This window comes from Prosthecobacter sp. (genome assembly GCF_044226605.1).
GTDB lineage: Bacteria > Verrucomicrobiota > Verrucomicrobiia > Verrucomicrobiales > Verrucomicrobiaceae > Prosthecobacter.
Genome location: NZ_JBGAGS010000004.1, coordinates 344,516 through 402,186, shown reverse-complemented (window position 1 = coordinate 402,186; position 57,671 = coordinate 344,516). Strand labels below are relative to the sequence as shown.

Genomic DNA, 57,671 nt, shown 5'->3' with positions numbered 1-57,671 from the left:
CCTGATGCTGTCAGTTCTCGCGATGGCCGGACCCTTCCTGCGTGGGCAGGATGCTGCGAAGACGGAGTTCCCTGATTTCTGGAAGACAACGGGCGAAGCCGTGGAGCAGGCGCATGCGACTCTCTGGAGCACGCTGGTGGACCGCCATGGTGTCATCCTCGACTACGTGGGCGAGCTGCCGACACCGGAGGACTGCAAGCTGGGGCGGCCCAATGCGATCGGTTGGTGGAGCCCGATTGAAAACGGGCCGATGTTCTCCGGGCTCTACATGCCCGCCGCCTGTGAGCGGGCGCGGCGCAGTGGCAGCGAGGCGGACAAGACCAGCGCGCGCCGCCTGGCCGAGGGGCTGATGAAGTGCGCCTCCGTCTCGGAGGTGCCGGGCATGATCGTGCGCGGCCTGGGCACCGATGGCCTGTGCCACTACCCGCTCGGCTCGGACGATCAGACCCACCCCTGGTTTTATGGTTTGCACGCCTATCTCATGAGCGGCCTACCCACGCAGGCAGAGCGGCAGCAGATCGTGGCCAAAATGAAGGAAGTGGCGGACGTGCTGCAGGGCACCGGCTGGCGCGGCCCCTGTGACGGCGATTTCAAAGGGCAGTTCCGCGGCGGATTTCAAGGCCACCTCTTCCGCGATGCGGTGCGCTACCTCTTCATGCTGCGCGCCATGCATGAGGTCACGCAGGACAAAATCTGGTTGGAACGCTATCAGATGTCGGCCGCCGAGCATCCCAAAGGCAGTGAGAACACACGCGCGGAGATTTGTGCCGCCGGCTTCGGCCCCGACCGCGAGCTGATCAAAAGCCTGGAAGATCACGCCCTGTGGATTTACGTCGGCTCCCAGGGATCACTGCAGCAACTCATCGCCATGGAGAAGGATGACGCTCTCCTGCAGCACTACCGCGCCGGTCTAGCCCTCAATGCGCGCACCGCGCTCGGTGCCATCGGCAGGCATCAGGAGTTTGACAACGCAGACACCAAGCTCTTTGGCGATACCCACTGGCGCGAGGTCTATGTGCCCTGGCAGCCGCAGAAGACGCAGGCCGAAGCGGAGACGCAGGCCCAGGTCGCGGACAAGACCAAGCGCGGCCCGCGCAAATACTACGAGACGCGGTTCATGCGCAATCCCCTGGCCGCTGCCGCCATCGCCGCGATGACGGGCGACGGAACCGGCCGCGACGCCATCGAGCGCGCGATCCGCCACTACGACTACTCCAAGATCTACCGCGCCGAGTTCTTCTTCGCCGAATGCGCGTTTTACGCGCTGCCAAAAGAGTAGCCCGATGAATCAGCACGGATGCGGCACCCGATAGAATGGCCCTGGCGGAGCGGTAGTGCTCTCACATTCGCCTTCGCACCCACCATGCCTGCACATCCCGCACCGCGCCGCCTTGCCGCCCTTCTTGTCTTTTGCATCAGCGCCGCGGTGTGTGCGGAGGATGCGCTGCCAGAGACGCTCATGACGACGCGCGGCAGGCTGCTCGTCAGCGAGGACTTCGGCGGGTCGCTCGCTCCCTACACGGGCAAGCCGGTGGGTTTCGCCAGTGGGTTCAGCGGCTGGAAGTACAACAGCGGCCCCGGAGTGGTGAAGTCCGGGCGCTGGGAGCTGGCAGACGGGGCCTTCAGGGGGATGGAGCACCCCGAGGCGCACCACCCGGCCACGGCATCTTATGGCATTCAATACCAGGACGCTATCATTCAGTGCGAGGTGCGCCTGAACGACGTGCCCGACGAGGGGCGCAAGTACCGCTACCTCCAGATCAAGGCCACCGATGCGAAGGACTACGTGTGCGTGCTGACCGTGGGCGGCGGCGGCCTTTCTGGCAGTCCGTATGACGACTCAAAGATCAATCCCACCACCAAGCAGCGCCTGCAAGGCCCGGCGACGAAAGCGGCCCAGACGGTGAAGCTGGGAGAGTGGCACACGCTGGTGCTGGAAATCAAAGGCGGCGAGGCGGTGGGCACGCTCGATGGCCGGAGCGTCACCCTTGAAGACCCGCTCATCGGCGTTGCCAAGCACAGCTTCATGCTCGTGGCCGGCACCGAGGCGAGCTTTCGCCACCTGCGCATGTGGGAGGCGCTGCCCAATGCGGACTGGCCCAGGCGCAAAGCGGAACTGCAGGCGAAGAGCAAGCCTGCAGCGGCGGATTCAAAAGCAGCCGCCCCCTCGACCGCTGAAACCTTCCGCGCCGAAAAGCTGGCGGAGCTGGACAGCACCATCGACCACGCCATCGGCGAAAAGCAGATCGTGGGCGCGGCGCTGTGGGTGGAGCGAAACGGCGCAAATTATCACAAGACCTACGGCAGTCGTGCGCCCGCACCCGCCACGGAGCTGATGACGGAGGACACGATCTTTGATGTCGCCTCGATCACCAAGGTGGTCGCCACAGCCACGGCGGCCATGCAGTGCATCGAGCGCGGCCTGCTGCAGCTCGACGATCCGCTCTCCAAGTACATGCCCGAATTCACCGGAGAAGGGCGCGAGAAGATCACCCTGCGCCATCTGCTGCTGCACACCTCCGGCTTGAAGACCAACCTCGATCCCAAGACGCAGCCGATCTCCAGCCGCGACGACGCCGTGGCGCATGCCTGCAAGGAAAAGCCCGTCTTTGAGCCCGGCACTGCCTACGCCTACAGCAGCGTCGGTACCCTGCTGCTGGCAGCGGCGATCGAAAAAGCCACCGGCCGTGCCTTTGATGAATACTGCACCGCCGAGATCTTCCGCCCGTTGGGAATGAAGGACACTGGCTTTCGCCCAGCGGCGGACAAGCTCCCGCGCGTGGCCCCCAGCAGCGCCCCGCAGCGCGGGCAGGTGGATGACTTCATGGCGCGCAGCATGGGCGGCGTGGCCGGGCATGCGTCTCTCTTCACCACCACGGCGGACCTCGCACGCTTTGCCCGCATGATGCTCAACTCCGGCGAACTGGACGGCGCGCGCGTGCTGCGTGCAGACACCGTGAGCCTCATGACCCGCGTGCAGAGCCCGCCTGAACTGCGCGCCCCCGGCGCGGGGAATCTCCCCGTGCGGCGCGCGCTCGGCTGGGACATCGACACCCCCTACCGCACACCGCCGCACCCCTACGGCCTGCACCGTGGCGCGCTCTTTCCCGTGGGCAGCTACGGCCATGCCGGCTGGACCGGACAGATGCTCTGGATCGATCCCTTCTCCGGCACCTTCGTCATCTTCCTCTGCAACCGCTACCAGCCCGGCGCACCGGTAATCCCCGACGCAGCCTATCACCTGCACCACCGCATCGCCACACTGGCTGCGGAATCCGTAAAGGGCTTTGATTTCCAGCACGTCCCCGGCGCGCTGCCGCGCCTGCCATGATGTGGTATTCGCCTCATTTGCGGCTCCCAGCATCCCGCTCGGTGATTTCTCGTTATGAGTGAATGAACTGCTTCAGCGGGAAGGGACTGTCCTCACCTCCGCTCCCCCTTGTGCTTCGCAAAAATCGCCAGGCACTTGTCCCGCTCCGCATGATGATCCACCATCGGCAGAGGGTATCCCCTCGCCAGGCTTTTCCCGCCCTTCGGCACTTCATGCAGATCCGCCGCAGGTACGTCCTTGAGTTCCGGCACCCACTTCTTGATGTACTCTCCCTCGGGATCAAAGCGCACGCTTTGCAGCCAGGGATTTTGAATGCGGAAATACGGCGCGGCATCTGCTCCGGTGCCGGCGCTCCACTGCCAGCCGCCGTTGTTGCTGGCGTTTTCACCATCCACCAGATGCTGCATGAAAAACGCCTCTCCCAAACGCCAGTCGCAGTGCAGGTCCTTGGTAAGAAACATGGCGGTGATCATGCGCAGGCGGTTGTGCATGACGCCGGTTTGCAAAAGCTGGCGCATGCCGGCATCCACGATGGGAAAGCCCGTGGTCCCGGTCGCCCAGCGCTCGAAATCGGCCTCCGTGCCGGGCCAGGGCAGGCCCACCCAGTCTGGGTTGAACTCCTGCTCAAACACATGCGGGTAATGCCACAGGATGGCGAGGTAGAATTCACGCCAGGCGAGTTCCTTGATGTAGGTGTCGATGGAGCTTTGGGCTGCCGCCTTGCTCACGTGCTCGGGGCGCTGGTCGACCGACTCTAGGCAGCGCTGATAGATCTCTCGAATGCTCAGCAGGCCAAAGCGCAGGTCCTGGCTGAGTTGGGAGGTGCTCTGTCCGGCGGGGATGTTCCGCTTCTGGCCGTACTCATGAAGAATACCCGAGCCGATGAAATGCTTCAGCCGCTCGCGCGCGGCGCGTTCACCCGGCGTCGGGATGTCAGCCGTGCAGGCGGGCAGCTTCCAGTGCGCCAGCGTCGGCAGGGCATGGCTCTTGATTTTCTCCGCCGCCGCCGGTCCCAGCTTGGCGGTGCGTCCCAGCGGCTCCGTCTTCGGCAGGTTCAGCCAGTTCTTGGAGTAGGGAGTGTAAACCCGGTAGGGCTGCCCGCTGCCTGTCAGCACCGCGTCAGGTTCATGCAGCACGCGATCCTGATGCGAGTGGCACTCGATGCCAAGTTTCTCACAAACCTTCTGCACCTTCGCCTCCATGGCACGGCCATAGGGATCGTAGTCGCGGTTGAAGTAGATCGCTTCCGCACCGGTTTCCCGTGCCAGCTTTCCCAGTTCCTCCTCCGCGCTGCCGCAGCGAACGATGAGGCGGCTGCCCAGGGCATCAAGGTTCTTCGCCAGCGACTCCAGATTGCCGCAGAGAAACTGCTGCCGGTTCGGCCCCGTCCATCCGTGGTGCTCCTTCCAGTCGCTCAAAATATAAACCGGGATCACCTGCTCGGCTGCCTTGGTGGCGTGGTGCAGAGCCGTGTTGTCAGTCAGTCTCAGATCGCGGCGGAACCAGTGTAAAACAGTGTGTGGCATGGGTGGGGCAGGGGAGTGGTGCACAAAATACGATCAGGATCGGACAAAAGTCGGAGTGAATGTTTGCAGTATCGACCATCAGGTTCCTGATGAATATTTCGCTGGGCTGCCGTTACTAGAAGCGCCATATCATCTCTTTCTCCCCCAACCCCGAACTCCCCCTCCATGTCTTCGCATTCGCCTGAAACCGACGAACCGAAACCCTATACCGCCGCCTGGATCACCTCGATCCTCCTGATCGCCGTGTTTGTGGTGGGCCTGCTGATTTTTCCGCCGCTCTATGAGGATCCCAAATCCGATGCCTCTAGCTTCGTGCTGTTCATCGGCCGCTTCCACCCCATCTTCTTGCATCTCCCGGTGGGCATTTTGAGCCTGCTCTGCTTTTTTGAGCTTATCTGCTCCACCCGCCGCGGGGAGGAGAAGTATGGAGATGCCTCCCTGCTCATGCTCGTGCTCGGCTCCGCCGGTGCCATCCTCGCCGTTTTTGCCGGCATCATGCTCTCGCGTGAGGGCGGTTACGTCGGGGGCAATTTCAGCCTCCACCAGACCATGGGCTTGATCGGCACTTTTGGGGTCCTTGCCGCACTCGTCATCCGCCTCACCGCCATGGGCCGTGGCAGCATGGAACTCCTCAATGCCTACCGTGCGGTCTATTTCATCAGCTTTGGCATCATGGGCCTCGGTGCCCACTTCGGTGGCAACATGAGCCATGGCAACACCTTCCTCACGAAGCATGCGCCGGAGTGGATTAAAGCACCGATGGTCGGCATGGAGAAGTGGATGCTGACCTTTGTGGAGAAACCCAAGGAGGAAAAGAAAGCCGCTCCCACGGTCGTGGTGGCACCGGAGGTTAAACCGGAGGTCAAACCCGAGATGGCCGATAAAGGTTCGCCCACACCTCCGCCCACGCCACCCACACCTCCGCCTGCTCCCGCCAGCGATGAAAAGCTGGTCTTCCAGCATGTCATCCTGCCGGTCCTCACCGCCAAGTGCAACAAGTGCCACAGCGAGGAGAAGTCGAAGGGCGACCTGCGCATGGACACCTATGAAATGGCCATGAAGGGCGGCGAGAACGGCAAAAACTTCGTCGCCGGCAATCTTGAAGAAAGCCTCAGCATCGCCCGCATCATGCTGCCTGACAGCGATGACGAGCACATGCCGCCGGATGGCAAGGAGCAGCTGACCAAGGAAGAGACAGACCTGCTCAAGTGGTGGGTCAAGGAAGGCGCCAGCGGCACGCAGACGGTCAAAGACGCCAAATTCCCCGCCGAACTTCAGGCCACGGTTGATGGAATTCTGAAAGGCTCGTCCAATTAGCCCCTTTTGTTGCCTTGTTCATTTCCTGCCGAAAAACTGTCCCCTTCATGAAACCAACCTCCCTCTTCTTTGCCCTGGCACTTGGCCTCACCGCGCATGCCGCCGATGACAAAGCCGCCGCCGACCCGGCCGTGGCCGCAGCCGTGCAGAAAGTAAACGCCACCGGCGCTTCTTTGATGCCCGTCGCAGCCGACGCCAAGACCTTCCGCTTCACCGCTCTGAATGTCGCCAAGGAATTCGGAGATGCTGGTTTGGAGCCGCTGGCTCCCATTGCCGACAAGATTGCCTCGCTCGACATCGCCCGCAGCAAGGTGACGGATGCCGGCCTCAAGGCCGTCGCAGGCATGAAGACCCTCAAGGAACTCCACCTGGAAGGCACCACCATCGGCGATGCCGGACTCGATCAGCTCAAGGGACTCACCGAGCTCGAATACATCAACCTCTACAATACCAAGGTCACCGACGCCGGTCTCGCCAAGCTCGCCGGCCTCAGCAAGCTCAAGGCTATCTATCTCTGGCAGAGCGGCGTCACCAAGGCAGGCGTGGCTGCTTTGAAAGCCAAACTGCCCAAGGCCCACATCAACACCGGCTGGACGACCGAAGATGATGCCAAGCCGACCGCCGTCGTCGCAGCCGCACCGCCCGCGCCGGCTCCAGCGAACACTCCAGCACCCGCCGCCCCCGCCAAACCAGCAGCGGCCCCTGCTCCCGCGCCCGCCCCTGCGGCGCCTGCGGCCGCTGGCAAGCTGGACCCCGCCATTGCCGCCAAGGCCGTCATTTATAAAGACGTCGTCGCCCAGATCATGAGCGCCAAGTGCACTTCCTGCCACGGCGTGGAAAAGAAGAAGGGCAAGCTCCAGCTTCACGACTACGCCTCCATGCTGAAAGGCGGCGGTGACGGTGCCACGACAGTCATTCCCAAAAACACCAAGGAAAGCCTCCTCCTCGTCCGCGCCAATCTCCCCAAGGACGACGACGATCACATGCCTCCGAGCGATGAGCCTCAGCTCACCAAGGAAGAGGTCGCCGTGCTCACCTGGTGGATCGAAAACGGTGCCTCCGAGACCGCCACCGTCGCCTCCGTCAAAGCTCCGGCCGAAGTCGAAGGCGCTCTTGCAGTGCTCCTCGCCAAAGGTCTGCCCAAAGCAGAAGTCGCTGCCAAGCCCGCCAAGCCAAAGGCCAAGCCCCTGACCGAAGCCGAGAAAAAGCAGGTCGCTGAAATCTCCGCCAAGATGCAGGCCCTCAATGCCTCTCTCATGCCCCTCGCTCAAGACACCGAGCAGCTTCGCCTCGGCGTCATCAATGCCGCAGACAAATTTGGCGACAAGGAACTCGCACTCCTCGCTCCCATCGCCGGCCAGATTCTCTGGGTCGATCTCTCTCGCAGCCAGATCACCGATGCCGCCGCTGACACCCTGGCCAAGATGGCCAACCTCGAGCGCCTCCATCTCGAAAATACCAAGATCACCGACGCCGGCCTCGCCAAGCTCGGCGCCCTCCAGAACCTCGAGTACCTCAACATCTACGGCACCAAGACCACGGACGGCGGCATCGCCAAGCTCGCTTCGGCCAAGGATTTGAAGAAACTCTTTGTCTGGGAAACCGGCGTCACGCAGGCCGGAGCCAAGGCCCTGGAAGGACAGGTCCCCGGCCTCAAAGTGAACGTCGGCCTCACCGCTGATGAAATTGCCAAGCTCACCGCTCCTCCTCCTGCGCCCCCGCCCGCACCGGCTCCAGCCAAGAAGGACGAGGCCAAGCCCGCCACCCCCGCTCCCGCCGGCAGTGACGTCATCAAAAACGTCATGAAACAGTATCACAAAGGCGATGACGCCCTCTGCAAAAAAGTCGGCACCACCGCCTCCGATGCCGACCTGGCCGCGCTGCTCAAAGGCTATCAGGACATGTGCGCCGCCACTCCGCCAAAGGGAGACAAAGCCGCCTGGGTGGCCAAGTGCCAGGCCCTCATCGGCGCGGTGAAAAAAGTGCAGGCGAAAGATCCGGCCGGTGCCGCCGCCTACAAGGCTGCCGTGAACTGCAAAGCCTGCCACACCGACCACAAGAGCTCCTAGGCTCTTCAGGTTTCGCTGCCGGCACCTATCTGCGGTGGGAGGGAGCATCTTCGTGGTATTCCGCGAGGATGCTGCTAATCATCCCGCCCTCTCACACGTTTCCCCCTCGATGAAATTCCTCCAGCCATCCTGCGCGCTCCTCGCGTGCAGTCTTCTCATCACTTCCTGCAATCGCTCGCCGCAGGAGCGTGAAGCCATCACCGAGACGCGTGAGATTTCCAGCCACGCGCCCAAGCCGCATGTGGACATCCCCAGTTCCACCCGTTTTTATGATGACGCGAAAGAAGAGGAGCAGCCCCGGCGGCCGAGTTTCCGCGAACTGCTCACCTGGACTCTTCCCGCAGGATGGACGGAATCCACCACGCCAGATCCCATGGGCATGCGCGTTCTCGACTTGAGATTTGGCCCCAATCAGGAGGGCGAATGCTACATCTCTCTCATGCCCGGCCCCGCAGGCGGCCTGGAGGCCAACGTCAACCGCTGGCGCACGCAAATGGGTCAGAAACCCTACACGGCGGAAGAGATCGCCAATCTGCCGAAAAAGCCGTTCTTTAACCGGGATGCGGCCTTTGTCGCTTTTGATGGCGACTTCAAAGGCTTCGGCGCCACCGAGGCGAAGAGCGGCTACAGCATGCTCGGCCTCATTCATTCAGCCGACCAGGCCACCATCTTCGTCAAGCTCACTGGTCCCAAGGCCCTCGTCGAACAAAACGCCGCCGCCTTTGATGCCTTCTGCCAGTCCATCAAGCCCAATCCTGCGTTGAACCAGCAGTAACTGCCGGATCCCTGTCATGCGTCCCAGCACACGAATTCTCATTGGCGGTGTTTGCATGCTGGTCGGCATGTTTTACCAGCACATTCCCGGCATGCAGGGGAATCCCGCATGGCAGGTGCCCATGGGGATCCTGTTCGTGATTGGCATCGTGGCCTTCTACCTGGGCTGCCTCCGTGCAGCCCGTCTGGCCGAAAAGGCGTATTGTTTGTCCAAAAAGAGCGACGCGCAGCCCTCCCAGCCTGCCGCTCAAGACTGAGGCTTTTCCATTTTTTATTCCGTGTCTTCTTCATCCAAATCTCTCCCCGCGAAAATCTTCGCTTTCCTCTCCAGCTTCGGCCTCGCCACCGCGGTGCTCATCATGCTGCTGCTGCTCACGCTGCTCGGCACTCTGGAGCAGGCGGAGCACGGCCTCGTCGCAAGCCAGGCCCGCTACTTTGAGTCGGCGTTCATTGACCGCATCGACATCGGCGCCTGCTGGCGTGCGCTGGCCTTGGACGGCTATTGGAACATTGGCAATGTCAGCCTTCCGCTCTTCCATCTGGTGCCCGGTGGCTACACGCTCATGGCGGTCCTTTTCGTGAACCTCCTGTTTGGCGGCATCCTCCGCATTCGCAAGGCGCCGAAGACCATTGGCGTCATCATTTCCCACTTCGCCATCCTTTTCATGATCGCCGCCGGCGCGGTCACCCATCACTTTGCCAAGGAAGGAAATCTCAACCTTCGCGAAGGTGAAACTGGGGACGAATTTCTCAGCTTCCACGACCGCGTCATCGAGATCGAAAAAGTGCAGGCTGACCCCGCCGCCAAGCGCAGCGTTCTCGTCATCGACGAATCCATGTTCCATGATCTTGCCTCAGGGCAGGGGCGTACCTTCACCCACGAGAGCCTCCCGTTTGATCTCATGATCACCGGCTGGAAAAAGAGTGCCGAGCCCCGCCGCGATGCCGGCAACAGCCGCAGCGATTCCGTGGACGGCTACTTCATTCAGGAGATGAGCATCCTCGACGAATCCGGCGCCGCCAAGCCTGATGAGCAGCTTTCCAGCGCCTGCTACGCCATCGCAAAAATCAAAGGCGGCGACGAGGTGCAGAACGGCATCCTCTGGGAGTTCGCCGCCGCTCCTTGGACGGTCACCGCCGGCAAGGAAAAGTTCCTCGTCTCCCTCGTGCACCGCACCTACAAGCTGCCCTTTGCCATTCGCCTTGACCACACCGAGGAGGAAAAGCACCCCGGCACCGAGCGCGCCCGCCGCTTCAGCAGCAACGTCACCAAAATCAGCGGTGGTAATGAGGAGAAGCGGCTCGTCACCATGAACGAGCCTGTGCGCAGTGAAGGTTACGCCGTCTTCCAGAGCACCTTCAGTTCGGGCGAAAAAGAAGGCACCGGTGTGAAGAGCTCCGGGTTCATGATCGTGGAAAATCCCGCTGATCACTGGCCCCTCATTTCCTGCATCATCGTCGCGGAAGGCCTCCTCCTGCACTTCCTCATGATGCTCGCCCGCTTCCTCAAGGTAAACCCCTGGATCTTCGCCTTCAGCCTCATCCTTGCTTTCAATGCCGCCTTCGCGCTCGCCATGTGGAAGCTGCTCTAACCTCCCTCGTGCCATCGTATCTCACTGCATGAAAACTCTCCGTCTCGTCCTTCTTGGGCTCTTCTCGCTCAGCGGCTTCGCTGCCGCTGCGGCAGTCGAACTGCCCTCGCTCGATCTCTTCCGCGACAAGGAAGTCGTCGAAACCTTCGCTTCACTCCCGGTGCAGGAATCCGGCCGCATCAAGCCGCTTGAAAATGTGGCCAGCTACCGCCTCCTCCGTTTGCGTGCACGCCGCAGCATCTGGCTCACCGACTCCGGGGAAATGGATGGCAATCCCCTGATCGATCCCGCCACGCAGAAAGCCATCACCAAGGAAGGCGGCAAGCCGGTGAAGCTCAACGCCGTCGAATGGCTGCTCATGAGCTGGTTCCGTCCCGACATCGGCCAGATCGTTCCTCTTTTCAAAGTCGACAACTCCTCCGCCATCACGGAGCTGGGTCTGAAGGCCAAGGCCAAGCGTGACCAGTACACCTTTGCCGAGATCGAGCCCGCGCGTCAGGAGTTGATGGAAAAAAGGAAGTCTTACGTTCTCATTCCAGCCAAAAAACAGACGCCCGAGCAGCGCATGATCGTGCAGCTCGCCGCCAACTTCCTCGACTACGAGATGATCACCGGTCATTTCGATTTCATTCGCTCTCCCCTGGGAGAAAAGCCGGAGAAACTGCCGGAAGGCGTGCAGATGCCCGTGCGTCTTTCCAAGAGCCTGAACCCGCTCATCGCCAATCTGCACAGCGGCGGCGCCCCGATGCAGATCCCATGGTTCAGAGACCTGTTCCGGGCCGCTCTCGGAGCCATGATGACCGGCACTCCCGAGCAGCAGCTGCGTATCTTCCCACCTGCCCCTGGGGCAAATAACGTCTGGGCTGGACCCGGTGCCATCATTTTGGACGCCATCAACACGGGCAAAGACACCTCTGCAGATAAGCTCGCCTGGCTCGCGCTCTACGAAGACGTTTACCTCTCGCTGCCAGACGCCGCCAAATTCAAAGCTGCCTCCAAGACCCTCCTTACCAAAATCCAGGACGCTGCCAAACTGCGCGGGGAAGGGCAGTATGTGACATTGGAACGCCACGCGATGCGTGCCGACTACTTTTTCTACGCCCAGTGGATTTTCCTCGCCGGCTTTGTGTTTGTGGCGCTGACCTGGGTGTCTCCTGGAACCCGCTTTGAAAAAACAGCGCGGTTTGCCGCATGGCTGCTGCTCGCGAGCGCCACGGGGCTCGCTGTGACTGGTGTCGTGATTCGCTGCATCATCATGCAGCGTCCGCCGATCACCACCCTGTATGAGACGATTCTCTTCATCGGGTCATCCTGTGCACTGCTCGGCTTGATCGCAGAGTGGATCACCAAGCGTGGACTTGGTCTGCTGGTGACAGCCATCGGAGGCACCGCATGCATGCTTCTGTCCATCCAGTTCGAAGCCTCAGAAGCAACAGACACGCTGCAGCAGCTGCAGGCCGTGCTGATCACAAACTTCTGGCTCTCGACCCATGTTCCCATGATCAATCTCGGCTACGCCGCCTGCATGGTCGCTGCTCTGATCTCAATGATCTACTTCATCCAGCGCATGTTTTGTGTGTTCAAGACGGGTTCCGAAGATGCGCGCTTGCTGTCCCGGGTGGCTTATGGGTTCATTGCAGCAGGTCTCTTCCTCGCCCTTGTGGGTACTGTGCTCGGTGGCATCTGGGCCAACTACAGCTGGGGCCGCTTCTGGGGCTGGGATCCCAAAGAAAATGGCGCGCTGATGATCGTGCTCATGTGCCTTGTGATTCTCCATGCGCGTCTCGGCGGCTACATCCGCGAGATCGGTTTGCACTGCTGCAATCTCATCCTCGGCTGCATCGTCATCTTTTCGTGGTTCGGCGTAAACCAGCTCGGTGTTGGCCTGCATGCCTATGGCTTCACTGAGGGCATCTGGCCCAAGATCTACCTCTACTGGCTCAGCCAGTTGCTGCTTCTGGGCTTCGGATTAGGGCTCGGCCTCTACGAACGTTTTACCCCCAAGGCCGCCAAGGCAACGCCCCCGCCTGTGCCTGCTACCTCGGCATCCTAATCATTCGCAAATCAAGTCATTGACTGCTGCCTGATCGTCGCGCCACCATCTTCCCGGTTCTATACCTGGGGCTGCATACCATGGCAAGATAGCTTCAAAAGGTGATACCGGGATCGATTAAACACAGGTCTGGCTTATGGTATGAGGTGCGCCCCTGGCTGCTGCGGCTTTCCTGACACAGCAAACGAGCGCCAGTGTAGGTCACGCCCTCCTTCTGCCTCACTTCGACTTCCGAAACGCCACGATGCCCTGCGCGATTCCTTCGGCGATCTTTGCACGAAATTCTCCGGTCAGCATGCGCGCACGCTCGCTCGAATTGCTCACAAAGCCGCACTCCACCAGCACTGCAGGGTTCTTCGTCGTGGCACGGATCACATGAAAGTTGGCGCTCTTGACCCCGCGGTTTGTCATGCCTGTGCGCTGCACAAGATATGCCTGAATGTAGGCCGCCAGCATGTAGCCCGAGGTAAAATGATAGTACGTCTCAGCACCGGCTCCGCTCCCGCCCCGGTTGTAATTGTAATGGATGCTGACGAAAATCGCGTCGCTTCTGCTGTTGCCCAGCGCGGAACGGTCCTGCAAGGGGATGAAAACGTCCCGGCTGCGCGACATGATGACCTTGAGTCCTTCCTTGCGCAGCAGCTGCTCCACCCGGCGTGCGGTGTCCAGTGCCAGATGCTTTTCATAGACGTATCCAATCGCCGCTCCGCGGTCGTGGGCACCATGGCCTGGGTCCAGGATCACGGTGTCAAAGGCCCGCGCAACACTCGTAAGCATCAGCGCCGCCATGACGATCCAGCAGGCGCTTGGAAACGGGCGGTTCAAAGCATGTCGGGAGGGGGCGTGGGGCGGCATGTGAAAGTCGGGAGGTAACGGCAGAGCGCTTATGGACAACCTGCATACTCATCATAAGCACAGTAAGCGGGGAAGCCAAGGAAGGATCGAGCAGTTTGCCTCAATTCCTTGGAAATTCGGGGGGTAAAAAAAACCGCCGGATGGTTCGCATCCGGCGGTGTGGATTGTCTTTCAGGCTTGGCCACGAGTCTTACAGGCCCGAAGGTGGCAGGCCACCAGGAGCACCGGCAGGCGCGCCAGGAAGGGGAGCGGGAGGAACCGCGCCGCCAGGCATTCCGGGAGGGGCACCAAGAGGAGCACCGCCAAGGCCTCCAGGAGGCTGGGCACCCATTGTTTGCCCGCCGATCTGGGTTCCGTTCGTGTAGTTGCCACCGAGAATCACTGGCAGGACGCGCTGTGGCTGGCCCTGGGATGCCTGGGTGAAGAGATTGAATCCACCAGCCATGACTTTCGGGCCGATCATGCCCTTCTTGCCAGCCAGTGCTTCGACTGCGGCACTGCCGTCATTGCGGCCAATGATGATCTTGCCACCAGGCCAGGTGCGGCCAGGGGCCACCTGACCGGCCACATCTGCATTCCACAGCGGAGGCCAGTTTGGGGAGACGGGGTTTTCAAACACCACGGGCATGTTGCCCACGGTGGCGTCCGTCTGGTTGCCCGTCATGGCCCAGTGGTTTTCACCTGGCTGCAGTGCGTTGCCAAAGGCGGGGGCCTGACCGATGTTGGCGTCCGGGTTGAAACCGGCTGGGCAGCCGAAAATGCGTTCATCACTCACGATCTGCTCCTGGATCAGGAAGCGGAAGGCATCGTTGGCGCTCTGGGCCATGCTGCCCGTCTGTGGGTTGGCCACGGAGTCAGGGTACTGGCTGTTGTAGTCTTTGGAGAACTGCTTGAGAGACATGATGATCTGCTTGCAGTTGCTGACGCCTTTCATCTGGTTTCCGTTGGTCTGCACCATGTTGAATGCAGGCACGGCCAGGCTCGCGAGAATCGCGATGATCGTGATCACCACCAACAGCTCAATAAGAGTGAAGGCTTGGTTTCGTTTCGTTAGTTTCATTGGCTGAGTATTTTTTATGGGTTGGTTATGATGTTATGCGGACGCCCGATTTTATTCAGGTGTCCAATGATTAGACCCAAATGCGGTCAAAAATGCGAGAAAAAAATGACAGTGCCCGGCTCAGGACGGCAAAGTCATCCAAAATGCTCACGTTGAACTGGTTGCCCGCCTATGAATCCAATCACAAAAATGCCACCGGACGGAGCACATCCGGTGGCATCGCTAGATCATCGGCTCAGAGCCGAGGAGGCGCTCATTTTGAGTAAAGCACGGGCAGGATGCGTTCCGGCAGGCCCTTGGAGGACTCGGTGAAGATGTCATTGCCATTGATGACGATTCTCGGACCAACCTTGCCTTTGTCTCCGGCCAGATTTTCGACCGAGACGCTGCCGTCATTACGCCCGATGATGATCTGTCCACCGGGCCAGGTGCGGCCGGGCTGGATCTGGCCTGCCACGTCGGCATTCCACTTCGGCGGCCAGTCTGTGGTGGAGGGGTTTTCAAAAACGAGAGGCATGCTGCCCACCGAGGTGTCCGTCTGGCCGCCAGTCAGAGCCCAATGGTTTTCACCGGGTGTCAGGGCATTAGTGTAGCCAGGAGCCTGCCCGATGTTGTTGTCCGGACTGAAACCGGCTGGGCAGCCAAAGATGCGCTCATCGGTCACGATCTGTTCCTGGATCAGAAACCGGAAGGCATCATTGGCGTTCGTTGCTATGGCCACGCCTGTCACCGGGTTTTGCACTGTGTCGGGATACTGGCTGCCGTAGTCTTTGGAGAAAATCTTGAGCGCGATGATGATCTGCTTGCAGTTGCCAACCCCTTTCATCTGAAATTGCTGAGTCTCGCTCATGCTGGTGTAGGCGGGCACCGCCACCGCCGCGAGAATCGCGATGACCGTGATGGCGATCAATAGCTCGACGAGAGTGAAGGCTCGGGTAAGTGTCGTTTTCATGAAGGGGATCTGTATATTTTTTAAATAGGCCAGTGTCTGATCTTATGCATTGCCTGATTTGCGCTTAATTCAATTTAAATGGCCGCTGAAAGCGAGAAAAAACGCTGTCCCCCATTAAGAAGTGGGCGCAAAGACTCCAAACACAAAAAAGCCGCCGGACGCAATGCATCCGGCGGCGTGGAGGAGTCTTCAGGCTGGAGGATTACTGGCCCAAAGTCGAAGGTGGCAGGCTGCCGTCGGCCGAAGGCACAGCGGGAACCGGAGGAGCCACGGGTGCACCATTCAAGGCGAGAGGTGGAGCATCAATGATGTCGCGCGGAGAAGGTCTCTCGTTGGCGTAAACCACAGGCAGAACGCGCTGAGGGACACCTTGGGAGGCCTGCGTGTACAGGTCAAGACCACCGGCCATGGCTTTGGGGCTGACCATCCGACCGGAGCCCTTCAGAACTTCGACAGCGACGCTGCCATCATTCCGACCAATGATGATCTTGCCACCCGGCCAGGTGCGGCCGGGAGCGATCTGACCCGCAACCTCCGCATTCCACAGCGGCGGCCAGCTAGGGGTGGCAGGATTTTCGAACACCAGGGGCATGTTGCCCGGCGCTGCGTCCGTCTGTCCGCCCGTCATGGCCCAGTGGTTCTCACCGGGCATCAGGGCGCTGCCATAGTCAGGACCCTGACCGATGTTCAAGTCCGGATTGAGTCCGGCGGGGCAGCCAAAGATCCGCTCATCCTGCACGATCTTCTCCTGGAACATGAGGCGGAAAGCCTCATTGGCATTTCGGGCCACAGCCCCGGTCTGTGGATTGGCCACAGTGTCGGGATACTGGCTGCTATGCTCCTTCGCGAACAGTTTCATCGCCATGATGATCTGTCTGGCGTTGTTGGCGCCTTTGGTCTGATTGCCCGTCGTCTGAACGATGTTGTAGATGGGTACCGCCAATCCCGCGAGAACCGCGATGATGGTGATAACCACCAACAACTCGATCAGAGTGAAGGCGTGGTTTCGTTTCGTTTTCATTGTATGCGTATGTTTACCTGTCGTTTGTTTTATTATGTTATGTGAATGGCGGAATATCCCGCCACCCGCCCCGATTAAACCCAAACGGGAACCGAAATACGATACAAAAATTTCGCCATCCCGGGTGGGGGGACGGACGTAAGGAAGCGCACCCGCGGCAGTTCCGACCCTCCTGGCAGGCTTGCAGCAGAGCACAAAAAAGCCGCCGAATGAGGAGCATTCGGCGGCTTGGAAGTTGGGAGGCTGAATGCCAGTTTTACCTGCCATTATAAACCACAGGCAGGACGCGTTCCGGAAGGCCCTTCGAGGCTTGAACGAACATGTTCGTGCCGCCGGGCAAGATTTTAGGGCCGACTTTGCCGGTCGTGCCAGCCAGCGTTTCGACAGCCACGCTGCCGTCATTACGTCCGATGATGATCTTACCGCCCGGCCAGGTGCGACCGGGCTGGATCTGGCCTGCGACATCGGCATTCCACTGCGGAGGCCACCCAACGGTGGCGGGGTTTTCAAACACGAGCGGCATGCTGCCCTCCGAGGTGTCTTTCTGGCCGGCGGTCATGGACCAGTGGTTTTCACCAGGCATCAGGGCATTGGCGTAGCTGGGTGCCTGACCGATGTTGTTGTCAGGATTGTATCCGGCAGGACAGCCGAAGATGCGCTCATCATTCACGATCTGCTCTTGGATCAGCATGCGGAAGGCGTCATTGGCGTTCTGGGCCATGCCCCCGGTAATCGGATTCTGCACGGAGTCAGGATACTGGCTGTCGTGGTCTTTGGAGAACTGCTTCATGGAGAGGATGATCTGCCTGCAGTTGTTCACCCCTTTCATCTGCCGTTCCTGGGTCTCGGCCATTTTGCTGCAAGCAGGCAGGACGAGGATGCTGAGAATCCCGATGACCGCGAGCGTGACCAAAAGCTCGGTCGAAGTGAAGGCTTGGTTGCGTTCTGTGTTCATTTTAGGCATTGGAGTAAGGTGAGAAAGTGTTGGTAGTCAGCAGTGCCCCGCCATTAGAGCCGAAAGGCGCAATAATGCCATAAAGAAATTTCGCCCTCCTTCGCCCGAACTCATCCGTAGGAATATCACTCCAACGCGACGATCGTCACTTTGGCCTCCTGGCACAGCCGAAAGACCTCGTCTTTTCCCAGGAGCAACGTCATGCCAGCCTCGACGGCAATCAAATCCACCCCAGCTCCGGACGCCGTGCGGATGGTTTCCGGTCCCACCACCGGCACGTCAAAGCGCATGTCCTGGTTCGGCTTGGACACCTTCACCATGGTCGCCCCTCCACGCCCGAGGGCACCACCCCGCTTTACCGCTTCATTCGTCCCTTCAAAGGCCTCCACCGCCAGCACCGTCCCATTCTTCACCACCACCGTCTGCCCGATGTCCAGCCGGCTGCTCTCCTTGGCAATCTTGAAGCCAAATTCCGCGTCTTCCTGCCGCCGCTTTTTGATCTGCGGCCCCACCACGTGTCCGGCCTTGGGCATGAGGTCGTCTAAAAAAGTCGTCGCTGGCAGGAGCGTGATGCCATCCTTCGCCAGTTCATTCGCGATGCCGCCAAACAGCGTCTCAGCGTTCCGCTGCTTCAGCTTCGCCATCATGATCAGCGTGCGAAAATCCGGCCGCAGGTCGAAAAGATTCTTCGGCGCGATCTGCCCCACCATCACCGTCTGGGTCACACCCTGTTTTTTGAAAAAGGAGATCATCTTCCCCAGCTGCCCTACTCGGAACCACTCGATGGCATCCACCATCCCTGCCAGCTCCGGCTTCGTCTCATTTGTAAACGCCGCCGCCACCAGCTTCTTCACCCCAGCCTTGCGCGCCGCCGCCACAAAGGTTTCCGGGTAAATGCCGTTTCCGGCGATCAGGGCGATGGTGTCGAGGCTGGGGGAGGTCATTACAGCTTAAACTTCTCACACTGCCCCATGAACGCACGCGGATTGTCCCACGCCACGCGCTGAATCATTTCCGCGCTCCAGCCACGCTGCCGCATGGCCTGCATGGTCTTTGGCACGGCGAGGGGGTCGCTCACGCCCCAGTCGCAGGCGCTGTTCATCCAGATGCGTTCCGCATGGCGCTGCTCCAGCATGTCGATGGCCCGGTTCGGCGTGCATTTGCTTTCAGGGTAGAGCGTGATGCCCGCCCAGAAGCCGTGGTCCAGTACGTGGTCGATGGTGTGCTCCTCCACGTGGTCGATGATCACGCGCTCCGGCTTGATTTTTGGGAAGTTTTTCAGCGCATCCACGATCAGCCGCGTCCCCTTCAGCTTGTCCTCAAGGTGCGGAGTGTGGATCAGAACCAGCGCATCATAATCCTGCGCCACCTGCACATGCTGCTCGAAGATTTTCAGCTCGTTGCGGCTGTTCTTGTTCAGGCCGATCTCGCCGATGCCCAGCACGCCTGGCTTGTCGATAAACTGTGGGATCAGCGCAATCACGTCGTCAGCCAATGCCAGGTCCTCCGCTTCCTTCGGATTGATGCACAGCCAGCAGTAATGTTGAATGCCAAACTTCGCCGACCGCTTCGGCTCATATTCCGTGATCTGCCGGAAGTAGTCATAAAAACCGTCCGCGCTTGCCCGGTCAAATCCCGCCCAAAACGCCGGCTCACAGATTGCCCGGCAGCCGGCGATGGCCATGCGCTCGTAGTCATCCGTCGTGCGGCTGACCATGTGGCCATGGGGTTCGATGTAGTTCATTGGGGGAGTTTGCGATTCAGTTCTTATACGCTCCGATCGCCCCTTGCATTGCCGCCTTTGCCACGGGTTCGGTGCTCGGGTCGCTGAAACTCAGCAGCACATCACGCGCGCGCTGGGGTTGCTTCTGGGAAAGCAGGGAAAGGGCGTTTTTCAGGGCCTGCACACGGAAGTCGCCATCCTGACCGGCACGCTGCACACGGTCCAGAAAGGCGGCGAGGTCGATCAGCTTCGAACGCGAGTCCATGAAACCGAGATCGACCAGATTGACTTGGGTTGGGGGAGTCCAATCAGGCATGGAGAGAATGTAAGCACGCCATGCCTCGCCGCAACCGCTGGATCATTGCGCCCGCGTTTCTCCATGCCATGTTAGGCCCCTCATGCCCGACCTCAACCCCGCCGAACTTTCCCGCTACGCGCGGCACCTTGCCATCCCCGAATTCGGGATCGAAGGCCAGCGCAAGCTGAAGGCCGCGCGCGTGCTGTGCATCGGGGCAGGGGGGCTCGGCTCCCCCATCACTCTGTATTTGGCGGCGGCTGGCATCGGCGGACTCGGCCTTGTGGATCCGGACAACGTTGAGATCACCAATCTCCAGCGCCAGATCCTCTTCGGCCAAAAGGACCTTGGCCGTAAAAAACTCGAAGCCGCCCGTGACCGTCTCGCAGACGTCAATCCCCACGTGGACATCCAGGTTTATCCCGAGCTCTTCACGGCAGCCAATGCCATGAAGATCGCCGCGGACTACGATGTCATCATCGATGGCACGGACAATTTTCCCACGCGCTACCTCAGCAATGATGTCGCCGTCTGGCTGCGCAAACCGAACGTGTATGGCAGCATCCTGCGCTTCGATGGTCAGGTTGGCGTTTTTGCCCCGCACCTCGGCGCGCCCTGCTACCGCTGCATGTGCCCCCAGCCGCCGCCCCCGGGCATGGTCCCATCCTGTGCGGAAGGCGGCGTGCTTGGCGTGCTCCCCGGTCTCATCGGCACCATGCAGGCCCTGGAGGCCATCAAGCTTATCACCGGCGTCGGCCAGCCGCTTCTCGGCAAGCTCTTGCATGTGGACACGCTGAGCATGCGCTTCCGCACCCTCACCCTCCGCCGCGATCCCGACTGTCCCGTCTGCGGCGACCACCCCACCATCACCGAACCGATCGACTACCAGGGCTTCTGCGGCATCCCCGCTGTGGATGCTGCCCCCGCCATTCCAACCATGACCGTCCACGAACTCAAACAACTCCGCGAATCAGGGGACAACCACTTCCTGCTCGACGTCCGCGAGCCCCACGAGCAAAGCATCTCCCGCATCGAAGGCGCCGTGCTCATCCCGCTCGGCGAACTGGAAAACCGCACCGCCGAACTCCCGCGCGACCGGCGCATTCTCGTCCATTGCAAAAGCGGAGGCCGTAGCGCCCGCGCCGTCAGCAAGCTGCGCGAGCACGGCTTTGAGGACGTCTGGAACATCTCCGGCGGCATCATCGCCTGGGCACGCGAGATCGACCCCACCATGGCTGAATACTGAAGATGCAGAACGAAACTCCATGGCTTGAAGACTTCCTCCCGCTGCTGCGCTGCCCGGACACCCACCAGCCCCTCCGCCGCGCCACGCAGGAGGAATGCGCAGCCCACAAGGTCGAGGCCGCGCTGACCACCCCGGACGGCGCGCGAGTGTTTGTGATTGATCAAGGAATTCCTATTTTGCTGCCGAAGCAGGGGTGAGTCCGCGCTTGTGGCCTTCGGCTGCGATGCTGCTGCTTTCGGGCATTCGTCAGCTCACCCGGCTGCTTAGAGACGTGGCACCTGAGGCGCTCACGCCACCTTCATCACTTCCGGCACATCCTTCTGCATCGCCGCGGCGATGATCTGTTCCGAATGCGTGATCGGCAGCGAGTAGTGCCCGTCGATTTCCGACCAGTGTGTCTCCGCCTGAGGAATGAGCTCGGCAATCTGCTGAGTGTAGGTCCACGCGATGTTGCGGTCATCTTTTCCATGCCAGAAACGGATCGGAAAATTGATCTGGCTCACTTCAAATCCCCACTCGTTCAAATAGATGTCCGCATCCGCGATCACGCTGCGCGGCCCGCGACCCAGCGCACCCAGCGTGGCATCGCGTACCACATCATAAATGCCTGGCTGCAGCAGCACGCGCCGGTCTTCCGCTCCCAGCAGTTTCATCAGCAGCCGCAGTGGCCGATTGCACGGGTCCCCCTTGCAGATGACACCTCCCAGCCTCAGCACCAGCCCCAGCAGCGTGGGAAAATAATGCCGCAGCTGGATCATAAAACGATACAGCCAGAACATCTGCCGGTCTCCCAGAAAGGTCAGCGGCGGCGCACCGCAGATGATCGTGGCGGAAAGCAGCCGCTTGTGCAGTTTCAGCGCAGTCGCCAGCACATACGGGCCGCCTCCTGACCACCCGATCACATGGTAGTTGTCCGCGCCTACATGCGCGGCCAGTTCAGCCAGCGTGTCCGGCCATTCCAGAAGCGTGCGCTTCGCTTTAAAATCGGACAGGCCGATTCCAGGCCTGTCGGGGCAGATGAGGCGCAGGCCGTATTTTTTCGCATGTTCATCAAACAGTGCCGCCTGCAGCCGTGAAGATGGCCAGCCATGAAAGTAAAACGCCGCCTCGCCACGCGGATCACCATACTCGCAATAGCCCAGCTTCAGGCCGTTGGAGAGAGTGAAAGTTTGGTCGGACATGCGGCGCGAAAGTGGGGGCTTCAATGTACTCCTTCAAGCGCTGTTTCTCCCAGCAGCGAGCTGCTCCGCGGCACACGGAAGCGGCGCAGGCCAAACTGCTTCACCGCCTTTTCCTGCAGGTGCGCCACAGCTTCTTCCACAGAATCCGTCCATTTGATCAGTTGCAGATCCTCCGGGCTGATGGTGGCGCCACGCAGCATGTGGTCCATGAACTGTTTCATCTCAGGCCAGAATTCGCTTCCCATGATCACAATCGGAAAGTTCTTGAGCTTCTTCGTCTGGATCAGCGTCAGCGCCTCAAACATCTCGTCCATGGTGCCAAAACCTCCAGGCATGATGATGAATCCGTAGCTGTATTTGATGAGCAGCGTCTTGCGCACGAAGAAATGCTCCATGGTCACCCAGCGGTCGAGATAAGGATTGTGGCTTTGTTCAAAAGGCAGCCGGATGTTGCAGCCGACGCTTCTCCCTCCAGCATCTTTTGCGCCACGATTCGCGGCTTCCATGATTCCAGGGCCGCCGCCGGTCAAAACTGTGAAGCCCATCCGAGCGATCGCCGCCCCCATCTCCCGCGCCAGCTTGTAAAAGGCATGATCCTCATGAAAGCGGGCCGAGCCAAACACCGTGATGCACGGCCCCACAAAGTGCAGGGCGCGAAAGCCCAGAATGAAATCCTTCGCCACACTATACAAAAGCTGCAGATCCCGCAGACGGCGGTTCGGGCCGCTAAGCAGCGCGCGGTCCTCCAGCTGGCTGCAAAACTTTTCATCCGCATGGATTTCTGCCGGCGAGGCTTGAGGGGCAGGGGGAACGCAGGTCGCCGCAGTCACGGTTTCGGGTTCCCGGTCGAGGAGTGTGGGAGCTGGCATGGTGGGTTTGTAAATCTTGGAAGGCTGATCCGGTGCTTTTGTTCACCTCTTTGGGAGGATTTCTGCAAAAAACACTCAGTGCGCCATAAAAAGCCCGCAGGCTCATGCAAGAACCTGCGGGCGCTGTGGAGCAAAAGGTTTCAAGAATCTCAGGCCGCCTGGGCTGCTTCCTCTGAAGGAGCGCCGGAATCTTCACCCCGGGTGTTGGGCTTGGCGCCGCTCAGCTGCAGCGGACGGCCCATGAAGTCCTTGCCGCTGAGTTCCTGCACGGCGCGGCGGGCTTCCTCCACGCTGCCCATCGTCACAAAGGCAAAGCCCTTGGAGCGCTGCGTGCGGCTGTTCACCACCACCTCGGCGTTTTTGACAGCACCGACGCCGTTGAAGAGTTCAAACAGGTCGCTCTCGGTTGCGTCATAGGACAGGTTGCCGACATACAGGCGGTCGGTGGTGATGTCCGCCGGATTCACCGCAGGAGGGGCTTCACGGCGCGGACGGGGCTCGCGGGGCTCACGCGCTTCGCGCGGCTCGCGCATCGGGCGTGGATTGTCATTCGTGGAGCGTGGGCCGGAGGCAGCGGGGCTGCTGGTCTGCGGGCGGCTCTTGCTCTTCTGGCCGAGGCCGAAGAAGCCGAGGATCTTCTGGAAAAAGGAAGGGGCGTTGCGGCTTTCGCGGCCTCCTTCACGTGTTGGGCGCGGACCTTCGGGACGCGGCCCGCGCGAGCGGTTGCGATTGCGGTTGCGGCGGTTGCCATTGTTGCCTCCGCCATTGCGGTTTGGATAGTCGGACATGAGTTGCGTTACTGTAGGGGTGGGTTGCGTATGTGAGCAGGGCCGGGGTGCTGGAGGGGGCGGCGGGCGGGAACGGGCGGCTTGCCTCTTCCACGGGTCCGCGGCACGCGGCCGGCCGCACATGCGACCTGCCACAGCACCACCACGGGCTGCTGCAGTTTTCAAAGCTGGGCCGCACTGGCCCTGTCAGCTCAAAAGTCACTCCAGCGGGCCTCAGCAGCTCACGGGAGATTTCTTTCGGACCTTCCATCCTCTGGAACGGTTCCTGCTGCGCAGTCTGGTATCGGAGATGGCGCATGGGGAGTTGGCGTTCGGAAGGACGGGCTTCGGAGCACGGGGTGAGATTGCTCTGAAAACAGCCCGTCAATTTTAAACAGGGCAGGGGGGTGGTCAACCGCGAATCACGCACCCTTCGCTTGCCCAGGTCCGTATCCCCGGGCATCATTCCCTATGATCAAACCTACTGTCTACGTCAAAACTGGCTGCCCTTGGTGCGAAGAAGTCACCGAATACCTCGATGCCCGGCGCATTGATTATGAACTCGTCACCGTCTCCGGCAACCGCGACGCTATGCAGGCCATGATCGATCTCAGCGGCCAGAGCAAAGCTCCCACCATGGACTGGGATGGCGAAGTCCTCGCCGACTTCGGCGTGGACGAGTTGGTGCCGTTTTTGAAAAAGAAGGGCCTGGCTTAGAAGGGGAAATTGACGATTTACGGTTCATGATTTCCTGAACCCAGCACTTGTCTTTCGATCTTCCGGAGTGCAGGGCACGTGAAAATCATAAATCATCAATCGTAAATCATAAATCATTCGCCATCTTCCCACCATGACCTCCCCTGACTCCCGCCCCGCCTCCCGTGCCATCCTGCTCCCGCTGCTGCTTGTGGTGGCCGCTGCGGCATTTCGCTGGGCCAAGCTCAAAGGCCTCGTCCACTTCGAACTGCTCGAAAACTTTTCGCCTTGGATGGCGCTCGCCTTCACCGGCACGCTGGTCTTTTCCAAGCGTGTGTCCTTCCTCGCCATCCCCCTGCTGCTGGCGCTCATCGATGCCGCCGCCACGGGCGCTCAGGTCCTGCATTGGGAGGCCGTGGTGGTTTATGGGTGCTTTGCCGCCGCCGCGCTGCTCGCCAGCCGCTGGCGCGGGCAGATGAGTCTGCTCGGCAGTCTCCTCGGCGTGGTGGGCTGCTCGCTCGCGTTTTATCTCATCACCAACACCGTCTCCTGGCTTTGCAGCCCCGTCTCCGCCTATGCGTATGATTTCTCCGGCTGGATCCAGGCCCTGACCACCGGCGAGCCCGGCCACCTGCCCACCGTCTGGTTCCTGCGCAACTCGCTTGTGAGCGATCTCGCCTTCAGCCTCCTGCTGCTGGCCGCCTACAATACGGAAGCCTCCTTTCGCCAGCAGCAGCGCATCCCCCTGCGTCAGCCTCTGGCCGCCTAGGTCTTCCGCTTCCCGGCCATGAAGCGCTTCGCATGGCTTTGCTGGCTGTTTTGCGCCACGCTCACTGCGCAGGCGCAGACCCTGCACCTCTACACCTGGGCTGACTATATCAGCCCCGAGGTGGTGCAGAAGTTTGAAAAACAACAGCGCTGCAAGGTCGTAATCGACACCTTCGACTCGAACGAAAGCATGTACGCCAAGTTCAAAGCCGGCGCCACCGGCTACGACGTCGTCGTGCCCACCGCCTACATGATTCAGGTCATGCACGCCCAGGACATGCTTGCCCCGCTCGATCACAAGCTCCTGCCCAACCTCCCCAACATCGATCCCGCCGTCCTCGGCAAGGTCCTGGACAAAACCATGGACCACAGCGTGCCCTACACCCTTGCCTATGCCGCCATTGCCGTGCGCAAGGACAAGCTTAAAGGCGCGCCACCTGAGGCCTCCTGGGCCATGTTTGAACGCAGCGACCTCGCCGGACGCATGACTTTGCTGGACGACATGAGGGAAGCCATCGGCGCCGCCCTCAAATCCCTCGGCCACAGCATCAACACCCGCGACGACGCCCAGCTCGCCGCCGCGCGCGACGTCCTCATCCGCTGGAAAAAGAACATCGCCCGCTTTGACAACGAAGGCTACAAGGCCGGCATCGACTCCGCCGAGTTCCTCCTCGTCCATGGCTACAGTGGCGATCTCTTCCAAGTCCAGATGGAAAACCCAAAGGTCGAAATCATGATCCCAAAGGAAGGCGTCACCATCGGCTGCGATGAAATGGTCATCCCCAAAACCGCCAAACAGACCGCGCTCGCCCACGCCTTCATCAATTTCCTCCTCGACCCTGCCATCGCCGCCGAGAACATGGAATGGATGGGCTACTACTGCCCGAACAAGCCCGCCCTCGACAAGCTCAGCCCCGACTTCCTCAAGAACCCCGCCATCACCATTCCCCCCGACCTCCAGGCCAAATGCGAAGTCATCGAAGACCTCGGCCCCGACCTCGCCAAATACACCAAAGTTTGGGACCAGGTGAAGGCAGCGCGGTAGCTCCGTACTGGGAGCGCCAGTCTGTGACTGGCTCTGGTGATCGCTCCGCCACACTCACAAGTGCCGCATTTGCACGGTCTCGATGACCCTTCACCTCAGCGCAAAGCAATCCCCAGCATCCTCCGCCTCAGCATGTCCAGCGCCGCCTGCGAGGTCAGCAGCTTGAAGCGATCTCGCGATCCCGGCGAGAACTTCTTCTGCGCCCACGTCTCCGCGCCCTTCGTCGCCAGCGCGATCCACACCGTGCCCACCGGTTTCTCTGGCGTACCACCCGTCGGTCCTGCCACACCGGTCACCGCCAGCGCATGGTCCGCTCCGCTGTTGCGTAGCGCGCCTTCCGCCATGGCCCGCGCCACTTCCTCGCTCACCGCTCCGTGCGTTTCGATCAATTCCGTCGGCACGCCGAGGTGCTGGTGCTTTGCTTCATTCGCATAGGTGACCCATCCGTGGCCAAACACACGCGAAGCACCGCTCACATCCGTGATGCGATTCGCAATCGTCCCGCCCGTGCAGGACTCCGCCGTGGCCAGCCACTCCCCGCGCTCCTGCAGCAGCTGCACGATCACCTCTTCAATGATGCGCCGGTCTTCCGAGACGATGCAGTCTCCCAGCGCGGCACGCACCACGTCTGCCGCCTCGTCCACCGCCGCCTGCGGCCCAGCCAGCCGCACATCCACATCGCCATTGCGAATGCAGTACCCCAGATCCAGCCCTGCGATCGCCTCCAGCCGCTTCTCCACCGCTTCCACGATGTCCGACTCGCCCACGCCTGTCACCTTGAGGTACAACACGCGGCGGGAGGCCCCGTCCGGCAGCCAGTTCCTCAATCGCGTCTCCACCTCGCTCTCCACCATCGGCTTCAGTTCGCGCGGCGGGCCGGGGAGAAGAAAGATGTGAGCATTCCAGCCCAGCGCCGCGCTGAGTTCCGGCGGAAAGTAGAGTCCCGGAGCTGTGCCAAAATGATTGTGCAGCACCTCCGCTCCACGCGGTACCATGGCCTGCCGCTGCGTGGCCTCGCTCACCGGCTTGCCGCGTTTGGCAAAGTACTCGCTCAAATGCTGCATCACCCCGGCATTCAGCTCCATGTCCAGGCTCAGCAGTTCGGCGGTGGATTCCCGCGTCAGGTCATCGTTTGTCGGTCCCAGCCCTCCGGACACCAGCACGACGTCCGCGCGCTGCGCCGCCTCTGCGATGGCCACCCGGATCACCACCCCATCTGGCACAATCGTCTGCCGCGAGACCTGCACTCCCAGCGCCGCCAGCCGCTGGCCTATCCAGGCCGCGTTCGTATTGATGGTGTCTCCCAGAAGGAGTTCGGTGCCAGTGTTGACGAGTTCGACGTTCATGGATGAGTCTTTACGCGTGGTGCTGCCCTGCGGGCAACCATCTTTCGCTGAAGCATCCCGAACCGCAAAGTGCTGGGAGCGCCGGTTTTTAACCGGCTCCGGGAGCCCCGCCACCGCAGCAAACTCCGCATCTGCCCAAAGCCCATTTTCCCCTCACCACCACCTCGCACCCCTATTTCTTCTTCTTTCGCTCCTGGCAGCCAAGCTCGCTCACCATGCCATCCAGCACGGCGAGGCCGAAGCTGATCTTTTTGAAGAAGGAGGGATTGTGCGGCACCAGCATGAATTTCGGATGCTGGCTCCACAGATCCCGCAGCTTGCGGTCCAGCTTCACGGCCTGCTCGATGGTTTCGTTGCGGATAGGGTTCCCGCCTTCGATGCTCATGTGCCCCACCGCCGCGCTTTCAAAAAAAATCACCGCATCGTAGCGTGCCAGTTCGCGCTCCAGCGTGCTGCCGATGTCTTCAAAGAAGCCCTCGGGGCCGCTCGGCCAGTAAGCCGCGCCGTCCACCGTGCCGCGATCGCACAGCAGGATCTGCTCCGGATGCTGCGCCATCACAGCCTCCTCCAAATGGATCTGCACATGATAAATGGCACGCTGTGCCGCATGGATCGCCCCTGGATGCTGCACGCGTGGGAAGCCTCCGCTGAACATCATCGTGGCCGCCTCCGGCACCAGCACCACGTCTTCGCCCATCTCGCGGCGGAAGAGATCGCCTGCCGTCGTCTTGCCCCCGCCGGGGCCTCCGGTCAAAACGATGCGGCAGTGGCCGTTGGTCGGAGGTTTGGGTTTGCGTGGCATGCCGGTACTGTGGCGGTGGCTGCTGCATGGCGTCAAGCATCGGCGCAACTTTGCACAATCATGGCGTAGTCCGTTTTCAGCGCTGCCGGTAGGCTTGGTGCATGATCACGCGCTTTCTTCCCGCACTCTTCCTTCTGGCCGGCTGCTCCCTGCTTCCACCCAGCCAAACCGCCCGAGAGCAGTACTTCCACACCCAGGTCAAACCCGTGCTGCAGCAGCACTGCCTCCAGTGCCACAATGGCCGCCTCCCACCTCCTTCACTCAATCTCACCAGCCGGGCCTTGGCCTTCACCCGCAGCCCCGGTGGCCGTGAATACATCCTGCCTGGAGATCCAGACTGCAGTCTGCTTATCAGCGCCGTCCAGCGTGGCGGCACGCACCCCAAGATGATGCCTCGCACCCAGGTCAGTCTCACCGACGATCAGATCGGCATGCTGCGCGAGTGGATCGAAGACGGGGCCTTTTGGCCCGAAGGGGCGGCAGGCATGCTGCGTCCGCAGAAGAGCGCGGAGAACCCCTGAGCGTGCCGCCTTCCTGCGTACACGTCGGTAGGTCATCACAATCATACCGCCTGCGAGTTATTTCGTATGCGCACAAAAATATCGCGACAGGCTGCAAAGCGAGTAGCAGCAAAACGCAGTCACGTGCATCATCGTTCCATGGGCAAAGAATTCAGCATCACACCACAGACCGTTCCACACGTCGAGACCAAGCATCGCCGCATCTGCACGCCACTGCCGCACCCAGATTCCGTCCCCACCTTGGAAAAGCTGCGTCACTTTGAGCCCCAGTCCATGCGTGGCATGCCCCCCATTGTGTGGGACAAGGCCATCGACAACGCCATCTTCGACAAATACGGCAACCAGTGGCTCGACTGGAGCAGCGGTGTGCTCGTGACCAATGCTGGCCACGCCGCCCCCGAAATCTGCAAGGCCATGATCGACCAGATCCAGAGCGGCCTCATTCATAACTACGTTTTCCCCAGCGAAGAGCGTGCCGAAGCCGCTGAACTCATCGCCTCCGTATCGCCCGAAGGCCTGAAGAAAGTCTTCCTCCTCAGCACCGGCAGCGAGGCCACCGAATGCGCCATCAAGCTCAGCCGCAGCCATGGCATCAAAGTCGGCGGAAAGGAAAAGATCGGCATCGTCGGTTTCACCCGTGGCTTCCATGGCCGCACGCTGGCCAGCCAGCAGGCCGGCGGCATGGCCGGGCAGAAGGCCTGGATCGTGAATGAAGACCCCGCCATTCTCAATGCGCCCTTCCCGGACGGTTACTGGACGGAGGACACCAGTTTCGAAACCTTCCTCAAAACCATCGCCGACAAAGGCCTCACCGGTGCTAACATCGCGGGCGTCATCATCGAGAGCTATCAGGGCGTGGGCCCCGACTTCGCTCCCGTCGAGTACATCCAGAAACTCCGTGCCTGGTGCGATGAGCACAAGGTCGTGCTCACCTTTGATGAAGTGCAGGCCGGCTTTGGTCGCACCGGCAAGTTCTGGGCCTTCGAGCACTACGGCGTCACCCCGGACATCATCTGCTGCGGCAAAGGCATCAGCAGCGGCATGCCCCTCAGCGCCGTCATCGGCCGCGTCGAGATCATGGACCAGTTCCCCCCTGGCAGCATGACCAGCACGCACACCGGCAATCCCGTCTGCTGCGCCGCCGCCGTCGCCAATATCAAAAAACTCCTCGACGAAGACCTCACCGGCAACGCCGCCCGCCTTGGCCCCATCCTCCTGGAGCGCTGCAAAGCCATCCAGAAGCGCCACCCGCAGGTCGTCGGCAATGTCACCTGCGCCGGACTCGTCGCCGGCATGCAGATCATCATGCCCGGCAAAAAAGAGCCGAACCACGATCTTGCTCACCGCATCATCGAGCTCTGCTATCAGCGCGGCCTTCTCCTCTTCGCCCCCGTCGGAGCCTGGGGCCAGACCGTCAAGATCTGCCCCCCTCTCACCGTCACCGAAGAAGCCCTCATCGAAGCCTGCGACGTCCTCGACAGCGCCGTGGATGATGCCGTGGCCGGGAAGTGAGGTTATCGTATAACCTTCACGTCGGGCCGCTTTTTCTCAAAGGCGTCCACCCCGGCGCTGGTAAAACCAGTGCCGGGCGGGCCGATGGGAGCGCCGTCAGAATGTCGTGTCTCAAGTGTCTTCAGGGAGCGAATTCCCGCAATTTCCTGCAGTCCTGCGTCGGTGATCTGGGTGTTGAATATCGTAAGATGCTCCAGGTTTTTGAATGTCTTTAGGGTGGAAATGCAGGTGTCCGTCACTTTTGTTTCGCCCAGCCCCAGTCGAGTGAGGCTTTTGAGGCCTTCGAGTTGGGCAAGCTTCATATCGTCCACTTGCGTTCCCACCACGCCCACGTCCATGAGGCCTTTGAGGTTTTTGAGACTCTCCAAGGATTTTGCCTCGATGTTTTTGCCTCCCCAAAAGTCAATGCGCTGCAGGCTTGGAAACTTTTGTGAAAGGAGTGGCAGCACGTCATCCCGCACCCGGTCGTTCGTCGCAGCGGTAAAAACCTCCAGCTTGGGCAGCAACGGCATCGCAGCGACCATCTCAGCATTGATTTTTGCACCGAAACTCAGGTATCGCAGGTTCTTCATGCTGCTGAAAACACTCAGTGCGGCTTTGTCGGTAATGAACAACCCCAGCAGATCCAAGTGCTGAATGGGGGCATTCTCCAGCACTGCCAGGTCACCCGCGGCAAGGATGTCTCCTGGAAAAGACAATTCTTCCAGCGTCGGGATCTGGCACAAAGCCCGCAAGGCCGCTTGAGTCAGCCTGCCGTGCGGCAGGCTGATCCTGCGCACATCCTCCAGTCCCAGCAGACGCATGATCTCCTGATCCGTGATGCGTGACCAGTCTTCCTCTTTGGGCGGAGAGCACTGGAGCTTGCGCACGAAGAACTTCTCCTTCGGCAGCAGCGCCTGACTTTGGATCACCTGTTCCGCTTTGCCGGGTTCTTGGATGGTCACGCTGGTGCCGCCACCCTGCGCCGCAAACGACAGCACCCATTCGGCGGCCTCCCGTTCGGTGAAGGCATTCTTGGGTTTGGCGATCTTGCCCGGCTTCGCCGAGGGGGCCATCCGCTCGCTCTTGTCCGCCTCAGGCTTCGCCGTGGCAGAGCCGCCCGCACCGGCTGCCACTAGGGCAGGGGAGTCATTCGCAGATGCGTCGGCGAGCTTCTCGCGATACTCACGCACGGTCTTGGCATCCGCCACGCGGTCTTTCTGCGTCAGGTTGGATTCGAGTTGTTTGAGACGCAGCGCCAAGGGAGTGATGAGCGTTTGCAGATTCGTGCTGCGTGCGGCGGCGATCTTTGCATAAGCCTCGCGATAGATCGCGCGCAGCCCTTTCAGTGTCGCTGAGATTTCCGTGCCATCCTCGGCAGGGATGGGCCGCTTGTCCGCGATCAGCTTCTTTTCCGCCTCAAGCGCCAGCACGCCATCCAGATGCCCGGCAGTTTTCTCCTCGCTGATCTTGCGGTCAATGCCGCCGCTGTACCCGGCATTCAGCTTCGCCACACCAGCCTCGAAGGGCGCGGTGACACGCTCCGCTTTCAGTTTCACAAACTGCTCATGCAGCACCGCCAGTTCGGGGATCTCCACTGCGCTTTGCATCACCTTCTGCCGCTCCGCCTCGTTCTTTTCCTGCGCCACCAGAGCGGCCCGCGTGTCATTGCCTTTCGCATCCACTCCCACGATTTTCAGAGCTTCGGCTTCGGGCAGTCCATCCAGATTGATCACTTCGATGTCGAAGAGTCTGCCTTTGAAATTGTTGATGATCATCAGCCCGCCATCCCGGATTTGATCGTCTTCGATCGAAGCCTGTAGCTTGTCCTCATCCGTGCGGACCACCAGGCGGTTGCCAATCGCGCAAAATTCATACTTCCGACTGGGCCGCTCTGCACCCGTCAAGGCGAACGCGGTGAGGGATTGATTCGGGTTTTTCTCATTCGATTGATTCCAGCGGGAGATGCTGGTGGGATTGATTGAGTAATAGGCTCTGTTGTCTAGATCACGCAGTCGCGCAGTCAGCATGCCCCCTGTGTCCAGGCTGAAACGAATGCCGCAGTTCTTGGGGCGTCCGATCTGAGTGATGGCTCCAATATGGGCGCTCTTGGTCGAGATCAGGACTCCATTGTCCCAAGTCACACCACTGTCCGGCTTCAGCAGATTCGCGGGCAGATCTTCCCGCTTGGTGAAAACCTTCACCCATTGCCCCACAGGAAACTTGGGATCGGCAGACTTGGACGCAGCAGAACCACTCACAGGCGTGGGCGCAGCACCAGTCATAGCAGTCGCAGATCCGGTCGTCGGGCTGGGACTTGCGGCAGGGACGACGGGCGGGGGAGAAGGCGCGGGTGCAGATGTTGGGGCAGCACCTGGCGCCACCGCTGCCGCCGCCACCTGCGCAGGCTTCGGCAGGCGCCAGATTTGCACGAGGTTGTTTTCGCCACCGGAAGGCACCTGATCATGCCTGATGCGAATCACCGCAAAGTCACCGTTCGGCGAGCCGGTGCATTCGCCAAGGTATTCGTCCGGACGTGTCAGCGGCAGGTGGGCTAGCAGCCGGCCGCTGCTGCGCTCCCACACTTTGAGCCCCCGCATCTTATGGTCAGTCGCCCCGCCGGCGTCCCCCATGCAAATCAAATCGGTGCCCGCAAAACACAGTGTAGCGTTGGAGGTCGGTGAACCCTCCAAATTGATCACGCGCCTTCGCTGCTGGGTATCCCAGACGCCCAGCTTGCCGGAATCTGCCGCGACAAGCCACCGGCCATCGGGACTCAGGGCGCTGTACCATTCGGCAAGTTCAGCCACAAAGGTCTCGGCCTTACCTGGTGTGCCGAGCTTCATCAGAAATGAGCCGCCTCTTCCGGTGGAGATGAATTCCTGGTCGTTCAACGCGTGCGTCGTATAACCGATCATGTCGCCCTGACCTTCCCAGGTGTGTGTCGGTGCGTTCCGGCCCTCTTCGAAACACACGAAGGTCGACTGCTTGGAGTCTGGTTTTCTCACCCTTGCCACGAGGGTCTTTCCCGAGGGGGCCAGTGCGATGAATTGATAGCCCGTGTCCTGCCCGCTGGTGGGGATGGTCCAGTCCTGGATCAGCGCGCCCGTGGCTGTTTCACGCAGGCTGATTTTTGCCTCTGTGGCCCCCATCTGGCTGCCAAGGGGCTTCCCGCCCGGACCCCGCAGATAATAAACGGCAAAGCGGGTGCCATCCCGGGTCAACGCCGCCGCGAAGTAGCCGCCGCCGTCACTCATCGTCCACTTTGGCCGGCCAGTCTCGATGTCCACCAGTGCGATTTGCGGAGAGGAGAAGGCCAGCATCCTGCGGTTGTCAGGGAGCACCAGGCTCGTTTTCAAGAAGCCTCCCCGCACCTCAAACTCCTTCATGAACCCTGCTTCACCCGCTGCCAGCGGCTTGGCTGGGGCCACACTTACCGCAGGCGCTGCCGCAGGTCGTTGCGCGTCGGATGCAGCCGTGGCCGTTACAACCTGCGCCGTCCCCTCCGGCTTCGCCGCCTTCTTGCCTCCCATCATCAGGAATGCACCAACGCCAATGGCCGCCACGGCACCGATGCCTATAAAGAGCGGCGCCTTGGATTTGCCCGCCGTGTCCTTCGCCGGTGCCGGGCTGGCAGGCTGCTGCATCGCAGGCTTCTGCTGCGGCCCTTTGCCGGCGGGCTTCTGGACAGCGCTGCGTGGCGCGGGCGCCTGCGCCACCTCCGCCATCGGAATCGCTGCGCTCACCGGCGCATTTTTTTGCACCAGCGGCACACTGAGGATGGTGTCCAGCTCACGCCGCAGCTCTGCACTGCTCTGGTAGCGCTGCTCGCGGTCATACTGCATCGCCTTGAGGATGATGTGATCAAAGCGCACATCCGTGCCCGGACTGATGACCGAGGCCGGATGCCACGCCCCTCGCGGGATCTGGCCGGTCAGCATCTGGTACAGCATCACTCCTACGGCATACAAATCGGCCCTTCCGTCCACCTTTGAGCCGAGCATCAGCGCTTCAGGGGCCACGTAGTCCGGCGTGCCCATCGCGTAGCCGGTCTTCGTCAGACCATGGCTGCCAGGGTCTTCGATCTTGGCGAGTCCGAAGTCAGCCACCTTTACCTGCCCCTTCATGTTAATGAGCACATTGGCCGGCTTGATGTCCCGATGTACGATGCCAAGCTCATGCGCGGCAGCGAGCGCATCGCACACATGGGCCGTGATCGCAAGCGCATGCTCCGGCGGCAGCTTTTTCTGTGCGCTGATCATCTGCTGCACATCACTGCCGTCCACATATTCCATGGCAAAGTACAGGAGCCCGGAGCTGGTCTTGCCGAAGTCATACACGCTGACAACGGCGGGATGATTGAGCCGTGCCATGAGCTTCGCTTCGCTCTTGAAGCGTTCGGCAAAGCTGGGGTCTTCCTTTTCCACCCCGGGTGGTAAAATTTTGATCGCGACGGGCCGGTCCAGATTCGTCTGCACTCCACGATACACCGCGCCCATGCCGCCACGGCCCAGCAGCTTCTCAATCGCGTAGCCGGGCATCAGTGCCTGAAGCTCCGCGGCGGTTGGCGGCTCCCAGCGGAAATTCCCGCCGGTCGTGCGCGGAGATGGCGTCTCTGAGGCAGAAGAGGGGAGGGCAGATTCGTCTGTCATTCAAAAGGCTATTTACGAATCGCTGCATACATGGCAAGCGCCGTATTAAGAGCAAAACGCATATCAGTTTCCATGCCTTGGCATAAAAAACGCTGGCTTGCTTGATCAGTCAGCCATGCAAGAGCGCTCCACGTGCCCCCGTATTCCACCGCATGATTTTCAGCCCCCATTCAAACCTCGCCCTCGTGCTGCTGGCAGTCGCGCCCGCCTGGGCTGCGGCAGCTCCTGTGATGTTTGAGAAAGACGTGCGCCCCATCCTCAAAACGCACTGCTTTCAGTGCCATGGAGAGGACGGCGAAATGAAGGGCGGGCTCGATGTCCGCCTCGCGCGCTTCATTCTCAAAGGCGGCAAGGACGGCCCCGTGATCGTTCCCGGAAAAGTGGCGGAGAGTCATCTCCTCGATCTCGTCAAAAAAGGCGAAATGCCGAAGGGAAAGACCAAGCTCAAGGACCAGGACATCGCCACCCTCGAAGCCTGGGTCGCCCAAGGTGCCAAGACCGCCCGCCCCGAGCCCGAGAAGCTCGGCCCCGAACACGCGTTCACCGATGAAGAGCGCGGTTGGTGGTCCCTCCAGCCCATCACGAATCCCAAGGTTCCAAGTTCTCCACAGACCGCCAAGCCCAAACTCGGCATCGATGCCTTCATCGCCGCCAAGCTTTCGGAAAAAGGCCTGTCCTTCTCGCCCGAAGCCGATCCCGTCACCTTCATCCGCCGCGCGACCTTTGATCTCATCGGCCTCCCTCCCACGCCTCAGGAGGTGGACGAGTTCGTCGCTGCTTACATCAAGGATCCAGAATCGAGCATCCAGCATCTGGTCGATCGCCTGCTTGCCTCCCCGCACTACGGCGAGCGCTGGGGCCGCCATTGGCTCGATGCCGCAGGCTATGCCGACAGCGAAGGCTTTGGCGAAAAGGACCTCGAGCGCCCCTGGGCCTGGAAGTATCGCGACTACGTCATCAACGCGCTCAACAAGGACAAGCCCTTCGACCAGTTCATCCGCGAGCAGCTTGCCGGAGATGAGATGGTGCCGCAGCCGTACAAAGACCTCGCGCCAGACGCCATCGAAAAACTCGCCGCCACCGGTTTCCTCCGCATGTCGCCAAACGGCACTGGAGAGACGAGCGATCTCGCCACGAGAAACGCCAACATCGCCGACACACTCAAGATGGTGGGCACCTCCCTCTACGGCCTCACCATCGGTTGCGCCCAATGCCACGATCACCGCTATGACCCCATTTCCCAGGCGGATTACTATCGCCTTCGTGCGGTGTTCGAGCCTGGTTTCGACACCAAGGCATGGCGCAGTCCCGCCGGTCGCCTCGTCTCTCTGCAGACAGAAAAAGAAGCTGCGGAAGCCGCCAAAATTGAAGCAGAGGCCAAGAAGATCGACGCCGCCCGTCTGGCCAAAGGCGAGGAGTTCATCACGGAGGTTCTCGAAAAGGAGCTCGCCAAGGCCCCCGAGAAAGACCGCGACTCCCTCCGCACCGCCTACCGCACCGAAGTGAAAAAGCGCACCGCAGATCAGACCAAGCTCCTCAAAGCCTGGCCGCGCGTGAACCAGCTTAGCGCCGGCTCCCTTTATCTCTACGACACCACCTACAAAACCAAGCACGCCGATGAACTGAAGAAGATGACGGAGGAAGCCTCCGCCGTGCGCGCCACCAAGCCGAAGCAGGAGTTCCTTCACGCTTTCACCGAACTGCCCAAGAAACCTGAGGCCGTGCCTGCCACTTACATTTTCAACCGCGGTCAGTTTGACCAGCCGAAGGAGCAGGTGAAGCCGAGCGATCTCACCGTGCTCGCCGCCTTCCGCAAGATCGACATCCCCGAGAAAAACGCCGCGCTCGCCACCACTGGCCGCCGCCTTGCCCTCGCCACCGAACTTACCGATGGCAAGCATCCTCTCGTCGCCCGCGTCATGGTGAACCGCATCTGGATGCACCACTTTGGCAAAGGAATCGTCGCCAGTGCAGGGGACTTCGGCCAGCTCGGCAGCAAGCCCACCCACCCCGAGCTCCTTGACTGGCTGGCCTCAGATTTCGTGGCGCGTGGCTGGAGCATGAAGCAGCTGCACCGCCAGATCATGACTTCCCGCACCTACCGTCAGGCCTCCACCCGCGATGCCACCCGCGACCGCATTGATCCCGACAATGCTTATCTCAGCCGCATGAACGTCCGCCGCCTCGAGGCCGAAATCCTGCGCGACAGCCTCCTTGCCGTCAGCGGCAAGCTCAATCCCCAGGTCGGCGGCAAGCCCGTACCTGTCATGTTCAACGAGGAAGGTCAGGTCGTCATCGGCATCGACACCACCGACACCGCCGGCCGTCCTTCCGGCAAAGTTGTCCCGCTCAATGGTGATGAGTTCCGCCGCAGCATCTACGTGCAGGCCCGCCGTTCCCGTCAGCTCGAAATGTTCGCCACCTTTGACGCCCCCATCATGGAGCCGAACTGCGATGCACGCACCGTCACCACCGTCAGCCCCCAAAGCCTCCTGCTGATGAACAGCACCACCATGCGCGTCCATGCCCAGCAGTTCGCCCAGCGTCTCCAGGCCGAGGGCGGCAAGGATACGGCGGACCAGGTGCGCTACGCCTTCAAACTGGTGAATGGCAAGGCTCCTTCGGAATCAGAAGTGCAGCAGAGCGTTGAGTTCGTGCAGGCCCAGACGGAGTTTTACAAAGCCAATCCCACTCCGCTCGAAGTGCAGCTCGGCGCCCCTGCCAAGACTCCTGGAGACCCCGCCTTTCTCGGTCTCACCGCCCTCTGCCACGCCCTGCTCAGCTCCAATTCGCTGCTTTACGTGGACTAGCCTTCAGCGGTCACCCAGTCCGTGTTTTCCAGTTCCAGCGTTGGCGAAAACACGGCGAGCGGAAACGGCTTTTCCTCATCCGAGGACCACGAGTTTTCTGGCTCCGTGAAAAACTGAAACGCAATTTTCACCCGGCCATCGTGGCTCAGGGAGATCGCTTTCGGTGTCAGAGTGACGGCCCGGCATTCCTGCAGCGGATGCGGCGGTGTCAGAAGACCCGCCTCTGCAGCGGCGACCAGATTTTCGTATCGGGAGATGAACTGCTGCCACTGCGCCACCTGGATTTCGGATGGACCATCACCGCATCCATTCAGCGACACCTCCCGTCCGGTGGGCAGCAGGGGTGTGGAGTGCCAGGTCTTAAAATGGGGCACGCTCTCATAGTCACCAAGGATGGCGTGGGTGCCCGGCAGACGTTCCTCCTGCCGTTTGCGCCGGGCAGATTGATACAAGGAGAGCGTCGCGAGAAGAACTCCAAAGATAGCGGCAGATTTAAGAACCACGTGCGCTGCGGCCAGTTCTGGAGGCTCAAAAGGGAACCCATGCACCGGCATTTTTAACCCTGCGGCTCCTTTTCTGACGAGCCATGCCACAAAAAAGAGCGCGGCCCCCAGAATGCAGACTGTCAGAAATCCAGACACAAAGACCACCAGCCACCCGCGCACCGTTGGCTGCCCAAAAGCGCTGGCCTTATGGGATCGGGATGCCTTCATCGCGATGGATGCGGTTCTGGAGTCAGGGAGATTCTTGAAACCATCGGATTAAATTTTTATTCAATGGTGCATGACGATGTCGAGTTTTTTCGCTATCGAATAAAACGGGCTGTCATCGGTGTAGGCGTTAAGCCCATCTGGTTCTACCCATCCAAATTGCTCGCAAAACCATTCGTCATTCCTCATTCTCCCTTCATCATCTTTCCATGGCTCAGGCAATCATGAATCCCGAGGAGGTCCGGCGCTTTGCGCAGGAGTTGAAACGTTTCAATACGGACATGCAGCAGCGCTCCGCCTCCCTGCAGAGCCGCTTCGCCGCCCTCGGCGAGACCTGGCAGGACGCCGAGCATGAAAAATTCGCCGCTGAGTTCAACACCACCATGAAAGCCATCAAGCGCTTCATGGAAATGTCCGAACAGCACACCCCCTTCCTCCTCCGCAAAGCTCAGCGCATCGAGGAATACCTTTCCCAGCGTTAATGATCCAGAGCCCCAAACCAGGAACAAGGAACCAGAAAAGACATGGCTGACCAGGCACGCATTTCCAATCTCGACTCCATCGAGGCCTTTCGCGCTGCTCTCATCGTCTTCATCAGCAAGACCCGTGTCACGCTCGATTCCGTTCAGGATTCCGTGAAAAAAACGCGCGGATGGCTGCAGTCTGAGCAGCCCGCTTTCTGGGCCACCCAGATCCGCCAGCGGCAAAACAAGCTCGATCAGGCCCAGCAGGAGCTCATGACCGCCCGCATGTCTGAGTTTGTGGAGAATCCCGCCTTCCAGCAGATGGCGGTGCGCAAAGCCCGCGCCGCCCTGGAGGAGGCTCAGGAAGGGGCCAAGCGCACCAAAGCCTGGGGGCGTGACTTTGACCGCACCGTCGATCCTCTTGCCCGCAAAGTCGACTCCCTCCGCGACTACCTGGAAAACGATCTCGCCAAAGCCGTGGCCTACCTTGTGGAAATTCAGAAAATACTTCAGGCCTACAACGAAACCCCGTCGCCTTCGTCGAGTTCTCCTTCCTGACCTCCCTCCACCGTTTGCTTTCCACCGGCCGCTGTTTCCATGAATCTCATCCAAAACGCCCGCGAACTCTCCGAGCACTGGCATGCCACCAAGGCGCACTGGCGCGATGCCAAGGCTCTGGAGTTTGAAAAAAACTATCTTGAGCCCCTGCCGGGTCTCATCACCAAGACCGGCACGATGATCAACGAACTCGAAAATCTGCTCCGCAAGATCCGCAAAGACTGTGAACAGCACCCTTGACCTCCGCTCCTCGCGCATTGTTTCTCTCTTCAACACCTTGCGCGAGGCCATAGGTGGCTTTGCCACGCGCAGCGAACAGATCGCCCGCGAGATCCGCTCCAAGCGCTACACCGCAGAGCAGAATCACATCCAGCAGTTGGAGGCCTTCGACGCTCATCACACGAGCACGGTCGATGCCGCCGCTGCGGAATGGGATGAGTATGCCAAGACCATCCACGCGCGCCATGCCCGTCGCACCACCTCGTTCAAGCGCTACGAAGACCGCATCCGCCGCGATCTCCAGGCCATGACTCAGAAGGAGCGCGAGCGCTGGCTCGGACGTCAGCAGATGCGCCGCGTCCATGCGGATTCAGTTCGCAAACGCGGCCTGCAGCAGCTGGATGAAGACACCAATGCCCTTCTCGCGCGTCTGAATGCCGCCAAAGACCGCCTCCTCGTCGTGCTGAAGGCCACGGGCGAGCGCCTTGGTCGCAAGGCCGCCCCTGAGCCTGATGCCGCCCTCACGCTCGCGGACATCCCCGCCCGCATTGCCACCATCGAAGCACACGCGCAGAATCTCGAAGAGCAGATCGGTGCCGGCAAGGGGGGCGGCATGTTCAAGATGTTCTCCAAGCCCCGCGTGGATTTGCAGGAGCTCAGCCTCGCGGTGCTGGACTACGAAACCTGCCTGCTGGAGCTCAATGCCGCCAAGGATGCCGCAGCCGCCCAGCTCCAGGCGGATTATGAAAACACCGACGCCCAGGTCACTGCCGAGTGGAACCGTGCCGACGAGGTGGCGGACAAATTCCGCAACGCCATGCTCAAGCGTCTGGCCACTCAGATCCCCGCCTGTCTCGCCCGCAATGAGCGCCTTCTTGCGCGCAATCTTCATCGCTTTGAAGTGCAAAAAGCCGCCGCCCTCGCCCAGGTCAGCGGTCCGCTCGCCCAGCACCGGCAGCAGCTTGTCGATCAGCACACCGAGTCCATGACCGCCATGCAGACCACCGCTCAGCAGCGCTGGACTGCCCTGCAGAAGGAATGGGAGCAGAAAGTTCCGCCCTTGCTCGCCGCTGTCGATGAGGTCCAGCAGGCCGCCTCCGCGAAGCTCGAACCCTGGACCTCCAGCTACACGCCTCATTCGCACTTTCCACACGCCGTGCGCTTCGGCGCTCTCAACCTGGATCTCAGCACCTCCGCGGCCTTGTTCGCCAAGGAGACGCCTCTCAGCCTCAGCGGCCACGAGCACATCTCTCTCCCGCTCGCTCTCGCCTTCCCACAGGAGGGCTCTCTCCTCATCGAGACCGACGACGACGGCGGCAAATGGGTGTCTGATGTCATGAACGAGGTCATCTTCAGCCTCTTCACCAAGGCTCCTCCGGGCAAGGTCCACTTCACCATCATCGATGCCGTCGGCCTCGGTCAAAATTTCGCCGGCCTCATGCACCTGGCCGACTACGAGCCTGCCCTCATCAACCGCCGCATCTGGACCCAGCGCGAGCACATCGAGGAGCGCCTCGCCGAGCTCAATGAGCACGTCGAGAAGGTCATCCAGATGTACCTGCGCAACGAGTACGCCACCATCACCGAATACAACGAGCAGGCCGGCAGCGTGGCGGAGAAGTACCACTTCCTCGTCATCGCCGGACTGCCCGCCGCCTTCAATGAAACCGCCATGGCGCGCCTGAAAAGCATTGTCATGAGCGGTGCGCGCTGCGGCGTGTTTGTCCTCATTCATTGGGACCGCCGCCAGCCTTTGCCGGAAGGACTCAGTGCGGACGACCTGCGCAAAAACTGTGTGCGTCTCGTGCGTGAAAAGGGCGTCGTCAGCTTCAGCGGCATCAAAACCCTGGAACTTGATCCCCCGCCGCCTGACGCCGTCGCTGCCGACCTCGCTCATCAGATTGGCCAGGCCAGCATCGACTCCAACCGGGTCCAGGTCCCCTTCAGCGTCGTCACGCCCAAGGAGATGTGGTCCGAAAGCACCACGAGTGAGCTCAAAATCGCCATCGGCCGCACTGGCGCCACCAAGCTGCAATACCTCGCCATTGGCAAAGGCACCCGCCAGCATGCCCTGCTCGCCGGTAAAACCGGTTCCGGCAAGTCCACGCTGCTCCACATCATCATCACCAATCTCGCCCTCACCTGCAGCCCCGACGAGATCGAGTTCTACCTCATCGACTTCAAAAAAGGCGTTGAGTTCAAATGCTACGCGGATGCCCGGCTTCCCCACGCCAAGGTTATCGCTATTGAGAGCGATCGCGAATTCGCCCTCAGCGTGCTTCAGCGCATCGATGAAGAACTCCGCCGTCGCGGCGAACTCTTCCGCAAGGCCGGCGCACAGGATCTGGCTGGCTACAAACGCGTCCCTGGCGGTGAGCCCATGCCGCGCTCCATGCTCATCATCGATGAGTTCCAGGAGTACTTTACCGAAGACGATTCCGTGGCCCAGGGTGCCGCCTTGCTGCTGGACCGCATCGTGCGCCAGGGCCGCGCCTTTGGCATCCATGTCTTCCTCGGTTCCCAGACTCTCGGAGGTGCCTACACCCTCGCCCGCACCACCCTCGGCCAGATGGTCATCCGCATCGCCCTTCAGTGCAATGAGGCAGACGCAGCCCTCATCATGGACGACACGAACACCGCGCCCCGGCTCCTCTCCCGCCCGGGTGAAGGCATCTACAATGACGCCGCCGGCGCTGTCGAAGGGAACAGCCCCTTCCAGGTCGTCTGGCTCACCGACGAAGAACGGGACGCCAACTTGGTCAAAGTCTCCCAGCTTTCCAAGGAACGCGGCTTCGACAAAAAGCGCCCCATCGTCTTCGAAGGCAACATGCCCGCGGACGTTCGCGACAACACCCTTCTCGCCGCGGCTCTCGCCATTCCCTCTGTCAAAGTCCCGGTCGATCCCAAATGCTGGCTTGGCATGCCCAATGCCATCAAAGGCCCCACCGAGGCCATGTTCCCACGCCAGAGCGGCCGCCACCTTCTTCTCGTCGGTCAGAACGACGAAGCCGTCGCCGCCATCATGGGCCTCGGCATCCTTGCCCTTGCCGCTCAGCATCCGCGCGATCGCGCCCCCAAGTTCTACCTCGTGCACAGCGCCCTTTCCGGCACGCCCGACTGCGAATTTCTCGAGAGCATCGCCCAGGGCCGTGCGCAGATTTCCCAGGGCCATGAAGCGCCCGAATTCATCAACGAAATCCACGCCGAAATGCGCCGTCGCAACGACGAAGGTGCGTCCGGAGATCCCCCCATCTTCCTCTTCATTCTCGGTCTGCAGAAGTTCCGCAAGCTCCGCTACGAAGACGACTTCTCCTTCGGCGGAGACGATGCTCCCAAGCCCGGAAACCAGCTCAACGACATCATCTCCGAAGGCCCGCCCGTCGGCGTCCATCTCATCACCAGCCTGGACACTCTCAACAATGTCAACCGCTCCATCAGCCGCAAGGCCGTGAGCGAGCTCGGCATGCGCGTCCTCTTCCAGATGAGCGCCAACGACTCCGCCAGCCTGATCGACTCTCCCAAAGCCAGCACCCTTGGTCTCCACCGCGCCCTCTTCTACAGCGAACACGAATCCCGCCTCGAAACCTTCCGGCCCTTTGCTCTGCCGGACCCCTCTTGGGTCCAGGAAACTCTTCAATCCTTCGCATGAGCGATTGCTGATTAATCACGTTTTAATGACGCTTTAATCACGGTTTATTGACGGATGAGAGCATCGCAAAGCGGTTCTCCCTCTCCCCACCCCTGACACACAACGTCATCTATATTTTCCTCTGGGGAATCGCAGCGAAGCGAAGATAGACTGCCGCAGGCAGCCCAAAGGGCGAACGCAGTGAGTCAAAGGGCAGGGGTGAGGGTTCGCCTTCATCTCCGCGCGACTTCTAGCGACGGTTTATCAGCTCACGTTCGCGAAGATCTGCCCCCGCTCACTCAAGCTCCTTCTCAAACGCCAGCAGCTCCTCCCGCAGCCGCGCCACTTCCTCGGTCACCACGGCCAGAATCTTCCCCGCCTGCAGCAGATTGCCCGTCCTCGTGCATTCCGTCAGGGCGGACACCGCGTTGAAGGCCGGCGTCGCCGCATAGTTGCCCACCAGTCCCTTCAGCGAATGCGCGGCGTGGTGCAGCGCTTCGCCATCCAGATTGTGCAGCGCCAGGCAGGCATTGCCCAGCATTGGCTGCGACTCTTCGCAAAACAGCCGGATCAGCTCCACCATCAGCGGGCCGTCTCCAATGTTGTCGCTGAACGTCGCCGCATCAAACACCGGCTCGTTGCACGCGATGCCATAGGGCAGAATCTCCGTGGGTTCGTGGCTGAGATCCGCATACTTTTCCAGCAGCGGATAAAGCTCCCCGGCATGGATGGGTTTCGCAATGTAGTCGTCCATTCCCGCCGCAAGGCACTGCTCCCGGTCGCCCTTCATCGCATTCGCCGTCATCGCAATGATCGGCACATGCTTTCCTGTCCCGATCTCGCCCTGCCGGATCGCTGCCGTGGCCTCCAGCCCGTTCATCTCCGGCATCTGAATGTCCATCAGGATCGCGTCAAACTCGTGCGTGGCCAGGATCGCCAGCGCCTCGCGGCCATTGTTCGCCAGCGTCACCTCATGGCCCCGGTCCTCCAGCATTTTGATCGCCACCAGCTGGTTCACCCGCCCGTCTTCCGCCAGCAGCAGCTTCATCGGCACCACGCCCTGATGTCCGTCAGGTTCATGGTGTGCTCCGGTTCTTTCGTCGGCGATCACCCCTCCCATCGCACGGCTGATTGCATCAAACAAATCCGAATGCTTCACCGGCTTTGTCAGGCAGCGCTCATAGCCCAGGTCTTCATCTCCGAGCTGCGCGGTCAAATTTCCGCCCGAGGAAAGAATCAGAATCTTCGGCGCTCCGCTGCCCAGGCGTTCTTTGACCTGCCGGCACACTTCCGCACCGTCCATCTCCGGCATCATGTAGTCCAGCAGCATCAGCGGGATCGGCCTGGATTCACGGCGTGCTTCCTCCAAAATCTCCATCGCGTCGGCGCCGCTTGCCGCCAGGATCGGCCGCAGTTCCCAAGTCTTGAGCATCTCCTCCAGGATCGTGCGGTTCGTCGCATTGTCATCCACCACCAGCACCTTGAAATCTCGCAGTTTCTCCGGCAGCAGCCTTGCCGCATCCGGCTTGGGTGTGCCCAGGTCAAACAACGCTGTAAAATGAAAGGTGCTTCCTTTGCCGGGTTCGCTCTCCAGCCACATGCGCCCTTTCATCAGCTCCACCAGCTGCTTGGAAATCGCCAGTCCCAGTCCCGTTCCGCCAAAGCGCCGCGTCGTGGAGCTCTCCGCCTGCGTGAAGGATTCAAACACCTGCGCCTGCTTCTCTTTCGCGATCCCGATCCCCGTGTCCGAAACCTGCACGTGCAGGGACACCTGGGTCTTCGTCAGGCTCTCCACCCGCAGTTCCACCACGATCTCTCCCCGCGGCGTGAACTTGATGGCATTTCCCACCAGGTTAAAAATGATCTGCCGCAGGCGGCTGACGTCGCCAATCAGGCAGTCCGGCACATCCGGCTTCACCAGGTAGGCCAGTTCGATTTCCTTTTCCGCAGAGCGCAGCGCCAGCGTCTGCAGCGTGTCTCCGATCGCGTCCCGCAGGTCAAACTCGTGCCGGTCCAGGTCCAGCTTGCCCGCTTCGATCTTGGAGAAATCCAGGATGTCATTGAGCACCGTCATCAGGGAGTCCGCCGACTGCCGCACCAGGTTCAGGTAGCCTCGCTGGTCCGCCGTCATCCGCGTGTTCAGAAGCAGCTCCGTCATGCCGATCACTCCGTTCATCGGTGTGCGGATCTCATGGCTCATGTTTGCCAGGAAGGTGCTCTTCGCCCGGTTGGCCGCCTCCGCCGCCTCCCTTGCCATGCGCAGCTCGTCCTCGCTGTGAATACGCTGCGTGATGTTGCGCGCCGCCGCATAGATCGCCGTTTTTGTGGCGTTCGGGGCCGCGGTCCATTCGATCCACCGGTAAGTCCCGTCCCGATGCCGGTAGCGGTTGATGAAGTTCACCAGGTTCTGTCCCGAGGCCAGTTCTTCGACCGCCTCCACCGTCTTGAACCGGTCTTCCGGATGCACAAACTCCATGAAGGGCCTGCTAAGCATCTCCTTCTCAGAATACCCCAGCGTGGTGTAAAACGCCGGGTTGATCCTCTTGAAAAAACCGTCCATCCCCGCGATGCACAGCATGTCCAGCGCCACCTGAAAGAAGGGGCCCAGCCCGCTGCTGGCTTCCTCGGCCTCCCGCTTCGCCCTCACGAGTTCGTCCTCTACCCGTTCCCGCAGCGCCAGCTGCTGCTGCAGCTCCAGCTTTGTCTGCTGCAGCTCCGCCATCGACTTCTCCAGCAGCGCCTTTTGCGATGCCAGCGCGGCATTGGCCCGGTACAGCGCCTCCTCCGTCTCCTTCAGCGCCGTGATGTCCTTCGAGATGCCGCACGTGCCGATGATGCTCCCGTCCGCATCGCGCAGCGGGATCTTCGTCACCAGCGCCCAGCCCGTGCGCCCGTCCAGCAGCAGTTTCTTCTCTTCCTTGCCCGCGATCGATTTGCCCAGCCGCATCAGCTCCTGCTCATCATCAAAGGCCGCCTGCGCCAGCGATGGCTCGAAGTAGTCAAAGTCAGATTTCCCCACCACCTCCGCTGGACTCGTCGTCCCCAGATACTCGGCCTCAGAGCGGCTCACCAGCACAAACGCGCCCTGCTTGTCCTTGAAGTAAATCCGGTCGGGAATGTACTCCAGCAGGCAGCTCAGCAGCTTGTAGTGCTCCTGAACGCTGCTCAGTTTCGGCGTGCAGTCAGCGGAGTTCTCCTGCTTTGCAGTGGCTGGTTTGGCGTTGGGCATCAGTGGTCACCTGCGGGTCACCCCAACATATCACGGCGCACCCCCACGACATCAAATGCAAAATCTCTCTCTCGGCATCCGAGCGAAGCGAGTCCTCCGTAGCTTTAGCGAAGGATGGATAGCCCCTACTTCCCATACCCCTGCCACAGCCACTCCAGCGCCTCCGGCAGGATCTGCGGCTTCGCCGGGCCAATGCCATGCCCGGTGTTCAGGCAGTACACATACTGGTAGTGGTAGCCCTTCGCCTTCAGCACCTTCGCCATCCGGTTGTTCGCGTCCACCCAGTCATGCATGTTGTCCCGCATCACATTCGGGTTCAGCAGGTCGCGGTCGCCCACGGCCATCCAGATCCGCAGCGGTTTCACCGGACTCTCAGGGATGATCTTGCTGTGAAATCCCCACGCACCATCCGGCGTCTCAGGATTAAACGGCCACTGCTGGTTCACAAACGTCCCCGAAAACGTCAGCACCCGGTGATACAAATCCGGGTGATACCACGCCATCGCCAGCGCCGCCGAGCCTCCCGAGCTGTTGCCCATCGTCGCACGTCCTTCGGGATCCTTCGTCAATTTCACCCCATAATTCTTCTCCACCCGCGGCAGTACCTCGGCCTCGATGTACTCGGCATACAGCCCGCTCATCGTGTCATACTCCAGCCCGCGCTCATGCCCCTGCGCATCACCGCCGCCGCTGGAAACCATGATGGCGATCATCGCCGGCACCCGCTTCTGCGCGATCAGGTTGTCCAGCACATGCGCAAGATTCATGTCCGGCTTGCCCATGCCCGGACCATCATGCGTCACGATAAACGGCGCCGCCGTCCCTGCCACATACTGCGCCGGCACATACACCGTGACCGTGCGCTTGTAGTCAATCTTGTGCGTCTCCACGATCAGCGTCTTCGGGTTGTTCGGATCCACCGTGCCAAACACCTCCCGCGCGATGCCCGGGTTAAACAGCTTTGTCTCTTTCGAGTCGATCTGAAACTGCTGTACTTTTCCCTGCGGCACACCTTCCACCACCTTCGTCTCCGGTGCCGGCGCATACTCCGGCCCGATCACAAAATCCCCCTCCACATTCACCGGCGGCACTGCCCCCACCTTGCCATCCAGCCTAGTGAACTTCGGCGCTCCCGGCGCATCCATCGCTCTCGTCGGCGGCTGCGGCCTCTCCGGCTTCTTTTCCTTGTTCTGAGCAACAACAGGAAGGGTGATAGCCGCGAAGCCAAGGCAGAGCAGGGGACGAAATGAGATCATAAACATGGAAGGGCAGGGAACAACGTCCCCCAAAGCCACGAGTGTTCACGAAAAATGGCCGACCGCGTCGAAAGCAGTTCTCCCTCGCCCCGCCCCTGACCCACGATAACTCTTTTGATTCTCTTCGGGGAGAGGGCCGGGGTGAGGGGACGACGGAAACCAGTCATCAGCAGACTGCCTCCCTCACCACTCCCTGGAGTCCACCCTCTAACCCGGCGCTCTCCTCCCAAACTTCCTCTCCAGCTCCGACGTCGAAATCTGCACCAGCGTCGGCCTCCCATGCGGGCAGCAGTACGGCATCTCGCAAGCAAACAAATCCTTCAGCAACGCCTGCAACTCCGGAATCGAAAGCACATCATTGCTCTTCACCGAAGCCCGGCACGCTGTCGTGGCGATCGCATCCTCGCTCAGCCTAAGCGTTGACGACTTCGAGCTCAAACTGCTCAGCTCTTCGATCACCTGATCCAGCCACGCCGCCGGATCATCCGTCTTCAAAAACGACGGCAGCGTCTCCACCTTGAAAATGTTTGGCCCAAACGGCTCGATCTCAATCCCCAGCCGGTTCAGCGACGGCAGGTTCTGCTTCAAAAGGTCCGCATCCCTTGGCGTCGTCTGCAGCGTGATCGGCATCAGCAGCCGCTGGCACGGCACACCACCCGACTCCAGCGCACGGCGGAACTTCTCAAAGTTCACCCGCTCATGCGCCGCATGCTGGTCCATCATCACCAGCCCTTCTTTGCTCTCCATCAGCACATACAGCTTCTGCAGCACACCAATGATGCGAAACTCCGGCGGCGCGGCAGCAGCAGAAGAAGATGAAACCGAAGTCGAAGACGCAGTCTCCACAGCAGCTTCAGTCTCCGCAGCCTCACCATCTCCCTCCTTTGCATCTTCCGTCTCCGCCTCGGGCATCACCGTCCTCTCTGGCACCACGATCTTCTCCACCGGCTTCCTCTCCGGCGTGGCCTGCGGTGCGCTCCATGAATCCCTCGCCGCAGGAGCCACCACCGGTTGCGGCCGTGTCGGTTCCACATTGCGCAGCGGCGCCGTCGAGGCATCCACCGGCATCACAAACTGCTCCTGCCGGCTGCTCGGCACCACCGGCGTTCGCGCCGCGGTGGGGGAGGGCAGGGGACTCCGCGCCGGAGCATGCCCCGTCGGCAGCTTCGCCGCGTTCTCCAGCGTGTGGCTCACACATCGAGAGATCGCGTCACGCACGCTGTTCCCGTCGTGAAACCTCACCTCCTTCTTCGCCGGATGCACGTTCACATCAAACGCCTGCGCATCCATCTGGATGAAAAGAAACGTCACCGGATACTGCCCCTTCATCAAGGCCGTGTGGTAGCCCTCGCGCAGCCCATACGAAATGCTCGCGCTCTCGATTGGCCGCCCGTTCAGGTAGGTCGTCTGCATCTGCCGGTTGGATCGACTCATCCCCGGACCTCCAATGTACCCGGAGACCGTCACTCCATGGATCGTGGTCGCATCCACTTTCAGCAATCGCGAAGCCAGCTCATCACCCACCAGCCCGCGAATCCGCTCCAGCATGTCCCGCGTTGCCGGCAGGTGCAGCACCAGCTCGCCATTGTGCGTCAGCGTGAAGGCCACCTGGGGATTCGCAATCGCATGCAGCCGCAGCTGCTGCTCCACATGGGCAAACTCCGTATTCTCCGTCCGCAAAAACTTGCGCCGCGCAGGCACATTGAAAAACAGCGACCGCGCCTCGATCACCGTGCCCGGAGCACCGCCATGGTCCTTCACCCCCATCAGCTTTCCGCCGTTCACCTCGATCTCCGTGCCCACCAGCGCCTCCTTCTCCCGCGTCGCCAGCCGAAAGCGCGACACGCTCGCGATGCTCGGCAGCGCCTCCCCTCGAAATCCAAAAGTATGGATCGCCCCCAGGTCCTCCTTCGTCCGGATCTTGCTTGTCGCGTGCCGCTCCAGGCACAGCATGGCGTCCTCCCGGTCCATCCCGCTCCCATCATCCACAATCCGGATCATCGCGATGCCTCCGCGTTGCGCATGCACCTCAATGTGCCGTGCCCCCGCATCCAGGCTGTTCTCCACCAGTTCCCGCACCAGCGCCGCCGGCCTCTCCACGACTTCCCCGGCCGCTACCTGGCTGGCGAGTGCGTCGGGAAGAATGCGAATTTTGGCCATGAAATTTGGATAAAGTGGGGGATGACAAGCGTAGCCTCTTCTGCCACACAAGATCGTCACCTTGGATGCCGGTTGGGGATTTGCAATCTCCGCACTTCGCCGCCATCCGTCCCTTTTCTTCTCTTGTCCTGTCCCGCATGATTTCCCTCACCTCCAGCGCCGTCGAACACCTCAAATCCCTCATCGCCGAAAAGCAGGCAGATGCCTCCACGGGCCTGCGACTCCGCGTCGAAAAAGGCGGCTGCGCCGGCATGCAGTATGTTATGGGCCTGGATCACTCCACCCCAGCTGACTCCGTTCAGTCTCAAGATGGAGTCTCCATTATCATCGATCCTGAGAGCCTCTCCTTCCTTCGCGGCAGCCAGATTGACTACGTGGACTCCCTCTCAGACGCCGGTTTCAAGCTCACCAACCCCAATGCCGCCCGTAGCTGTGGTTGCGGCACCTCATTTGAGCCTCAGACCGCCTAAAGATAAACCTTGTTCACCATTTCTCATAACTTTAGTCTTCCTGATCGAAGTGACTGAAAATGAAGCAAGCTTGCTGCCAACTTATTCACAAAATTTCCTTTTCAAATTCCGTCGATATTGTAGAATTTGAATATTCCTAAGTTATAATAACTAAAATTTTCGCAAATCTGTCATGCAAATCCGATTTTTGAGCGACGGCAACGAGTACCGTTCATACGGTGGCGGGAGCTTTTCCAAGAAAAAAGATTCCGGCGGCATCTTCTGGTGGACCATTCTCATCACTCTGCTGATGGGCTTCGCCACCTTCTGCTGGTTCTTCAGCATTATGGTCTTCGCTCATCCTGAGAAGCCCTTCAACTACCGCGTCCTCGCACGCTTCGACAAGCTCGATCCCCTTCGCAAGTTCACCAACTACACCGTGCCACAGGGCAAGTTCCTTCCTGCGCGCGATCTCCTTGCGGAGTTCTATTCCTTTAACAGCGAGCAGCTTGCGGTGAAGAACGACCTCCTCAAGCGTTCCTACATTCGCAACTACAAGCAGGAGCAGCCCCTTTACGTCAAAGGCAGCTTCCAGGTCATCAACGCCCGCCCTCTCACCACCAAGGACGTCATCACCGAAGGCTGGGTCGTTCGCGCACGTTCCTCCGACATCGAAGACGTGGACATCGAGATCGTTCTTCCTGGCAACAAGGATAAAGCAGATCCTTATCAGGCCGGCGACACACTCGTCCTCGATCAGAAGAGCACCTTCGCTGCTGCCCTCCACGTGCAGAAGTTCGATCAGGAGCGCGTTTGCGTCACGCTCATGCCTCTCTCCTACCAGGGCTTCGTCACCAAGAACGGCAAGCAGTTCCCCATGGCGCCTCCAGCCAAGCTCAACATGGACGCTTACTGGCCCCTCACACGCGACCCCGGCGCCGCCGTCCTCGAAAACGCCGAGAAAGTCGTCTCCAAGCAGAACTAGAAATCATTCCACCCCATCCCAAAAAAGCGGAGGCTCACCCCTCCGCTTTTTTTATGCCCATCATACTAAACCACAAAATACCACTAAAGAGGAAAACATGGTATTGCATAACGCAAAGAAACACTCAGATCGCTCACATCTTAAGTCTCCCCTCTGAAATTTTTCTGCCCAAAATCTTTCTGCCCTTCTCCCTCTCCCCATTCACCCCACGCCCCCTCTCAACAAAATCTTCCTAGCCCTAATCTTTCTACCAAAATTTTTCTTCTCCAACAGTCTCCCATTTTTCCTTTCCTCCCGCTCGTTCCTTGCATCCCGCCCTCTCCATGCCATTAACAAAGCATGCCCGCAGACTACACCCCCGCCACCATCGCCGACGTCCGGCGCTTGCGTGACACCTTGGATCAACAAGGAAAAAAACTGGTGTTCACCAATGGCTGCTTCGATCTCCTCCACGCCGGCCACGTCCGCTACCTTGAGCAGGCCCGTGCCCTTGGAGACGCCATGGTGGTCGCTTTAAATTCAGACGCCTCCGTCCGCGTCCTCAAAGGCCCCGACCGTCCCCTCAATTCCCAAAACGATCGCGCCGAAGTCATGGCCGCCCTTCGTGCCGTCGATGCCGTCGTCATCTTCGACGACGCACGTGCCACCGCACTCATCGAAGCCATCCGCCCTCACGTCTATGCCAAAGGCGGCGACTACACCGTCGAGTCCTTGAACCGCGAAGAACGCTCCGCCCTCGAGGCTGCAGGCAGCCAGATCTCCATCCTCCCGCTCGTCCCCGGTCGCTCCACCACCAGCACCATCAACAAGATGCTCGCCACGGACTGCACCCTCGCGAGCAACGCCAAACTCCGTCTTGCTGTCCTCGGCTCCGGCGCAGGCTCCAATCTCCGCGCCATCATCTCCGCCATCCAGGCCGGCACCCTGAATGCGGAAATCGCCATCGCTCTCAGCGATCAGTCCGAATCCGCCTTCCTTCAAATCGCACGCGAGGCCGGCCTCTCCGCACTCCACGTCGATGGCGGTGCCAACCCGCGCAAATTCAGCGACGCCGCACAAAAGGAAATCTTCGAGCACCTCGAACGTGCCCGCGTCGATGTCGTCGTGCTCATTGGTTTCATGCGCATCCTCAAAGACCCCGTCATCAGCGCCTACGCCGGACGCATCGTCAATGTGCATCCTTCATTGCTCCCAAAACACAAAGGCGCCAATGCACCTCAGCTTGCCATCGATGCTGGCGATCCCGAAACCGGTTGCACCGTCCACCTTGTCACCGCGGAGATCGATGCCGGCCGCATTCTCGCGCAGGCCACCGTTCCGGTGCATGCCGGCGACACCGCCGAAAAACTCCACGCCCGCATCAAGACCGAAGAACACAAGCTCCTCCCTCAGGTGCTCAACGAATGGCGCGAACGCGGCCTGCCCGTCCGAGGTGCGGGACAGCCATGAGCGGCTTCACCGGCACACTCAATGCGCAACAGCGTGAGGCCGCGACGCACATTCACGGCCCGCTGCTCATCCTCGCAGGCGCAGGCACTGGCAAGACCCGCGTGCTCACCGCCCGCATCAGCTACATGGTGAATGAGGGCATCAATCCCAAGAACATCCTCTCCGTCACCTTCACCAACAAGGCCGCCAATGAAATGCGCGAGCGTATCAAAGGCATGGTTCGCGATGGCCTCGGCAAAAAAGTCGTCGTCGGCACCTTCCACGCGTTCTGCGTCCGCCTCCTCCGCGAGTTCGCCGAGCACGTCGGCTACAAAAACAACTTCGCCATCTACAGCGCAGGCGAGCAGGAAACTCTCATCAAGCGCGTGTTGCAAAGCCTGCTCGTCAAAGACGAAACGCTCGATCCCAGCATGGCCCTCATGCGCATCAGCAAAGCCAAAAATGCAGGCGAGGGCCTCGGCGATCCAGAGACCAATCTCGACGCCGCCGTCATGCAGAAATACATGGACGAGATGCGCGGCCTCAACGTCATGGACTTCGATGACCTCATCATCCTCGGCGTGAAGCTCCTCGAAGAAAACGCCCAGGTCCGCGCCACCGTGCAGAGCCGCCACCATTACGTGATGGTCGATGAATTCCAGGACACCAACTCCCTCCAGATGCGTCTCCTCCGCGCACTCGTGCCCGCACCCTACAACGTCTGCGTCGTGGGAGACGACGACCAGTCCATCTACGGCTGGCGTGGCGCCGAAATCACCAACATCACCGAATTCGAAAACTTCTTCCCCAATCCCCACGTCGTAAAGCTGGAGGAAAACTACCGCAGTACCACGCCCATCCTCCACACGGCCAACAGCCTCATCAAAAACAACGCCGGTCGCCGCCCCAAGTCCCTCTGGAGCCGCAATCAAGGCAGCGATCTCGTCCGTCTCATTGCCAACGAGGATGACAAGGAAGAGGCCGACATGATAGCCAAAGATGTGGAGACCGCCCACTTTGCCAACAAGCAGCCGCTCGAAGAGTTTGCCGTCCTCTTCCGTACCAACGACCAGTCGCGTATTCTGGAGCAAGCATTCCGCCAGCGCAAAATCGCCTACCGTGTCGTCGGCGCACGCAGCTTCTTCGACCGCCGCGAAGTGAAGGACATCCTCAGCTACCTCAGCGTCCTGCACAATCCGCACGACGACATGGCTCTGTTGCGCATTCTAAACACACCCACTCGCGGCATCGGCAGCGCCACCGCCGAGTTGGCGCGCGAGCGCAGCATGGAAAAGCACCACAGCATCTGGGTGGCGCTGTGCGATGAGGATTTTCTGCGCCAGATTCCTGAAAAGGGGCGCAATGCCATCCGCACCTTCACGCAGCTCATTGTGAAATTTGCCGGACCTGCCACCACGCCGGGCACCAATCTGGTGGACATGACGCAGGCGCTCATCCTTGAGGTCGGCTACATGGAATATCTCAAGAAGGCCGCCAAAACCCCCGATGATTTCGCAGGCTGGGAGAACGGCATCAACGAACTGCTGAAAAGCATGACGAACCATGCCGAGCGCGACCGCGCCAGCGGCCTCGCCGGGTTCCTGGATGAAGTCAGCCTCAATGATGACCGCGAAGAAAAGGACGACATCGAAAAGAAAAAAGGCGTGTGCCTCATCACCATGCACGCCTCCAAAGGTCTCGAATTCCCCGTCGTCTTCCTCCCCGGCATGGAGCAGGGCATCCTCCCGCACAAACGCAGCTTCGACGAAGGCCGCGTCGATGAAGAGCGCCGTCTCTTCTACGTCGGTATCACCCGTGCCAAGCAAAAGCTCACCATGAGCTACACCCGCACGCGCATGAAGTGGGGCAAGGTGCAGAGCAGCATGCCCAGCACCTTTCTCAAGGAACTCGACCGCAAATACGTCGAGGAGCTCGACTACACCAAGCACATGAACGAGACCACCACGCAGGAGGAAAACACCAATTTCTTCTCCGGCCTCCGCGCCATGCTCGCAGACCCGAAGTAACGCCTTTTCTGAGTACGTAATTCGGATCGTAGCCCTCTCCGGAAGCCCTGCATGTCCCCCTCACGCCTCCAGTTCTGCCTCGACGCGCAATCCAGCGACTCCCGCGCGCGCGCCACCACGTTTCACACGCTGCACGGCACCATCCAGTCGCCGCTCTTCATGCCCGTCGGCACGCAGGCCACCGTGAAGGCTCAGACCCAGGAGACCCTGCACACCTCCGGCTCGCAGATCCTCCTCGCCAATACCTACCACCTCCTGCTACGTCCTGGTCCCGATGTCTTCACCAAGCTAGGCGGCATCCACAAATTCATGAACTGGCCCGGCTCCGTCCTCACCGACTCCGGCGGCTACCAGATCTTCTCGCTCCCCCACTCCCGCTCCATGACGGAAAAGGGTGCCGTCTTCCAGAGCTACGTCGATGGCCAGCGCATCCTCCTCAGCCCCGAGCTCAGCATTCAAACCCAGCGCGCCATCGGCAGCGACATCATGATGGTGCTCGACCAGTGCATCCCGTCCACCGCCGACGAAAAAACAACGCGCGCCGCCCTGCAGATCACCCAGCGCTGGGCCCTGCGCAGCCTCGCCGCGCGTGAAGACTCCCCGCAATCCATGTTCGGCATCGTCCAGGGCGCCCTCTACCCCCACCTCCGCCGCGAGAGTGCTGATGGCCTCATGCAGATCGACTTCGACGGCTTCGCCATCGGCGGCCTCGCTGTCGGCGAAGAAAAGAGCGAACGCGAAGACGTCTGCGAGCTCACCGCCGCCATGCTCCCCTCAGACCGCCCCCGCTACCTCATGGGCGTCGGCACCCCCGTCGATGTTCTCGAGGCCGTCCATCGCGGCGTGGACATGTTCGACTGCATCATCCCCACCCAGGTCGCCAAACGCGGCACCGCCTTCACCTCCCGCGGCATCGTCGAGCTCCGCCGCTCCGTGTACAAATTCAGCGAAGACCGCCTCGATCCCACCTGCACCTGCCCCGTCTGCGCCACCCACACCCGCGCCTACCTCCACCACCTCACCAAAACGCAGGAGCCCCTCGGCTGGACCCTCGTTGGCCAGCACAACATCCACTTCTACCACCAGCTCATGCGCGAGATCCGCCAGAGCATCCTCGAAGACCGCTTCCTCCCGCTCTACCGCGAACGCCGCGAGATCCTCCCCATCGAAGACATCGATCACCCCGTCACCCATCCCAAGCGTACCTCCGCCAAAATCCATCACGAAGGCGACTACGAGCTCCACGGCCAGCCACCCGCGATCCTCCACACGCCCTCGCTGCGCATCGTCCCCACCACCCCGCAGCTCGATCCCGCCATCGAGTCCCAGCTCATCCAGTCCCTCCGCCAGCCCGCCGACTCACCGCCCCTCATCGTTTGGGACACGCACCTTGATGCCGCCGCCACCGCCATCGCCATCATCCTCCTCTACGAAGCCGAATCCGCCAAAGGCCCCATCCGCCCCCTCCATCTCGTCAGCTTCAGCACCGACCTCTCCCCGCTGCGCCTCGCCCTCCACCACAAGCGCCACTTCCCCTACCTTCGCCACGGCGCCGCCGACACCCTCATCCGCCGCGATCACTGGGCCTCCCGCTACTGCCCCGGCCTCCGGTGGAGCCTGGTGCAAGGTGGCATCGCCGGTCCGGAAATGCCCGCTGCGGACCTGGTGGTGCAATGAAGTACTCGTGAGCTTTAGCTCACTCCGGGAAGGCGTGGCAGCCCCAGAGGGCTAAAGCCCGGGACTACTTTCGCTTGATGGCCTGCGTCATTCCTTCGTCACCTCAATGTCATGCGTCTTGGGCGTTCCCGGCTTTTCCTCCGGCTTCTTCCGCTTCAGGAAATGCCCAATATCGAAGCCAAAGTAAGCCATGCAGTTGATCAGGAGCGCCGTCGCCGCCGCCTCATCCAGATTCCCAATCAAAGGAAAATTATCCGGGATGAACTCAATAACACCTCCCGTGGGATTCAGCAGGTACAGCGCCGACAGAATGCCCGAAGCGAGCACCAAAAGATCGCGAATGAATTTCATAGAAAAGAAAAAGGGCAGGGGATCAAAGCCCACTCCAGTATGCCCCTCTTCCGCTCGCTACGCCAAAACATCCTTGGCCCAAATTTGGAATGACATGGCCGCTTTGGTACGGCCAAGGTTCCCATTTGAAACCCATCAGCCACTCGATTTTAGGCAGGAGCACCGGCTCGACAGGGCCATCAGATCGTTTTAGGCTTCGCTCCATCCGGTTCGACAACGGTGCAAATCAAATGGCGGCAGACTACAACCCTGAAGTTTTGGCGGAGAGATGGAAACAACCCCTCCATGGATTTCGCGACCAATGCCAGGCCCTCTGGGAGGCCGGGCGTCCGCGCCAGCGCTGGTTCTCCTTCAAGCCTCCCGAGCCCGATTTGACCGCGGACAAAATGACGCCCAAAGCCGACCGCCTCATCCTGGCCTATCACGGCTACGTCGTTCTGGGGCATTTTGCCCGCGCCTTTTTTCCCGCTTACATTCCGGGGCAAAACACCCACTATGGCAGCGTGGTGTATTCCACCAATCCATCAGACTGCCCCGCCGTCTTTGACCTGGCCTGGAGAGTCAATGAACTCCGCTTCGGGCAGTCGCCACCACCGCCTAAAACCGAAGCCGTTGCCAACGCGATCCGCGACGACCGCTCATCCTTCGCCGTGATCAAGCTGCCGCCCACGCTCGGTGCCAAGCCTGGAAGCTGTTTTGGCAATATCTGCATCCAGCGCACCCGCCTGCCCCTTGGCTACATCCACACCCGTCTTGTGCCAATTCTCATACAACCTGAAAAAACCGACTGGTGCACCCTACTGCCACTCCGCT

The 57,671-nt window shown here is 60.7% G+C and carries 46 protein-coding genes (1 of these 46 cut by a window edge); 26 read left to right on the top strand and 20 right to left on the bottom strand.

From position 1 onward, the window contains the following. Nucleotides 1-4 precede the first annotated feature (4 nt). Both ACILSO_RS07680 and ACILSO_RS07675 read left to right on the top strand, forming a co-directional pair. Nucleotides 5-1,279, top strand: a complete 1,275-nt coding sequence (locus ACILSO_RS07680; RefSeq protein WP_395736796.1) for a hypothetical protein — start codon at nucleotides 5-7, stop codon at nucleotides 1,277-1,279. Between the two features lie 84 nt (nucleotides 1,280-1,363). Continuing rightward, entirely contained in the window at nucleotides 1,364-3,331 is a 1,968-nt protein-coding gene (locus ACILSO_RS07675; RefSeq protein ID WP_395736795.1) for a serine hydrolase domain-containing protein, read from the top strand. A 92-nt stretch (nucleotides 3,332-3,423) separates the two neighbouring features. Here ACILSO_RS07675 and ACILSO_RS07670 read toward each other — a convergent pair whose 3' ends face one another. Beyond that, complete coding sequence (locus ACILSO_RS07670; RefSeq protein WP_395736794.1) at nucleotides 3,424-4,857, bottom strand: cryptochrome/photolyase family protein; 1,434 nt, start codon at nucleotides 4,855-4,857, stop codon at nucleotides 3,424-3,426. A 165-nt stretch (nucleotides 4,858-5,022) separates the two neighbouring features. On the opposite strand from ACILSO_RS07670, the gene ACILSO_RS07665 reads away from it, so the two are divergent. From ACILSO_RS07665 to ACILSO_RS07640, 6 genes are all read left to right on the top strand, one after another. After that, entirely contained in the window at nucleotides 5,023-6,174 is a 1,152-nt protein-coding gene (locus ACILSO_RS07665) for a c-type cytochrome domain-containing protein (protein ID WP_395736793.1), read from the top strand. A 47-nt stretch (nucleotides 6,175-6,221) separates the two neighbouring features. Beyond that, nucleotides 6,222-8,243 carry a c-type cytochrome domain-containing protein gene (locus ACILSO_RS07660; protein ID WP_395736792.1) on the top strand — a complete coding sequence of 674 codons (2,022 nt, stop codon included), beginning with the start codon at nucleotides 6,222-6,224 and terminating at the stop codon, nucleotides 8,241-8,243. A 109-nt stretch (nucleotides 8,244-8,352) separates the two neighbouring features. Beyond that, the gene (locus tag ACILSO_RS07655; RefSeq protein ID WP_395736791.1) at nucleotides 8,353-9,018 is read left to right on the top strand and encodes a hypothetical protein; all 666 of its coding nucleotides are present in this window, start codon (nucleotides 8,353-8,355) and stop codon (nucleotides 9,016-9,018) included. 16 nt (nucleotides 9,019-9,034) lie between these two features. After that, nucleotides 9,035-9,274 (top strand): hypothetical protein, encoded by a 240-nt coding sequence (locus ACILSO_RS07650; RefSeq protein WP_395736790.1) that lies wholly within the window; start codon nucleotides 9,035-9,037, stop codon nucleotides 9,272-9,274. Nucleotides 9,275-9,295: 21 nt separating this feature from the next. Further along, entirely contained in the window at nucleotides 9,296-10,609 is a 1,314-nt protein-coding gene (locus ACILSO_RS07645) for a cytochrome c biogenesis protein ResB (RefSeq protein ID WP_395736789.1), read from the top strand. A 28-nt stretch (nucleotides 10,610-10,637) separates the two neighbouring features. Then, a complete protein-coding gene (locus ACILSO_RS07640; RefSeq protein ID WP_395736788.1) occupies nucleotides 10,638-12,662 on the top strand; it encodes a cytochrome c biogenesis protein in 2,025 nt (674 codons plus the stop codon). 219 nt (nucleotides 12,663-12,881) lie between these two features. Here ACILSO_RS07640 and ACILSO_RS07635 read toward each other — a convergent pair whose 3' ends face one another. The 8 genes from ACILSO_RS07635 to ACILSO_RS07600 form a co-directional block, all read right to left on the bottom strand. Continuing rightward, nucleotides 12,882-13,517, bottom strand: a complete 636-nt coding sequence (locus ACILSO_RS07635) for an N-acetylmuramoyl-L-alanine amidase (RefSeq protein ID WP_395736787.1) — start codon at nucleotides 13,515-13,517, stop codon at nucleotides 12,882-12,884. Between the two features lie 190 nt (nucleotides 13,518-13,707). Beyond that, nucleotides 13,708-14,577: a type II secretion system protein gene (locus ACILSO_RS07630; RefSeq protein WP_395736786.1), complete on the bottom strand. Its 870-nt coding sequence runs from the start codon at nucleotides 14,575-14,577 to the stop codon at nucleotides 13,708-13,710. 253 nt (nucleotides 14,578-14,830) lie between these two features. Then, the gene (locus tag ACILSO_RS07625; protein ID WP_395736785.1) at nucleotides 14,831-15,529 is read right to left on the bottom strand and encodes a type II secretion system protein; all 699 of its coding nucleotides are present in this window, start codon (nucleotides 15,527-15,529) and stop codon (nucleotides 14,831-14,833) included. A gap of 202 nt (nucleotides 15,530-15,731) precedes the next feature. Continuing rightward, a complete protein-coding gene (locus ACILSO_RS07620) occupies nucleotides 15,732-16,550 on the bottom strand; it encodes a type II secretion system protein (RefSeq protein WP_395736784.1) in 819 nt (272 codons plus the stop codon). A 256-nt stretch (nucleotides 16,551-16,806) separates the two neighbouring features. Then, nucleotides 16,807-17,505, bottom strand: coding sequence for a type II secretion system protein (locus ACILSO_RS07615; protein WP_395736783.1), 699 nt, complete (start codon nucleotides 17,503-17,505; stop codon nucleotides 16,807-16,809). 125 nt (nucleotides 17,506-17,630) lie between these two features. Next, nucleotides 17,631-18,449, bottom strand: a complete 819-nt coding sequence (locus tag ACILSO_RS07610; RefSeq protein ID WP_395736782.1) for an LpxI family protein — start codon at nucleotides 18,447-18,449, stop codon at nucleotides 17,631-17,633. Beyond that, a complete protein-coding gene (locus ACILSO_RS07605; protein WP_395736781.1) occupies nucleotides 18,449-19,249 on the bottom strand; it encodes a TatD family hydrolase in 801 nt (266 codons plus the stop codon). Before ACILSO_RS07605 ends, ACILSO_RS07610 begins: the two co-directional genes overlap by 1 nt. A 16-nt stretch (nucleotides 19,250-19,265) precedes the next feature. After that, nucleotides 19,266-19,544: a hypothetical protein gene (locus ACILSO_RS07600; RefSeq protein ID WP_395736780.1), complete on the bottom strand. Its 279-nt coding sequence runs from the start codon at nucleotides 19,542-19,544 to the stop codon at nucleotides 19,266-19,268. 82 nt (nucleotides 19,545-19,626) lie between these two features. Between ACILSO_RS07600 and moeB the strand changes: the two genes are divergently transcribed. Both moeB and ACILSO_RS07590 read left to right on the top strand, forming a co-directional pair. Then, the gene (moeB, locus tag ACILSO_RS07595; RefSeq protein ID WP_395736779.1) at nucleotides 19,627-20,769 is read left to right on the top strand and encodes a molybdopterin-synthase adenylyltransferase MoeB; all 1,143 of its coding nucleotides are present in this window, start codon (nucleotides 19,627-19,629) and stop codon (nucleotides 20,767-20,769) included. Between the two features lie 2 nt (nucleotides 20,770-20,771). Next, nucleotides 20,772-20,966, top strand: a complete 195-nt coding sequence (locus tag ACILSO_RS07590; RefSeq protein WP_395736778.1) for a Trm112 family protein — start codon at nucleotides 20,772-20,774, stop codon at nucleotides 20,964-20,966. Between the two features lie 90 nt (nucleotides 20,967-21,056). Here ACILSO_RS07590 and ACILSO_RS07585 read toward each other — a convergent pair whose 3' ends face one another. The 3 genes from ACILSO_RS07585 to ACILSO_RS07575 all read right to left on the bottom strand — a co-directional run bounded on the left by ACILSO_RS07585 (nucleotide 21,057) and on the right by ACILSO_RS07575 (nucleotide 23,607). Next, nucleotides 21,057-21,950: an alpha/beta fold hydrolase gene (locus tag ACILSO_RS07585; RefSeq protein ID WP_395736777.1), complete on the bottom strand. Its 894-nt coding sequence runs from the start codon at nucleotides 21,948-21,950 to the stop codon at nucleotides 21,057-21,059. A 20-nt stretch (nucleotides 21,951-21,970) separates the two neighbouring features. Next, on the bottom strand, nucleotides 21,971-22,819 hold the full coding sequence (locus ACILSO_RS07580) for a TIGR00730 family Rossman fold protein (protein ID WP_395736776.1): 849 nt from the start codon (nucleotides 22,817-22,819) through the stop codon (nucleotides 21,971-21,973). 149 nt (nucleotides 22,820-22,968) lie between these two features. Continuing rightward, nucleotides 22,969-23,607 (bottom strand): RNA recognition motif domain-containing protein, encoded by a 639-nt coding sequence (locus ACILSO_RS07575; protein ID WP_395736775.1) that lies wholly within the window; start codon nucleotides 23,605-23,607, stop codon nucleotides 22,969-22,971. A gap of 450 nt (nucleotides 23,608-24,057) precedes the next feature. On the opposite strand from ACILSO_RS07575, the gene ACILSO_RS07570 reads away from it, so the two are divergent. From ACILSO_RS07570 to ACILSO_RS07560, 3 genes are all read left to right on the top strand, one after another. Further along, nucleotides 24,058-24,303: a glutaredoxin family protein gene (locus ACILSO_RS07570; RefSeq protein ID WP_395736774.1), complete on the top strand. Its 246-nt coding sequence runs from the start codon at nucleotides 24,058-24,060 to the stop codon at nucleotides 24,301-24,303. Between the two features lie 133 nt (nucleotides 24,304-24,436). Then, nucleotides 24,437-25,051, top strand: a complete 615-nt coding sequence (locus ACILSO_RS07565; protein WP_395736773.1) for a DUF6580 family putative transport protein — start codon at nucleotides 24,437-24,439, stop codon at nucleotides 25,049-25,051. A gap of 18 nt (nucleotides 25,052-25,069) precedes the next feature. Further along, nucleotides 25,070-26,095, top strand: a complete 1,026-nt coding sequence (locus tag ACILSO_RS07560) for a spermidine/putrescine ABC transporter substrate-binding protein (protein WP_395736772.1) — start codon at nucleotides 25,070-25,072, stop codon at nucleotides 26,093-26,095. A gap of 95 nt (nucleotides 26,096-26,190) precedes the next feature. On the opposite strand, the gene ACILSO_RS07555 is transcribed toward ACILSO_RS07560, so the two are convergent. After that, nucleotides 26,191-27,441, bottom strand: coding sequence for a competence/damage-inducible protein A (locus ACILSO_RS07555; RefSeq protein ID WP_395736771.1), 1,251 nt, complete (start codon nucleotides 27,439-27,441; stop codon nucleotides 26,191-26,193). Nucleotides 27,442-27,613: 172 nt separating this feature from the next. Continuing rightward, nucleotides 27,614-28,243 (bottom strand): AAA family ATPase, encoded by a 630-nt coding sequence (locus ACILSO_RS07550; protein WP_395736770.1) that lies wholly within the window; start codon nucleotides 28,241-28,243, stop codon nucleotides 27,614-27,616. A gap of 101 nt (nucleotides 28,244-28,344) precedes the next feature. On the opposite strand from ACILSO_RS07550, the gene ACILSO_RS07545 reads away from it, so the two are divergent. Further along, nucleotides 28,345-28,764, top strand: a complete 420-nt coding sequence (locus ACILSO_RS07545) for a c-type cytochrome domain-containing protein (RefSeq protein ID WP_395736769.1) — start codon at nucleotides 28,345-28,347, stop codon at nucleotides 28,762-28,764. Nucleotides 28,765-28,902: 138 nt separating this feature from the next. Continuing rightward, complete coding sequence (locus ACILSO_RS07540; protein ID WP_395736768.1) at nucleotides 28,903-30,276, top strand: aspartate aminotransferase family protein; 1,374 nt, start codon at nucleotides 28,903-28,905, stop codon at nucleotides 30,274-30,276. Between the two features lie 2 nt (nucleotides 30,277-30,278). On the opposite strand, the gene ACILSO_RS07535 is transcribed toward ACILSO_RS07540, so the two are convergent. Beyond that, the gene (locus ACILSO_RS07535) at nucleotides 30,279-34,907 is read right to left on the bottom strand and encodes a protein kinase domain-containing protein (RefSeq protein ID WP_395736767.1); all 4,629 of its coding nucleotides are present in this window, start codon (nucleotides 34,905-34,907) and stop codon (nucleotides 30,279-30,281) included. 152 nt (nucleotides 34,908-35,059) lie between these two features. Between ACILSO_RS07535 and ACILSO_RS07530 the strand changes: the two genes are divergently transcribed. Continuing rightward, nucleotides 35,060-37,717 carry a PSD1 and planctomycete cytochrome C domain-containing protein gene (locus ACILSO_RS07530; protein WP_395736766.1) on the top strand — a complete coding sequence of 886 codons (2,658 nt, stop codon included), beginning with the start codon at nucleotides 35,060-35,062 and terminating at the stop codon, nucleotides 37,715-37,717. On the opposite strand, the gene ACILSO_RS07525 is transcribed toward ACILSO_RS07530, so the two are convergent. Then, nucleotides 37,714-38,430 carry a hypothetical protein gene (locus tag ACILSO_RS07525; protein ID WP_395736765.1) on the bottom strand — a complete coding sequence of 239 codons (717 nt, stop codon included), beginning with the start codon at nucleotides 38,428-38,430 and terminating at the stop codon, nucleotides 37,714-37,716. The two genes, ACILSO_RS07530 and ACILSO_RS07525, sit on opposite strands and share 4 nt — an antisense overlap. 206 nt (nucleotides 38,431-38,636) lie before the next feature. On the opposite strand from ACILSO_RS07525, the gene ACILSO_RS07520 reads away from it, so the two are divergent. The 4 genes from ACILSO_RS07520 to ACILSO_RS07505 are packed head-to-tail and all read left to right on the top strand — an operon-like array spanning nucleotide 38,637 to nucleotide 43,317. Continuing rightward, entirely contained in the window at nucleotides 38,637-38,909 is a 273-nt protein-coding gene (locus ACILSO_RS07520) for a WXG100 family type VII secretion target (protein WP_395736764.1), read from the top strand. A 42-nt stretch (nucleotides 38,910-38,951) separates the two neighbouring features. Further along, a complete protein-coding gene (locus tag ACILSO_RS07515) occupies nucleotides 38,952-39,449 on the top strand; it encodes a hypothetical protein (protein WP_395736763.1) in 498 nt (165 codons plus the stop codon). 39 nt (nucleotides 39,450-39,488) lie between these two features. Beyond that, on the top strand, nucleotides 39,489-39,689 hold the full coding sequence (locus ACILSO_RS07510) for a hypothetical protein (RefSeq protein ID WP_395736762.1): 201 nt from the start codon (nucleotides 39,489-39,491) through the stop codon (nucleotides 39,687-39,689). After that, nucleotides 39,673-43,317: an FtsK/SpoIIIE domain-containing protein gene (locus ACILSO_RS07505; RefSeq protein ID WP_395736761.1), complete on the top strand. Its 3,645-nt coding sequence runs from the start codon at nucleotides 39,673-39,675 to the stop codon at nucleotides 43,315-43,317. Before ACILSO_RS07510 ends, ACILSO_RS07505 begins: the two co-directional genes overlap by 17 nt. A 274-nt stretch (nucleotides 43,318-43,591) precedes the next feature. Here ACILSO_RS07505 and ACILSO_RS07500 read toward each other — a convergent pair whose 3' ends face one another. The 3 genes from ACILSO_RS07500 to mutL all read right to left on the bottom strand — a co-directional run bounded on the left by ACILSO_RS07500 (nucleotide 43,592) and on the right by mutL (nucleotide 49,941). Continuing rightward, nucleotides 43,592-46,525 (bottom strand): response regulator, encoded by a 2,934-nt coding sequence (locus tag ACILSO_RS07500; RefSeq protein WP_395736760.1) that lies wholly within the window; start codon nucleotides 46,523-46,525, stop codon nucleotides 43,592-43,594. Between the two features lie 125 nt (nucleotides 46,526-46,650). Further along, the gene (locus ACILSO_RS07495) at nucleotides 46,651-47,781 is read right to left on the bottom strand and encodes an alpha/beta hydrolase (protein WP_395736759.1); all 1,131 of its coding nucleotides are present in this window, start codon (nucleotides 47,779-47,781) and stop codon (nucleotides 46,651-46,653) included. A 207-nt stretch (nucleotides 47,782-47,988) separates the two neighbouring features. Continuing rightward, on the bottom strand, nucleotides 47,989-49,941 hold the full coding sequence (mutL, locus tag ACILSO_RS07490; protein WP_395736758.1) for a DNA mismatch repair endonuclease MutL: 1,953 nt from the start codon (nucleotides 49,939-49,941) through the stop codon (nucleotides 47,989-47,991). Between the two features lie 137 nt (nucleotides 49,942-50,078). On the opposite strand from mutL, the gene ACILSO_RS07485 reads away from it, so the two are divergent. The 5 genes from ACILSO_RS07485 (at nucleotide 50,079) to tgt (ending at nucleotide 56,507) form a co-directional block, all read left to right on the top strand. Beyond that, the gene (locus ACILSO_RS07485) at nucleotides 50,079-50,411 is read left to right on the top strand and encodes a HesB/IscA family protein (RefSeq protein ID WP_395736757.1); all 333 of its coding nucleotides are present in this window, start codon (nucleotides 50,079-50,081) and stop codon (nucleotides 50,409-50,411) included. Nucleotides 50,412-50,583: 172 nt separating this feature from the next. After that, nucleotides 50,584-51,375 (top strand): hypothetical protein, encoded by a 792-nt coding sequence (locus tag ACILSO_RS07480; RefSeq protein WP_395736756.1) that lies wholly within the window; start codon nucleotides 50,584-50,586, stop codon nucleotides 51,373-51,375. A gap of 339 nt (nucleotides 51,376-51,714) precedes the next feature. Continuing rightward, nucleotides 51,715-52,824 carry a phosphoribosylglycinamide formyltransferase gene (purN, locus tag ACILSO_RS07475; RefSeq protein ID WP_395736755.1) on the top strand — a complete coding sequence of 370 codons (1,110 nt, stop codon included), beginning with the start codon at nucleotides 51,715-51,717 and terminating at the stop codon, nucleotides 52,822-52,824. Further along, nucleotides 52,821-54,830 carry an ATP-dependent helicase gene (locus tag ACILSO_RS07470; protein WP_395736754.1) on the top strand — a complete coding sequence of 670 codons (2,010 nt, stop codon included), beginning with the start codon at nucleotides 52,821-52,823 and terminating at the stop codon, nucleotides 54,828-54,830. Before purN ends, ACILSO_RS07470 begins: the two co-directional genes overlap by 4 nt. Before the next feature lie 51 nt (nucleotides 54,831-54,881). Then, nucleotides 54,882-56,507, top strand: coding sequence for a tRNA guanosine(34) transglycosylase Tgt (tgt, locus tag ACILSO_RS07465; protein WP_395736753.1), 1,626 nt, complete (start codon nucleotides 54,882-54,884; stop codon nucleotides 56,505-56,507). Nucleotides 56,508-56,594: 87 nt separating this feature from the next. Here the strand turns inward: tgt and ACILSO_RS07460 are convergent, their stop codons facing one another. After that, the gene (locus tag ACILSO_RS07460; RefSeq protein ID WP_395736752.1) at nucleotides 56,595-56,858 is read right to left on the bottom strand and encodes a DUF1232 domain-containing protein; all 264 of its coding nucleotides are present in this window, start codon (nucleotides 56,856-56,858) and stop codon (nucleotides 56,595-56,597) included. A gap of 386 nt (nucleotides 56,859-57,244) precedes the next feature. Here ACILSO_RS07460 and ACILSO_RS07455 point away from each other — a divergent pair, with 386 nt between their 5' ends. Next, nucleotides 57,245-57,671: the 5' portion of a hypothetical protein gene (locus tag ACILSO_RS07455; RefSeq protein ID WP_395736751.1), read on the top strand. It continues 101 nt past the right edge of the window; only the first 427 of its 528 coding nucleotides appear in the window; it begins with the start codon at nucleotides 57,245-57,247; its stop codon lies off the right edge, out of view.

Bases quoted from the DNA above. Each gene is read 5' to 3' on its own strand.
- ACILSO_RS07680 (WP_395736796.1), top strand. From the start codon at position 5: ATGCTGTCAGTTCTCGCGATGGCCGGACCCTTCCTGCGTGGGCAGGAT.
- ACILSO_RS07675 (WP_395736795.1), top strand. From the start codon at position 1,364: ATGCCTGCACATCCCGCACCGCGCCGCCTTGCCGCCCTTCTTGTCTTT.
- ACILSO_RS07670 (WP_395736794.1), bottom strand. From the start codon at position 4,857: ATGCCACACACTGTTTTACACTGGTTCCGCCGCGATCTGAGACTGACT.
- ACILSO_RS07665 (WP_395736793.1), top strand. From the start codon at position 5,023: ATGTCTTCGCATTCGCCTGAAACCGACGAACCGAAACCCTATACCGCC.
- ACILSO_RS07660 (WP_395736792.1), top strand. From the start codon at position 6,222: ATGAAACCAACCTCCCTCTTCTTTGCCCTGGCACTTGGCCTCACCGCG.
- ACILSO_RS07655 (WP_395736791.1), top strand. From the start codon at position 8,353: ATGAAATTCCTCCAGCCATCCTGCGCGCTCCTCGCGTGCAGTCTTCTC.
- ACILSO_RS07650 (WP_395736790.1), top strand. From the start codon at position 9,035: ATGCGTCCCAGCACACGAATTCTCATTGGCGGTGTTTGCATGCTGGTC.
- ACILSO_RS07640 (WP_395736788.1), top strand. From the start codon at position 10,638: ATGAAAACTCTCCGTCTCGTCCTTCTTGGGCTCTTCTCGCTCAGCGGC.
- ACILSO_RS07635 (WP_395736787.1), bottom strand. From the start codon at position 13,517: ATGCCGCCCCACGCCCCCTCCCGACATGCTTTGAACCGCCCGTTTCCA.
- ACILSO_RS07630 (WP_395736786.1), bottom strand. From the start codon at position 14,577: ATGAAACTAACGAAACGAAACCAAGCCTTCACTCTTATTGAGCTGTTG.
- ACILSO_RS07625 (WP_395736785.1), bottom strand. From the start codon at position 15,529: ATGAAAACGACACTTACCCGAGCCTTCACTCTCGTCGAGCTATTGATC.
- ACILSO_RS07620 (WP_395736784.1), bottom strand. From the start codon at position 16,550: ATGAAAACGAAACGAAACCACGCCTTCACTCTGATCGAGTTGTTGGTG.
- ACILSO_RS07615 (WP_395736783.1), bottom strand. From the start codon at position 17,505: ATGAACACAGAACGCAACCAAGCCTTCACTTCGACCGAGCTTTTGGTC.
- ACILSO_RS07610 (WP_395736782.1), bottom strand. From the start codon at position 18,449: ATGACCTCCCCCAGCCTCGACACCATCGCCCTGATCGCCGGAAACGGC.
- ACILSO_RS07605 (WP_395736781.1), bottom strand. From the start codon at position 19,249: ATGAACTACATCGAACCCCATGGCCACATGGTCAGCCGCACGACGGAT.
- ACILSO_RS07600 (WP_395736780.1), bottom strand. From the start codon at position 19,544: ATGCCTGATTGGACTCCCCCAACCCAAGTCAATCTGGTCGATCTCGGT.
- moeB (WP_395736779.1), top strand. From the start codon at position 19,627: ATGCCCGACCTCAACCCCGCCGAACTTTCCCGCTACGCGCGGCACCTT.
- ACILSO_RS07590 (WP_395736778.1), top strand. From the start codon at position 20,772: ATGCAGAACGAAACTCCATGGCTTGAAGACTTCCTCCCGCTGCTGCGC.
- ACILSO_RS07585 (WP_395736777.1), bottom strand. From the start codon at position 21,950: ATGTCCGACCAAACTTTCACTCTCTCCAACGGCCTGAAGCTGGGCTAT.
- ACILSO_RS07580 (WP_395736776.1), bottom strand. From the start codon at position 22,819: ATGCCAGCTCCCACACTCCTCGACCGGGAACCCGAAACCGTGACTGCG.
- ACILSO_RS07575 (WP_395736775.1), bottom strand. From the start codon at position 23,607: ATGTCCGACTATCCAAACCGCAATGGCGGAGGCAACAATGGCAACCGC.
- ACILSO_RS07570 (WP_395736774.1), top strand. From the start codon at position 24,058: ATGATCAAACCTACTGTCTACGTCAAAACTGGCTGCCCTTGGTGCGAA.
- ACILSO_RS07565 (WP_395736773.1), top strand. From the start codon at position 24,437: ATGACCTCCCCTGACTCCCGCCCCGCCTCCCGTGCCATCCTGCTCCCG.
- ACILSO_RS07560 (WP_395736772.1), top strand. From the start codon at position 25,070: ATGAAGCGCTTCGCATGGCTTTGCTGGCTGTTTTGCGCCACGCTCACT.
- ACILSO_RS07555 (WP_395736771.1), bottom strand. From the start codon at position 27,441: ATGAACGTCGAACTCGTCAACACTGGCACCGAACTCCTTCTGGGAGAC.
- ACILSO_RS07550 (WP_395736770.1), bottom strand. From the start codon at position 28,243: ATGCCACGCAAACCCAAACCTCCGACCAACGGCCACTGCCGCATCGTT.
- ACILSO_RS07545 (WP_395736769.1), top strand. From the start codon at position 28,345: ATGATCACGCGCTTTCTTCCCGCACTCTTCCTTCTGGCCGGCTGCTCC.
- ACILSO_RS07540 (WP_395736768.1), top strand. From the start codon at position 28,903: ATGGGCAAAGAATTCAGCATCACACCACAGACCGTTCCACACGTCGAG.
- ACILSO_RS07535 (WP_395736767.1), bottom strand. From the start codon at position 34,907: ATGACAGACGAATCTGCCCTCCCCTCTTCTGCCTCAGAGACGCCATCT.
- ACILSO_RS07530 (WP_395736766.1), top strand. From the start codon at position 35,060: ATGATTTTCAGCCCCCATTCAAACCTCGCCCTCGTGCTGCTGGCAGTC.
- ACILSO_RS07525 (WP_395736765.1), bottom strand. From the start codon at position 38,430: ATGAAGGCATCCCGATCCCATAAGGCCAGCGCTTTTGGGCAGCCAACG.
- ACILSO_RS07520 (WP_395736764.1), top strand. From the start codon at position 38,637: ATGGCTCAGGCAATCATGAATCCCGAGGAGGTCCGGCGCTTTGCGCAG.
- ACILSO_RS07515 (WP_395736763.1), top strand. From the start codon at position 38,952: ATGGCTGACCAGGCACGCATTTCCAATCTCGACTCCATCGAGGCCTTT.
- ACILSO_RS07510 (WP_395736762.1), top strand. From the start codon at position 39,489: ATGAATCTCATCCAAAACGCCCGCGAACTCTCCGAGCACTGGCATGCC.
- ACILSO_RS07500 (WP_395736760.1), bottom strand. From the start codon at position 46,525: ATGCCCAACGCCAAACCAGCCACTGCAAAGCAGGAGAACTCCGCTGAC.
- ACILSO_RS07495 (WP_395736759.1), bottom strand. From the start codon at position 47,781: ATGATCTCATTTCGTCCCCTGCTCTGCCTTGGCTTCGCGGCTATCACC.
- mutL (WP_395736758.1), bottom strand. From the start codon at position 49,941: ATGGCCAAAATTCGCATTCTTCCCGACGCACTCGCCAGCCAGGTAGCG.
- ACILSO_RS07485 (WP_395736757.1), top strand. From the start codon at position 50,079: ATGATTTCCCTCACCTCCAGCGCCGTCGAACACCTCAAATCCCTCATC.
- ACILSO_RS07480 (WP_395736756.1), top strand. From the start codon at position 50,584: ATGCAAATCCGATTTTTGAGCGACGGCAACGAGTACCGTTCATACGGT.
- purN (WP_395736755.1), top strand. From the start codon at position 51,715: ATGCCCGCAGACTACACCCCCGCCACCATCGCCGACGTCCGGCGCTTG.
- ACILSO_RS07470 (WP_395736754.1), top strand. From the start codon at position 52,821: ATGAGCGGCTTCACCGGCACACTCAATGCGCAACAGCGTGAGGCCGCG.
- tgt (WP_395736753.1), top strand. From the start codon at position 54,882: ATGTCCCCCTCACGCCTCCAGTTCTGCCTCGACGCGCAATCCAGCGAC.
- ACILSO_RS07460 (WP_395736752.1), bottom strand. From the start codon at position 56,858: ATGAAATTCATTCGCGATCTTTTGGTGCTCGCTTCGGGCATTCTGTCG.